The organism is Polaromonas sp. P1_G1 (assembly GCF_056405595.1).
On sequence record NZ_JBFUBU010000032.1, the window covers coordinates 1 to 56,508 of the forward strand.

At 64.0% G+C, this 56,508-nt stretch carries 52 protein-coding genes and 1 tRNA gene (1 of these 53 only partly in view); 26 read left to right on the top strand and 27 right to left on the bottom strand.

All coding sequences use genetic code 11. The features are described from left to right. The 12 genes from AC1D1Y_RS16755 to AC1D1Y_RS16810 form a co-directional block, all read right to left on the bottom strand. On the bottom strand, positions 1-990 hold a 990-nt coding region (locus AC1D1Y_RS16755), incomplete at its 3' end, for an enoyl-CoA hydratase/isomerase family protein (RefSeq protein WP_477683308.1). Next, on the bottom strand, positions 987-1,862 hold the full coding sequence (locus AC1D1Y_RS16760; protein ID WP_436154757.1) for a DMT family transporter: 876 nt from the start codon (positions 1,860-1,862) through the stop codon (positions 987-989). The genes AC1D1Y_RS16755 and AC1D1Y_RS16760, both read right to left, overlap by 4 nt. Before the next feature lie 117 nt (positions 1,863-1,979). Beyond that, complete coding sequence (gene typA / locus AC1D1Y_RS16765; protein WP_477683309.1) at positions 1,980-3,806, bottom strand: translational GTPase TypA; 1,827 nt, start codon at positions 3,804-3,806, stop codon at positions 1,980-1,982. Between the two features lie 48 nt (positions 3,807-3,854). After that, complete coding sequence (gene truB, locus AC1D1Y_RS16770; RefSeq protein ID WP_477683310.1) at positions 3,855-4,889, bottom strand: tRNA pseudouridine(55) synthase TruB; 1,035 nt, start codon at positions 4,887-4,889, stop codon at positions 3,855-3,857. A 90-nt stretch (positions 4,890-4,979) separates the two neighbouring features. Continuing rightward, entirely contained in the window at positions 4,980-5,348 is a 369-nt protein-coding gene (rbfA, locus tag AC1D1Y_RS16775; protein WP_436154760.1) for a 30S ribosome-binding factor RbfA, read from the bottom strand. 69 nt (positions 5,349-5,417) lie between these two features. Further along, entirely contained in the window at positions 5,418-8,321 is a 2,904-nt protein-coding gene (infB, locus tag AC1D1Y_RS16780) for a translation initiation factor IF-2 (RefSeq protein ID WP_477683311.1), read from the bottom strand. Between the two features lie 28 nt (positions 8,322-8,349). Further along, positions 8,350-9,876, bottom strand: coding sequence for a transcription termination factor NusA (nusA, locus tag AC1D1Y_RS16785; RefSeq protein WP_436154762.1), 1,527 nt, complete (start codon positions 9,874-9,876; stop codon positions 8,350-8,352). A gap of 33 nt (positions 9,877-9,909) precedes the next feature. Beyond that, on the bottom strand, positions 9,910-10,497 hold the full coding sequence (rimP, locus tag AC1D1Y_RS16790; protein ID WP_477683312.1) for a ribosome maturation factor RimP: 588 nt from the start codon (positions 10,495-10,497) through the stop codon (positions 9,910-9,912). A gap of 373 nt (positions 10,498-10,870) precedes the next feature. Continuing rightward, positions 10,871-12,511: an ABC transporter ATP-binding protein gene (locus tag AC1D1Y_RS16795; RefSeq protein WP_477683313.1), complete on the bottom strand. Its 1,641-nt coding sequence runs from the start codon at positions 12,509-12,511 to the stop codon at positions 10,871-10,873. Beyond that, positions 12,511-13,605 (bottom strand): ABC transporter permease, encoded by a 1,095-nt coding sequence (locus tag AC1D1Y_RS16800; RefSeq protein WP_477683314.1) that lies wholly within the window; start codon positions 13,603-13,605, stop codon positions 12,511-12,513. The genes AC1D1Y_RS16795 and AC1D1Y_RS16800 overlap by 1 nt, the downstream gene beginning before the upstream one ends. Beyond that, positions 13,589-14,614 (bottom strand): microcin C ABC transporter permease YejB, encoded by a 1,026-nt coding sequence (locus AC1D1Y_RS16805; protein ID WP_477651735.1) that lies wholly within the window; start codon positions 14,612-14,614, stop codon positions 13,589-13,591. Before AC1D1Y_RS16805 ends, AC1D1Y_RS16800 begins: the two co-directional genes overlap by 17 nt. Before the next feature lie 5 nt (positions 14,615-14,619). Next, positions 14,620-16,437, bottom strand: a complete 1,818-nt coding sequence (locus AC1D1Y_RS16810) for an extracellular solute-binding protein (protein ID WP_477683315.1) — start codon at positions 16,435-16,437, stop codon at positions 14,620-14,622. 96 nt (positions 16,438-16,533) lie between these two features. Between AC1D1Y_RS16810 and fabI the strand changes: the two genes are divergently transcribed. Then, positions 16,534-17,343: an enoyl-ACP reductase FabI gene (gene fabI, locus AC1D1Y_RS16815; protein ID WP_477683316.1), complete on the top strand. Its 810-nt coding sequence runs from the start codon at positions 16,534-16,536 to the stop codon at positions 17,341-17,343. Between the two features lie 25 nt (positions 17,344-17,368). Here fabI and AC1D1Y_RS16820 read toward each other — a convergent pair whose 3' ends face one another. Both AC1D1Y_RS16820 and AC1D1Y_RS16825 read right to left on the bottom strand, forming a co-directional pair. Next, complete coding sequence (locus AC1D1Y_RS16820; protein WP_477683317.1) at positions 17,369-18,109, bottom strand: GNAT family N-acetyltransferase; 741 nt, start codon at positions 18,107-18,109, stop codon at positions 17,369-17,371. 70 nt (positions 18,110-18,179) lie between these two features. Next, entirely contained in the window at positions 18,180-18,527 is a 348-nt protein-coding gene (locus AC1D1Y_RS16825) for a GFA family protein (RefSeq protein ID WP_477683318.1), read from the bottom strand. 184 nt (positions 18,528-18,711) lie between these two features. On the opposite strand from AC1D1Y_RS16825, the gene AC1D1Y_RS16830 reads away from it, so the two are divergent. Beyond that, positions 18,712-19,614, top strand: a complete 903-nt coding sequence (locus AC1D1Y_RS16830) for a DNA ligase (RefSeq protein WP_477683319.1) — start codon at positions 18,712-18,714, stop codon at positions 19,612-19,614. 41 nt (positions 19,615-19,655) lie between these two features. Here the strand turns inward: AC1D1Y_RS16830 and AC1D1Y_RS16835 are convergent, their stop codons facing one another. Then, positions 19,656-21,944 carry an Orn/Lys/Arg family decarboxylase gene (locus AC1D1Y_RS16835; RefSeq protein WP_477651729.1) on the bottom strand — a complete coding sequence of 763 codons (2,289 nt, stop codon included), beginning with the start codon at positions 21,942-21,944 and terminating at the stop codon, positions 19,656-19,658. Between the two features lie 199 nt (positions 21,945-22,143). Here AC1D1Y_RS16835 and AC1D1Y_RS16840 point away from each other — a divergent pair, with 199 nt between their 5' ends. The 4 genes from AC1D1Y_RS16840 (at position 22,144) to AC1D1Y_RS16855 (ending at position 24,062) form a co-directional block, all read left to right on the top strand. Then, positions 22,144-22,569 carry an NfeD family protein gene (locus AC1D1Y_RS16840; protein WP_477683320.1) on the top strand — a complete coding sequence of 142 codons (426 nt, stop codon included), beginning with the start codon at positions 22,144-22,146 and terminating at the stop codon, positions 22,567-22,569. A gap of 10 nt (positions 22,570-22,579) precedes the next feature. After that, the gene (locus tag AC1D1Y_RS16845; RefSeq protein ID WP_477651727.1) at positions 22,580-23,497 is read left to right on the top strand and encodes an SPFH domain-containing protein; all 918 of its coding nucleotides are present in this window, start codon (positions 22,580-22,582) and stop codon (positions 23,495-23,497) included. A gap of 35 nt (positions 23,498-23,532) precedes the next feature. Continuing rightward, a complete protein-coding gene (locus AC1D1Y_RS16850) occupies positions 23,533-23,907 on the top strand; it encodes a DUF2237 family protein (RefSeq protein ID WP_477683321.1) in 375 nt (124 codons plus the stop codon). A 65-nt stretch (positions 23,908-23,972) separates the two neighbouring features. After that, positions 23,973-24,062, top strand: a tRNA-Ser gene (locus AC1D1Y_RS16855). A gap of 78 nt (positions 24,063-24,140) precedes the next feature. Here AC1D1Y_RS16855 and AC1D1Y_RS16860 read toward each other — a convergent pair. From AC1D1Y_RS16860 to AC1D1Y_RS16880, 5 genes are all read right to left on the bottom strand, one after another. Next, positions 24,141-24,530, bottom strand: coding sequence for a hypothetical protein (locus AC1D1Y_RS16860; protein WP_477683322.1), 390 nt, complete (start codon positions 24,528-24,530; stop codon positions 24,141-24,143). A gap of 331 nt (positions 24,531-24,861) precedes the next feature. Continuing rightward, entirely contained in the window at positions 24,862-25,992 is a 1,131-nt protein-coding gene (locus AC1D1Y_RS16865) for a branched-chain amino acid ABC transporter substrate-binding protein (protein ID WP_477683323.1), read from the bottom strand. Positions 25,993-26,226: 234 nt separating this feature from the next. Then, entirely contained in the window at positions 26,227-26,595 is a 369-nt protein-coding gene (locus AC1D1Y_RS16870; protein ID WP_477683324.1) for a hypothetical protein, read from the bottom strand. Continuing rightward, positions 26,592-27,029 (bottom strand): DNA polymerase III subunit chi, encoded by a 438-nt coding sequence (locus AC1D1Y_RS16875; RefSeq protein WP_477683325.1) that lies wholly within the window; start codon positions 27,027-27,029, stop codon positions 26,592-26,594. Before AC1D1Y_RS16875 ends, AC1D1Y_RS16870 begins: the two co-directional genes overlap by 4 nt. Then, complete coding sequence (locus AC1D1Y_RS16880) at positions 27,026-28,552, bottom strand: leucyl aminopeptidase (protein ID WP_477683326.1); 1,527 nt, start codon at positions 28,550-28,552, stop codon at positions 27,026-27,028. The genes AC1D1Y_RS16875 and AC1D1Y_RS16880 overlap by 4 nt, the downstream gene beginning before the upstream one ends. Before the next feature lie 69 nt (positions 28,553-28,621). Between AC1D1Y_RS16880 and lptF the strand changes: the two genes are divergently transcribed. The 6 genes from lptF to AC1D1Y_RS16910 all read left to right on the top strand — a co-directional run bounded on the left by lptF (position 28,622) and on the right by AC1D1Y_RS16910 (position 33,871). Further along, complete coding sequence (gene lptF / locus AC1D1Y_RS16885) at positions 28,622-29,749, top strand: LPS export ABC transporter permease LptF (RefSeq protein ID WP_477683327.1); 1,128 nt, start codon at positions 28,622-28,624, stop codon at positions 29,747-29,749. Then, positions 29,746-30,885 (top strand): LPS export ABC transporter permease LptG, encoded by a 1,140-nt coding sequence (gene lptG, locus AC1D1Y_RS16890; RefSeq protein WP_477683328.1) that lies wholly within the window; start codon positions 29,746-29,748, stop codon positions 30,883-30,885. Before lptF ends, lptG begins: the two co-directional genes overlap by 4 nt. A 3-nt stretch (positions 30,886-30,888) precedes the next feature. Continuing rightward, positions 30,889-31,272, top strand: coding sequence for a sirohydrochlorin chelatase (locus AC1D1Y_RS16895; protein ID WP_477651718.1), 384 nt, complete (start codon positions 30,889-30,891; stop codon positions 31,270-31,272). Between the two features lie 69 nt (positions 31,273-31,341). Then, a complete protein-coding gene (locus AC1D1Y_RS16900) occupies positions 31,342-32,286 on the top strand; it encodes a CysB family HTH-type transcriptional regulator (RefSeq protein WP_477683329.1) in 945 nt (314 codons plus the stop codon). Positions 32,287-32,398: 112 nt separating this feature from the next. Next, positions 32,399-33,574 carry a pyridoxal phosphate-dependent aminotransferase gene (locus tag AC1D1Y_RS16905; protein WP_477683330.1) on the top strand — a complete coding sequence of 392 codons (1,176 nt, stop codon included), beginning with the start codon at positions 32,399-32,401 and terminating at the stop codon, positions 33,572-33,574. Positions 33,575-33,712: 138 nt separating this feature from the next. Beyond that, the gene (locus tag AC1D1Y_RS16910; protein WP_411880438.1) at positions 33,713-33,871 is read left to right on the top strand and encodes a DUF3309 family protein; all 159 of its coding nucleotides are present in this window, start codon (positions 33,713-33,715) and stop codon (positions 33,869-33,871) included. A gap of 72 nt (positions 33,872-33,943) precedes the next feature. Here AC1D1Y_RS16910 and hrpA read toward each other — a convergent pair whose 3' ends face one another. Both hrpA and AC1D1Y_RS16920 read right to left on the bottom strand, forming a co-directional pair. After that, positions 33,944-37,750, bottom strand: a complete 3,807-nt coding sequence (gene hrpA / locus AC1D1Y_RS16915) for an ATP-dependent RNA helicase HrpA (RefSeq protein WP_477683354.1) — start codon at positions 37,748-37,750, stop codon at positions 33,944-33,946. A gap of 190 nt (positions 37,751-37,940) precedes the next feature. Continuing rightward, the gene (locus AC1D1Y_RS16920; protein ID WP_477683331.1) at positions 37,941-39,161 is read right to left on the bottom strand and encodes a sensor domain-containing diguanylate cyclase; all 1,221 of its coding nucleotides are present in this window, start codon (positions 39,159-39,161) and stop codon (positions 37,941-37,943) included. 214 nt (positions 39,162-39,375) lie between these two features. On the opposite strand from AC1D1Y_RS16920, the gene argA reads away from it, so the two are divergent. The 6 genes from argA to AC1D1Y_RS16950 all read left to right on the top strand — a co-directional run bounded on the left by argA (position 39,376) and on the right by AC1D1Y_RS16950 (position 44,800). Continuing rightward, the gene (gene argA / locus AC1D1Y_RS16925; RefSeq protein ID WP_477683332.1) at positions 39,376-40,725 is read left to right on the top strand and encodes an amino-acid N-acetyltransferase; all 1,350 of its coding nucleotides are present in this window, start codon (positions 39,376-39,378) and stop codon (positions 40,723-40,725) included. Positions 40,726-40,798: 73 nt separating this feature from the next. Next, complete coding sequence (locus AC1D1Y_RS16930; RefSeq protein ID WP_477651713.1) at positions 40,799-41,047, top strand: DUF1272 domain-containing protein; 249 nt, start codon at positions 40,799-40,801, stop codon at positions 41,045-41,047. Further along, positions 41,044-41,673 carry a LysE family translocator gene (locus AC1D1Y_RS16935; protein WP_477683333.1) on the top strand — a complete coding sequence of 210 codons (630 nt, stop codon included), beginning with the start codon at positions 41,044-41,046 and terminating at the stop codon, positions 41,671-41,673. Before AC1D1Y_RS16930 ends, AC1D1Y_RS16935 begins: the two co-directional genes overlap by 4 nt. Before the next feature lie 155 nt (positions 41,674-41,828). Next, complete coding sequence (locus tag AC1D1Y_RS16940; RefSeq protein WP_477683334.1) at positions 41,829-43,535, top strand: PAS domain-containing hybrid sensor histidine kinase/response regulator; 1,707 nt, start codon at positions 41,829-41,831, stop codon at positions 43,533-43,535. Further along, a complete protein-coding gene (locus AC1D1Y_RS16945) occupies positions 43,532-44,011 on the top strand; it encodes a response regulator (protein ID WP_477683335.1) in 480 nt (159 codons plus the stop codon). The genes AC1D1Y_RS16940 and AC1D1Y_RS16945 overlap by 4 nt, the downstream gene beginning before the upstream one ends. Before the next feature lie 117 nt (positions 44,012-44,128). Continuing rightward, the gene (locus AC1D1Y_RS16950) at positions 44,129-44,800 is read left to right on the top strand and encodes a phosphoribosyltransferase (RefSeq protein WP_477683336.1); all 672 of its coding nucleotides are present in this window, start codon (positions 44,129-44,131) and stop codon (positions 44,798-44,800) included. Positions 44,801-44,934: 134 nt separating this feature from the next. On the opposite strand, the gene AC1D1Y_RS16955 is transcribed toward AC1D1Y_RS16950, so the two are convergent. Continuing rightward, positions 44,935-45,846, bottom strand: coding sequence for a LysR family transcriptional regulator (locus AC1D1Y_RS16955; RefSeq protein ID WP_477683337.1), 912 nt, complete (start codon positions 45,844-45,846; stop codon positions 44,935-44,937). A gap of 125 nt (positions 45,847-45,971) precedes the next feature. Here AC1D1Y_RS16955 and gstA point away from each other — a divergent pair, with 125 nt between their 5' ends. Both gstA and AC1D1Y_RS16965 read left to right on the top strand, forming a co-directional pair. Further along, positions 45,972-46,580 carry a glutathione transferase GstA gene (gene gstA / locus AC1D1Y_RS16960; RefSeq protein ID WP_477683338.1) on the top strand — a complete coding sequence of 203 codons (609 nt, stop codon included), beginning with the start codon at positions 45,972-45,974 and terminating at the stop codon, positions 46,578-46,580. Then, positions 46,577-47,677 (top strand): NAD(P)H-dependent flavin oxidoreductase, encoded by a 1,101-nt coding sequence (locus AC1D1Y_RS16965; RefSeq protein ID WP_477683339.1) that lies wholly within the window; start codon positions 46,577-46,579, stop codon positions 47,675-47,677. The genes gstA and AC1D1Y_RS16965 overlap by 4 nt, the downstream gene beginning before the upstream one ends. Before the next feature lie 58 nt (positions 47,678-47,735). On the opposite strand, the gene AC1D1Y_RS16970 is transcribed toward AC1D1Y_RS16965, so the two are convergent. Genes AC1D1Y_RS16970 through imuA form a run of 3 tightly spaced genes read right to left on the bottom strand, consistent with a single transcriptional unit; the run spans position 47,736 to position 52,984 of the window. Next, positions 47,736-50,909, bottom strand: a complete 3,174-nt coding sequence (locus tag AC1D1Y_RS16970; protein ID WP_477683340.1) for an error-prone DNA polymerase — start codon at positions 50,907-50,909, stop codon at positions 47,736-47,738. Positions 50,910-50,919: 10 nt separating this feature from the next. After that, the gene (locus AC1D1Y_RS16975) at positions 50,920-52,359 is read right to left on the bottom strand and encodes a Y-family DNA polymerase (protein ID WP_477683341.1); all 1,440 of its coding nucleotides are present in this window, start codon (positions 52,357-52,359) and stop codon (positions 50,920-50,922) included. Continuing rightward, the gene (gene imuA / locus AC1D1Y_RS16980) at positions 52,319-52,984 is read right to left on the bottom strand and encodes a translesion DNA synthesis-associated protein ImuA (RefSeq protein WP_477683342.1); all 666 of its coding nucleotides are present in this window, start codon (positions 52,982-52,984) and stop codon (positions 52,319-52,321) included. The genes AC1D1Y_RS16975 and imuA overlap by 41 nt, the downstream gene beginning before the upstream one ends. A 308-nt stretch (positions 52,985-53,292) precedes the next feature. On the opposite strand from imuA, the gene AC1D1Y_RS16985 reads away from it, so the two are divergent. From AC1D1Y_RS16985 to AC1D1Y_RS17000, 4 genes are all read left to right on the top strand, one after another. After that, a complete protein-coding gene (locus AC1D1Y_RS16985) occupies positions 53,293-53,619 on the top strand; it encodes a YkvA family protein (protein ID WP_436154796.1) in 327 nt (108 codons plus the stop codon). A 144-nt stretch (positions 53,620-53,763) separates the two neighbouring features. Next, a complete protein-coding gene (locus AC1D1Y_RS16990; protein ID WP_477683343.1) occupies positions 53,764-54,513 on the top strand; it encodes an SDR family oxidoreductase in 750 nt (249 codons plus the stop codon). 167 nt (positions 54,514-54,680) lie between these two features. Then, positions 54,681-54,950: a hypothetical protein gene (locus AC1D1Y_RS16995; RefSeq protein ID WP_477683344.1), complete on the top strand. Its 270-nt coding sequence runs from the start codon at positions 54,681-54,683 to the stop codon at positions 54,948-54,950. Between the two features lie 97 nt (positions 54,951-55,047). Next, positions 55,048-55,314 (top strand): hypothetical protein, encoded by a 267-nt coding sequence (locus tag AC1D1Y_RS17000; RefSeq protein ID WP_477683345.1) that lies wholly within the window; start codon positions 55,048-55,050, stop codon positions 55,312-55,314. A 68-nt stretch (positions 55,315-55,382) separates the two neighbouring features. Here AC1D1Y_RS17000 and AC1D1Y_RS17005 read toward each other — a convergent pair whose 3' ends face one another. Continuing rightward, the gene (locus tag AC1D1Y_RS17005; protein WP_477683346.1) at positions 55,383-55,889 is read right to left on the bottom strand and encodes a disulfide bond formation protein B; all 507 of its coding nucleotides are present in this window, start codon (positions 55,887-55,889) and stop codon (positions 55,383-55,385) included. A 201-nt stretch (positions 55,890-56,090) separates the two neighbouring features. Here AC1D1Y_RS17005 and AC1D1Y_RS17010 point away from each other — a divergent pair, with 201 nt between their 5' ends. Both AC1D1Y_RS17010 and AC1D1Y_RS17015 read left to right on the top strand, forming a co-directional pair. Beyond that, a complete protein-coding gene (locus tag AC1D1Y_RS17010) occupies positions 56,091-56,444 on the top strand; it encodes a VOC family protein (protein WP_477651702.1) in 354 nt (117 codons plus the stop codon). Between the two features lie 39 nt (positions 56,445-56,483). Next, positions 56,484-56,508 carry the 5' portion of a VOC family protein gene (locus tag AC1D1Y_RS17015; protein WP_477683347.1) on the top strand. Its footprint extends 392 nt past the window's final position, so only the first 25 of its 417 coding nucleotides appear in the window; the start codon lies at positions 56,484-56,486; its stop codon lies off the right edge, out of view.

Consider the following 56,508-nt stretch of genomic DNA (forward strand, 5'->3'; position numbering starts at 1 on the left):
CTCGACGGTCTCGCTGGCTGCGCCCGGGCGCAGGTGAAAGCAGTGATGCACCATGTCGCGCTCCATGCGCAGGTCGTCGGCCAGGCTCATGCCACGGGCACGGCGGATCTGCTCCAGCGTGACGTGCAACATCAGCGGCGAACGTTTGCGCAAGGTAGCGGCAGTTTTGGCCGCCCATGGATCCGGCGAGGCTTCCAGCGCATCGACGATGTGTTTGACGCGCAACAGCGAAAAATAGCTGTCTATCCTGCTGTCGGCCTTCACCGGCTGGGTGTGGCCCGTGGTCCACTGCGCCGCGATCCATGCCTCGGCGGCGGCGACTGAACCGAAGGCCTGGGCGCCCAGGGCCTCCCACAGCGCCGGCAAGCGGGCCGCGTCGACCTTGATGTCGGCCAGGCCGTAGGCCAGCGCTTCGTCCGCACCGATCACCTCCCCCGTCAGCGCCAGGTATTCGCCGGCATGGCCGGGGCAGCGGCCCAGGAAATAACCGCCGCCGACATCGGGAAACAGGCCGATGTTGGTTTCGGGCATGGCCATCTTGGTGTGCTCGGTGACGATGCGTACCCGGGCTCCCTGGCTGATTCCCATGCCGCCGCCCATGACCACGCCGTCCATGAAGGCGATGTAGGGCTTGGGGTAGGTGTGGATCAGGTGATTGAGGGCGTATTCCTCGGTGAAGAAGTCCTCCAGCGCGGAATCGTCCGTGAGCGCAGCCTGGTGGAAAAAGCGGATATCGCCGCCGGCGCAAAAACCGCCGAACAGGCTCTCCGGCGTGCCGGGCTGGCCTTTTTTGTTGGTGCCGCGTATCGCCACCACGTGGACCGCCGGGTCGTCGCGCCAGGCCAGCAAGGCGGCGGACAGCTCGCGGATCATGGGCAGCGACAGCGCATTGAGGGCTTTGGGCCGGTTCAGCGTGATCAGCCCGGCATTGCCGCGCCGCTCCAGCAGCACCTCAGCCCTGGTTTCCGTATTCGTATTCATATCGCTCATGCCCGTTGCCTCCATCCGACCAGTTCATTGACCACCAGCGCGCCTATCACCAGCGCCCCGCCCGTCAGCACGCTCGCGCCGGGCACCTCGCCCGCGCCGAACCACGCCAGCAGGATCCCGAAAATCACTTCCAGCAGCGCCAGCAAGGCGACTTCCGGCGCCTTGAGCACGCCGGCGCACATCACCGACAGCACACAAGGAATGGCCAGCTGCACCAGGCCCAGCAATGCCAGCAAGCCGATGTCGTGCGCCGTGGCGGAGAACGGCAGCGACAGCGGCAAGGTGGCCAGCGTCGAGATCACCGCACCCAGCAGCACCGCGGGCACCAGGTCGACATTCTTGCCATGGGCGCGGCTGTGTTGCACCACCGTCCAGTTGCTGGCGCTGGCCAGCGGCACCATCAGGGCCACCAGGGTGCCGCCGATGTGGCTGGAAAGGTCCATCTGCCCGCCGTACATCCATGCGATGCCGGCGCCGGCCATGGCAATGGCCAGCCAGGTCCGCGCGGGAATGCGGTGGCCGATGAAGGCGCGCGCCAGCAAGGCCGTGAGGAAGGGGCTGAGCGCCATGGTCACCAGCACGTTGGCCACGGTGGTCATCGTGAGCGCGACCATGAAGGCCGTGAACATCACGCTCCAGCAGACGCCCGACAGCCAGAAGGCCGAGCCGCCGTTGCGTATCTTGGTGAACACCGCCCGGCCCTGGAAAAACGGCAGGATGACCAGCAGCGACACTACCGTGAAAAAGCTGCGCCAGAAGGTGACCTCAAAGCTGCGGGCCGACTCCAGGTGGCGCGTCACGACGCCCGCAATCGACCACATCATGGTCACAAGAATCATCAGGAAAACGGCGCGGGAATGCGTGAGTTTCATGGGATGGGCAATCGGCTCGGGGCTGTTGTACGAACATAAATGCAAAGGCCGCTGGAGCTTGCGCGCAGCGGCCTTTGACAATTTCCGGCCGCAGCATGCGGCCGGAGTGGCCTTATCTCAAGAACGGCCGGCGCGTTTACGATCGCTTTCCTTGAGGTGGCGCTTGCGCAGGCGGATGGATTTTGGCGTGATTTCGACCAGTTCGTCGTCCTCGATGAATTCCACACCGTATTCCAGCGTGCATTCAATCGGCGGCGTGATCTTGATCGCGTCTTCCTTGCCGSWSACGCGGAAGTTGGTCAGCTGCTTGGTRCGCGTGGCGTTSACCACCAGRTCGTTGTCGCGGCTGTGGATGCCGACGATCATGCCTTCGTACACCGGGTCGTTGGCGCGCACGAACATGCGGCCGCGGTCGTCCAGCTTGCCCAGGGCGTAGGTGAAGATTTCACCGTCGTCCATGGAAATCAGCACGCCATTCTTGCGGCCGCCGATCTCGCCCTTGTGCGSYTCRTAGCTGTCRAAGATGTTGGAGATCAGGCCGGAACCSCGSGTCARGTTCAGGAAYTCGTTGGWGAARCCRATCAGGCCRCGCGCSGGRATGCGGTAYTCSARGCGCACACGRCCGCGGCCGTCCGGCTCCATGTTCACCAGCTCGCCCTTGCGCTCGCCCAGTGCCTGCATCACGCCGCCCTGGTGCTGGTCTTCGATGTCGGCGGTGACCAGCTCGATAGGCTCGTGCTTCTCGCCGTTGACGTCCTTGAACACCACACGCGGCTTGGAGACGGCCAGTTCATAGCCTTCRCGGCGCATGTTTTCCAGCAGGATGGTCAGGTGCAGTTCGCCRCGGCCCAKYACTTCRAARATRCCTTCTTCGTCGGTTTCCTTGACGCGCAGGGCCACGTTGTGCTGCAGCTCTTTCTGCAGGCGGTCCCAGATCTGGCGGCTGGTGACGAACTTGCCTTCACGGCCGGCCAGCGGGCTGGTGTTGACGCAGAAGTTCATGGTCAGCGTCGGCTCATCCACCTTGAGCATGGGCAGCGGTGCGGGGTTGGTCGGGTCGGTGATGGTCACGCCGATGCCGATGTCGGTGATGCCGTTGATCAGCACGATCTCGCCGGGGCCGGCTTCGGTGGCCTGCACGCGCTCCAGGCCCTGGAAGGTCAGGACCTGGTTGACGCGGCCTTTGACGGCCTTGCCGTCCGGGCCTTCCATGACCACGACGTCCATCATGGGCTTGATGGTGCCCTGGCTGATGCGGCCCACGCCGATACGGCCCACGAAGGTCGAGAAGTCGAGCGCGGAGATCTGCAGCTGCAACGGCGCTGCCGGGTCGCCGTTCTGGGACGGGACGTGCTTGAGGATGGTGTTGAACAGGGCCGACATGTCGGGACCCCACTGTTCGTTGGGAGGGCCTTCCTCAAGCGAGGACCAGCCGTTGATGCCGGAGGCATAGACCACCGGGAAGTCGAGCTGCTCGTCGGTTGCGCCCAGCTTGTCGAACAGGTCGAAGGCGGCGTTGACCACCTTGTCGGGGTTCGCGCCCGGCTTGTCGACCTTGTTGACCACCACGATGGGCTTGAGGCCCAGGGCCAGCGCCTTCTTGGTCACGAAGCGCGTCTGGGGCATGGGGCCTTCCTGCGCGTCGATCAGCAGCACCACGCCGTCAACCATGGACAGCGCGCGCTCCACTTCACCGCCGAAGTCGGCGTGGCCCGGGGTGTCGACGATGTTGATGTGCGTGCCTTCCCAGGTCACGGCGCAGTTCTTGGCCAGGATGGTGATGCCGCGTTCTTTTTCGATGGCGTTGTTGTCCATCACGGTGTCGACCACTTTTTCGTGCTCGGCGAAGGTGCCGGACTGGCGCAGCAGCTGGTCGACCATGGTGGTTTTGCCATGGTCAACGTGGGCGATGATGGCGATATTGCGGATCTGTTTGTGGCTCATGGTTGGCTTTCTGGGAACTTTAAAACGTCAAAACTGGCAAAAAAACTGTTAATGATGAACAAGGGCCACCGCACCCGCGGGCGCGGCATGGCCGGAACTCTGTGCGGCCGCCAGGATGTCCTGGATTTCGACCGGGCTCAGCAGGCGCTGGGGAATCAACTCGTCGGCCGTGATGTGGGCCGAACCCAGGAAGGCCGGCGCCTCGCCGCCCTGCCCCGGACCATAGACCTGTACCAGCGGCGCATCGGCGCCCCACTGGCCGGGCGCGCCCCGGCGGCGCRGGCCGCTTAAAAACCGCCCTGCATTGTCGGCGTCCAATGTGACAGACGGGTACGCCGCCACCAGGGTCTGCGGCGGCAGCAGGCAGGCTTCGCGCTCGGGCTCGGTCATGGCTTCCAGGGCCGGCAGGCTGACGCACTGCTGGGTGGTGTAGCCGCCGGTCTCCAGCCGCCTGAGCGAACCCAGGTGCGCGCCGCAGCCGATGGCCTCGCCGATGTCTTCGCCCAGCGTGCGGATGTAGGTGCCCTTGCTGCAGCTCACCGTGATCTTGATGGCAACCGGCGCGCGCTCGTCGTGGACCACGGCCATTTCCAGCGCGAAGATGGTGATGTGGCGGGCCTCCCGCTCGACTTCCTGGCCCTTGCGGGCGTATTCGTACAGCGCCTTGCCGTCTTTCTTGAGCGCCGAGTACATGGGCGGCACCTGCGCCAGCGGGCCGGTGAAGCGCGCCGTCAGCTCCCGCAACAGGGCCGGCGTGATCTCGGGCACGGGCCGGGTTTCGATCACGTCGCCTTCGGCGTCAGCGGTGCTGGTTTTGGTGCCCAGCAGCAGCACGGCCTCATAGGTCTTGTTGGCGTCGAGCTGGATCTGGCTGAACTTGGTGGCCGCGCCAAAGCACAGCGGCAGCACGCCGGTGGCCAGCGGGTCCAGCGTGCCGGTGTGGCCGGCCTTGTCGGCGCGCAGCAGCCATTTGGCCTTCTGCAAGGCCTGGTTGCTCGACAGGCCCAGCGGCTTGTCGAGCAGCAGCACGCCGTGCACGGGACGTCGCTGGATTTTCTGGCGATGAGAAGAGGTTTGCGTCATAAATTCCGACAGGCTCAGCGCACGGGACAAACCGGGCGCTTCGTTGGCGCCGTTGTCCCTGAACCTGTCATCAAGGGGAACGGCGCGAACTCAGTCGTCTTGGGCGCGGGAGGAGACCGCCTTGGCAATCAAGGCGTTCATGTCGGCCGCACGTTCGGTCGTGCGATCGAAATGGAAATGCAGGGTCGGCACGGTGTGCGTCATCAGACGCTTGAACAGGCCGTTGCGCAGGAAGCCCGCGGCCTGGTTGAGCGCTTCCTCGCACTCCTTCGGGTCGCCGACGAGCACGCTGAAAAACACTTTGGCATGCGCGTAATCGGCCGTCACCTCGACGGCCTGGACGGTCACCATCCCGACCCGCGGGTCTTTGAGTTCGCGCGCGATCAGCTCCGTCAGATCGCGCTGGATCTGGTCGGCAACGCGAAAACCGCGGTTGGGGGTGGTGGATTTTTTGCGCATGTCAAAAAGTGTTGAGGCCTTTGGCGTGAGGCCCGGCAGCCGGGTGGGCTGCGGGCGGGTTCACGTGGTTCAGGCTTCCAGCGTTCTGGCCACTTCCCTGATTTCAAAGAACTCCAGGATGTCGCCAACCTGGATATCGTTGTAGTTCTTGATGTTCAAGCCGCACTCGAAGCCTTCCTTGACTTCCTTGGCATCGTCCTTGAAACGCTTGAGCGAGTCGAGTTCACCCGTGAAGATGACCACGTTTTCGCGCAAGAGGCGCAGGCGCGCCGTGCGGCGAACCACACCGGCGGTGACCATACAGCCGGCGATCGAGCCGATCTTGCTGACCTTGAACACCTGGCGAATCTCGGCATTGCCGATGACTTCTTCTTTTTTGTCCGGCGTCAGCATGCCCGACATCGCGGCGCGCAGTTCGTCCACAGCGTCATAAATGATGTTGTAGTARCGAATGTCCACGCCGTTGTTTTCGGCCTGCTTGCGGGCCTGGGCATCGGCGCGGGTGTTGAACCCGATCACCACGGCCTTGGAGGCGATGGCCAGATTGACGTCCGACTCGGAAATGCCGCCGACACCGGAGTACACCAGCTGGACCTTGACCTCGTCGGTCGAGAGCTTGAGTAGCGACTGGGCCAGCGCTTCCTGCGAACCCTGCACGTCGGCCTTGATGATGATGGGCAGCATCTTGACTTCGCCGGCGCCGATGTCGGAGAACATGTTCTCCAGTTTGGCGGCCTGTTGCTTGGCCAGCTTGGTGTTGCGGAACTTGCCGGCACGGTAGGTGGAGATTTCACGGGCACGGCGCTCGTCGAGCATGACCATGAATTCGTCACCGGCCTGCGGCACTTCCGTCAGGCCCTGGATTTCCACCGGGATCGACGGACCCGCCGTTTTGATCGGCTTGCCGTTTTCGTCCAGCATGGCGCGCACGCGGCCGTAGGTCGAACCGGCCAGCACCACGTCGCCGGCCTTCAGCGTGCCGGCCTGGATCAGCACGGTCGCGACCGGGCCGCGACCCTTGTCGAGGCGGGCTTCGATCACCAAGCCTTTGGCCAGCGCATCGACAGGCGCCTTCAGTTCAAGCACTTCGGCCTGCAGCAGCACCTGCTCGAGCAAGGCGTCGACACCGGCGCCGGTATGGGCCGAGACGCCGACAAAAGGAACGTCGCCGCCGAACTCTTCGGGAATCACTTCTTCGGTGACCAGTTCGCCCTTGACGCGTTCCAGGTTGATGCCTGGCTTGTCGATCTTGTTGATCGCCACAACGATGGGAACGCCGGCCGCTTTGGCGTGCTTGATGGCTTCCTTGGTCTGCGGCATCACGCCGTCGTCGGCCGCCACCACCAGGATCACGATGTCGGTGGCCTGGGCGCCGCGGGCACGCATGGCGGTGAACGCCTCGTGGCCCGGGGTATCCAGGAAGGACACCATGCCACGCGGGGTTTCCACGTGGTAGGCGCCGATGTGCTGGGTAATGCCACCGGCTTCACCGGAGGCCACCTTGGCGCGGCGGATGTAATCGAGCAGCGAGGTCTTGCCGTGGTCGACGTGGCCCATGACGGTCACGACCGGCGCGCGCGGCAGCAACTCTGCCTGCTGGCCTTGCACATCTTCATCGGCAAAGGCTTCCGGATCGTCCAGCGACGCCGTGACCGCCTTGTGGCCCATTTCTTCCACCACGATCATGGCGGTGTCCTGGTCCAGCGGCTGGTTAATGGTGACCATCTGGCCGAGCTTCATCAGGTGCTTGATCACCTCGGACGACTTGACGCTCATCTTGTGGGCGAGTTCGGCCACGGTGATGGTTTCAGGCACATGCACTTCGATGACCTTGAACTCGGTCGGCGCCACAAAGGTGGACTCGGGACGTGCCTCGCGGTCGTTGCCGCGGCGGCCGCGCGGGCCACTGCGGAAATTGCCGCGTCCGGGCACGACAGGTGCGCCACGGCTCGGGATGCCCTTTTTCTTGGCGGCGTCGTCCTTCCAGGTCGAAGACAGGTTCTCCGACTTGACTTCCTTCTTGCCGGCGGCGCCCGGCGCGCCCGCGGCTGCGGGAGCGCCCGGCTTGGCGGGAGCGCCCGGCACGGCGGCCGGTTTGTGCAACGTGCCCTTGATGGCGGCCTTGGGGTCGACGTGCGGCACCAGTACGCGCTTGGGCGCGGACATCATGGCGCGGATGCCCGCGGCTTCGGCTTCAGCCTTGCGGCGGCGTTCCTGCAGTTCCTGCGCCTTGGCGGCGTCAGCCTGGAATTCAGCGGTGGCCTTGGCTTTGGCCGTGGCCGCAGCTGCAGCGGCGTCGGCCGCCTTGGTGGCCTGTTCGGCGGCGGCGGTTTCGGCGGCCTTGGTGGCAGCTGCCGTCGGTGCGGCGGCTTCCTTGGCGGCCTTGCCGGTGGCCGGCTTGGCCTTCTTCACGGCTTCGGCGGCAACGGCTTCCGCCTGGGCGGTCTGCTCGGCGGCCAGGCGTTCTTGTTCGCGCGCGGCGTCCTTCGCATCCTGCTCTTCGCGCAGGCGGCGTTTTTCAGCGAGCTCCTGCTCCTGGCGGCGCAGCAGCTCGGCGTGGCGGCTGGCTTCTTCCTCGCGGCGGATCAGCTCGGCGTCATCGATGACGGGAGCCGGCGGCGGCGCGGCCACTTCGGGCTGGACTTCTTCGGCGGGCTGGTCCGAACCGTCGTCACGTTTGACGAAGGTGCGTTTTTTGCGGACTTCCACCTGGATGGTGCGCGCCTTGCCGGTGGCATCGGCTTGCTTGATTTCGCTGGTGGATTTCTTCACCAGCGTGATTTTTTTGCGCTCGGCCGTGACAGTGCCGTGGCTGGCCTGCAAATAGCCCAGGAGCTTTTGCTTGTCCGCCTCGGACAGGGGGTCGCTGGCTTGCGCCTTGGCGACGCCCGCGCTGGTCAATTGCTCGATCAGCGTGGCGGGAGATTTATTGAGTTCAGCTGCGAATTCAGCGACGGTAGTGGTACTGGACATATGTTTTTTTCCTGCAGGCCTTTCATGATCATTGCTCTTGGGCCGCTGCGGGTGCAGGGGTGTCAGCGGCAGCGGGCTCATCGGTAAACCAATGCGCGCGAGCGGTCATGATCAGGGCTTTGGCCTCGTCCGAAGACTGGCCGGTGATATCGGTGAGTTCGTCCACAGCCAGGTCGGCCAGGTCGTCGCGGGTGGTGATGCCCGCTTCGGTCAATTTGGCGATCAGCTCTGGCGTGAGGCCTTCGACGTCGCGCAGGTTCTGCGAAACGCCCTCGGCATTTTCTTCCTTGGCGATTTCCATCGTCAGGAGCGCGTCTTTGGCGCGCGTGCGCAGCTCATTGACGGTGTCTTCGTCGAAGGATTCGATCTCCAGCATTTCCTGCAGCGGCACATAGGCCACTTCTTCGAGGCTGGTGAAGCCTTCGGAGATCAGGATGTCGGCGATTTCCTCGTCCACGTCGAGCTTCTCCATGAAAAGCTTGCGGCTGGTGTCGGTCTCGCTGGCCTGCTTCTGGGCCGACTCGTCGGCCGTCATGATGTTGATCTTCCAGCCGGTCAGCTCGGCGGCAAGGCGCACGTTCTGGCCGCCGCGGCCGATCGAAATCGCCAGGTTTTCCTCATCAACGACAACGTCCATGGCATGGCGCTCTTCATCCACCACGATGGACGACACGTTGGCCGGGGCCAGCGCGCCGATGACGAACTGGGCCGGGTCTTCGCTCCACAGCACGATGTCGACGCGTTCGCCGGCGAGTTCGTTGGTCACGCCGTTGACGCGGGTGCCGCGCACGCCGACGCAGGTGCCGATGGGGTCGACACGCTTGTCGTGCGACAGCACGGCGATCTTGGCGCGCGAACCGGGGTCACGGGCGCAGGATTTGATCTCCAGCAGGCCTTGCTCGATTTCAGGCACTTCCTGGCGGAACAGCTCGATCATGTACTCGGGCGCGGTGCGCGAGAGGATGATGGGCGCGCCGCGCAGGGTGGTGTCGACCTCCATGATCATGGCGCGGACGCGGTCGCCGGAGCGCAGGTTTTCCTTGGGGATCATGTCGCCACGGCGCAGGCGCCCTTCGACGCGGCCGGATTCGACGATGATGTCGCCCTTGTCCATGCGCTTGACGGTGCCGACGAAAATCTTGTCGCCGCGCGACATGAAGTCGTTGAGCAGCATTTCGCGCTCGGCGTCGCGGATTTTCTGCAGGATGACCTGTTTGGCCGCTTGCGCGCCGATGCGGCCTATGGGCAGGCTTTCAACCGGCTTTTCGATGTAGTCGCCTTCTTCGATGTCGGCGATTTCGTCGCGCGCGTCGCTCACCAGCTCTTCGGCTTCGGGGTTCTGCAGGCCGGCTTCGTCGGGCACCACCAGCCAGCGGCGGAAGGTCTCGTAATTGCCGCTGTCACGGTCGACGGCCACGCGGATGTCGACCTCGCCCTCGTACACCTTTTTGGTGGCCGAGGCGAGCGCGAGCTCAACGGCGCCGAAAACGACGTCGCGTTCCACATTTTTTTCACGCGAGATGGCATCAACCAACATCAACAGTTCGCGATTCATTTCACAAGCCTGCCTTTCTTCATTTCTTGAAATTTAATTCTCTGTCGAGGAGCCGGTACCGGGGGCTGATTTGGGTTTGCGGCCCTTGAAGTCCACCACGGGCGCAAGGCGCGCCTGGTGAAGTTCGTCGAGCGTGAAACCCAGCGCCTGCAACGGTGCGGGAATCCTCTTCTTGCTGATCTTCTGGCCGGGTTTGGCGGCGGGCTCGTCACTCCAGACGATCTGCCAGCCAGCCTCGGCGCGCTCCAGCGTGCCGCGGAATTTCTTGCGGCTGGCCGCCACCGTCGAACCGGCGCTGGCCGCCACGCCAATCGGCGCCTTCAGCGTGATGTCGACGAGTTCGCCGGCAAAACGCTCAAAATCCTTTTCGCTGCGCAGGGGCCTGTCGATGCCGGGGGAACTGACCTCCAGCCGGGCGTATTCGGCGCCCTCGACTTCCAGCACGAACTGCAGCTGGCGGGTGACTTTCTCGCAGTCTTCGGCGTTGATGAACTGTTCGGCGCCCTGGACGTAAGGCATGTCGATCGTGACACGCAGCAAACCGCCGCCGGTGCGCTCGATCTCGACCAGCTCGTAGCCCAGTCCCGTCACAGTCTGCTCAATCGTCTCTTGCAATGCCATTCAGTCTCTAAAACCCGTTTTTAAGTCAATAGTTCAAAAACAAACGCCCAAAAAAAATGGGCGGTGAAAACCCGCCCATTTGGTCGTGAAGCTCCTATTGTAACGTGCTGCGCCCTTCGATGCAAACAATTTCCGTGCCTGAAACGAGCACCGCTGCCGGAAACCTGCTCACGGCCTCCGGGTCATCTTTTTTCATTGGGTTCTGCATCGCGCCCCCATGCCTTGGGCCGCATGGGGAAAACAGCAGATGTTTAAAGAGATGGGCACGGCATCCCGATTTTCAATGCACACCCAAGAGTTTTGAAATTCTCTTTTTAAATCAAATAGATTTTTTATTTATCTAAAGTAATTTATCAAGTACTCAAATGCCTCCTTATGCGGCCGTCACAAGGACCCGTGTGTAAGGATGGCGCGGCGAATCCAGCACCTCGCCGAGCGAGCCGGATTCCAGCACGTCGCCGTCCTTCATCACCATGACCTCATGCGCCATGGCGCGGATGACGTCAACGTCGTGGGTGATCAGCAAATAACTGAGGCCGCGCTCGCGCTGCAGCCTTTGCAGCAGGCCCAGCACCTGCTTCTGGATGGTCACGTCCAGCGCGCTGGTCGGCTCGTCCAGCACCAGCAGGCTGGGGTTGACGATGAGCGCCCGGGCAATCGCCAGGCGCTGGCGCTGCCCGCCTGAAAACTCGTGTGGGTAGCGCTGTAGCAGGCCCGGAAACTGGGCCTCCGTCATGCCGACATCCGCCAGGGCCTGCAAGGCGCGCTCGCGCCGGCCGGCGTCGGGCAGGCCGGGTTCATGCACACGCAGGCCCTCCTCCACGATGGCTTCGACGGTCATGCGCGGCGACAGCGAGGAAAACGGGTCCTGGAACACCACCTGGACCGCGCGGCGCATGGCCTTGTTGCGCGCGGCCTCCTTGCCCCAGGCCTGGCCGGCCGCCTGCAGCTGCCCCGAGAAAGGCAGCAGGCCCAGGCTGGCCAGCGCTAGGGTGGACTTGCCCGAGCCCGATTCGCCGATCACGCCCAGCGTCCTGCCGGCCGGAATCTGGAAACTCGCTTCTTTCACCGCCACAAATTCGCCGCGCCGGAACCAGCCGCGGATACCGGGGATGGGCACCGGATAGGCCACACGCAGCCGCTGCGCCGTCATCGTGACGGCGGCATCCGCCGCGGCGCCGGCCGCCGACAGCCCGTCGCGCTGCGGCTTGCTGTCGATCAGCTTGCGGGTGTAGGGGTGCTGCGGCCGGGCGAACACCTCGGCGACAGCGCCCTGCTCCACGATACGGCCGTTTTCCATCACCGCCACCCGGTCGGCGAACTTGCGCACCAGGTTGAGGTCGTGGGTGATCAGCAGCACGGCCATGCCGTTGCGCTGCTGCAGCTCGCCCAGCAGGTCCAGGATCTGGCCGCGCAGGGTGACGTCCAGCGCAGTGGTGGGTTCATCGGCCAGCAGCAGCCGGGGCTGGCAGGCCAGCGCCATGGCAATCATGGCCCGCTGCCGCTGCCCGCCCGAGAGCTGGTGCGGCAAAGCATTGGCGCGGCGCTCAGGCTCCGGAATGCCGGTATCGGCCAGCAAGGCGATCGCACCCCGCATCGCTTCGGCCCGGGTCTGGCTTTTGTGGACCTGGAGCACTTCGGCAATCTGGTCACCTACGCTGTAGAGCGGGTTGAGCGCAGTCATGGGCTCCTGGAAGATCATCGCGATGTCGCGGCCTCGAATCCCGCGCAAGGATGCCTCGGACAGGGACAGCAAATCGACGGGCGCCTTGGGCGGCGCCCCGCTGGCCGTGCGGTCGGCCGCATCCACGCCGGTAAAAACGGCCTTCCCCGCCACTGCGGCGTTTTGCGCCAGCCGCAGCAGGCTCAGCGCGGTCACCGTCTTTCCCGAGCCGGACTCGCCCACCAGCGCTAGCTTTTCGCCGGGCGCGATGGAAAAATCAATGCCGTGGACCACGGACTTGCCCGCAAACGAGATCCGCAGGTTCTGGACGTCGAGCAGCGGTGTTGCCATCAGTCGGCCTTCCTGGGGTCCATGGCGTCGCGCAGGGCGTCACCCATGAAGGWGAGCAACAGCAGTGTTATGACCAGCACCGCAAAAGTCGAAAGAGAAATCCACCAGGCGTCAATATTGTTCTTGCCCTGGGACAGCAGTTCGCCGAGTGAAGGCGTGCCTGGCGGCACACCCAGGCCGAGGAAATCGAGAGAGGTCAGCGCCAGGATTGCGCCGCTCATGCGAAACGGCAGAAAAGTCACCACCGGGGTCATGCTGTTGGGCAGGATGTGGCGCCACATGATCTGCCAAGTACCCACGCCAAGAGCCTTGGCCGCCCGCACGTAGTCCATCTGCCGGTTTCGCAGGAACTCCGCGCGCACGTAGTCGGCCAGGTCCATCCAGCCGAACACCGACAACAGGATCAGCAGCAGCGCGATGCTGGGCGCGAAGATGGCACTGAAGATGATGAGCAAATAGAGTGCAGGCATCGCGCTCCAGATCTCGATCAGGCGCTGCATCACCAGGTCGGTCTTACCCGCGAAATACCCCTGCACCGCACCCGCCAGGATGCCCAGCGCCGTGCCGGTCACGGTCAGCGCCAGTCCGAAGAGAACACTGACGCGAAATCCGTAGATCAGTTGTGCCAGCAGGTCACGCCCCCGGTCATCGGTGCCGAACCAGTTATCGCGCGTGGGCGCGGCCGGGCTGGGGGACTTGGCGAAGTAGTTCAGGGTCTTGGGGCCGTAAGGGTTGGGCGCATAGATCGCCCAGTTGCCACCGCTCGTGATACGGTCGCGGATGAAGGGGTCCAGGTAGTCGGCGGGCGCGGGGAAATCACCGCCGAAGGTCTGCTCCGAGTAGTCCTTGACGATGGGGAAATAGATGGCCCCCTCGTAGCGCACGATCAGCGGCTGGTCGTTGGAGATGACTTCGGCGAACAGGCTGAGCACCACCATCGCACTGAAGATCACCAGACTCCAGAAACCCAGCGGGTTGCGGCGAAATCGCCGCCAGGCGCGACGGGCGGGGCTGACGTGGAGCGCCGCCGGACCGCCCCCAGAGGCAACACCCCCCGCAAGCGTGGAGGCGCCAGTGCTAGTCGAATTTGACACGAGGGTCCACCAGTACGTAAGAGAGGTCGCTGATCAGCTTGGTTAAAAGCCCTATCAACGTGAACAGATAAAGGGTTCCAAGCACCACGGGATAGTCGCGCCGGATCACACTCTCGTAGCTGAGCAAGCCCAGGCCATCCAGCGAAAACAGCGTTTCGATCAACAGTGACCCCGTGAAGAACGCCCCGATGAACGCACCGGGAAATCCCGTGATGATGGGAATCAGCGCATTACGAAACACATGCTTCCAAAGCACGCGGTTTTCGGCCAGGCCCTTGGCGCGCGCGGTCAACACATATTGCTTGCGAATCTCCTCCAGGAACGAGTTCTTGGTCAGCATGGCGGTCACCGCGAAACTGCCGAAAACCATGGCCGTCACCGGCAACGTGATGTGCCAGAGGTAGTCCACGATCTTCGCGCCCCAGTTGAGCTCGTCCCAGTTGGGCGACGTAAGCCCGCGCAACGGAAACCACTGCAACTGGCCGCCAAAGATCACCAGCAACACAACGCCCAGCACAAAGCCCGGAATGGCATAACCTACCAGGATCAGCAAGGTGGTGATCAGATCGAACTTGCTCCCCGCCCTCACCGCCTTGGCCACACCCAAGGGCACGGCCACGCCGTAACTGATGAAAAAAGTCCACAGTCCCAGGCTGATAGACACCGGCAGCTTCTCGAGGATCAGCGTCCACACATCCTTGTTCTGGAAAAAGCTCTTGCCTAGATCGAAGCGCGCGAACTGGCCCAGCATCTGCACCAGCCGCTCGTGGGCCGGTTTGTCGAAACCATACAGGGCCTTGATTGCCTCCAGCCGCTTGGGATCCACACCCTGGTTACCACGGTAGCTGGAGCCACCCGACTCCACGCCGCCGAAGCCGCCTTTGGCATCCGACAGATACTGCTCCACCGGTCCGCCAGGCACGAACTGGACGACGGCAAAGGTAATCAGCAGAACGCCCAGCAAAGTGGGGATCATCAGCAGCAGGCGTTTGACGACGTAGGCGAGCATGTTGCTTATTTTCCTTGGGGTGCAGGTTTGGCCCACCAGGCCATCATCACCCAGTCTTCCGCCCCGGCATAGGGCGGCATCGGCGGCTTGAAGCCCAGCCGCCAGCCGTTGTAGGCGACGCGGTGAGACGTCAGCGTCCACTGGGGGATCAGGTAGTGGCTATGCATGATCACACGGTCCAGCGCTCGGCAGGCCGGGATCAGTTCGGCCTTGGTCCTGGCGCTGACCACCGCGGTGACCAGTGCATCCACGGCCGGGCTCTTGACGCCGAAGTAATTGCCCGAACTCTCAGTGTCGGCCGCCTTGCTGCCGAAGATGTCGCTCAGTTGCTGGCCCGGGTCGTGCGTGCCCGGGAAGTTAATGGTCGTGATGTCGAACTCGAATTTGTCCAGCCGCTGCTGGTAGAGCGCGAAGTCAACCGGCGAGAAGCGCAGCGTGATGCCCAGCTTTTCCAGGTTGCGCATCCAGGGCCCAACGGTGCGCATGCCCGTGTCACGGCTGTCCAGGTAGTCGAGCACCATGGCCTCGTCCTTGACATTGCRCAGCGCGCCGTCGCGGTAGGTCCAACCGGCATCCTTGAGCAAGGCCTGTGCCTTGCGCAGGTTGTTGCGCAACGACTGGCCTTCACCGGTCGTTTCGGGCGGCTGGTACATGGGCCCGAACACCGCGGCAGGCACTTTGGCGCGCAAGGGTTCCAGCAGAGCCAGCTCGTCCGGTGATGGCTGGCCGGTGGCGGCGCAGTCCGTGTTGCCGAACAGGTCTTTCACGCGCGGATAGCCGTTGTAGAACAACTGCCGGTTCATCCATTCGTAGTCCAGAGCCAGGTCCAGGGCCTCGCGCACACGCGGGTCGGAGAGCATGGGCTTGCGGCTGTTGAGCACATAGCTCTGGAACCCGGACGGCTGGCGGTGCTGGAATTCCTGCTTGACCAATTCGCCCGAATCGAAGCGCTTGCCCGTTACACGGCGTGCCCAGTCGCCGGCCGAGTAAAAGCTCATCATGTCGAACTCGGCCGCCTTCAGGGCCTCCAGCCGCGCGGTGCTGTCCTTGTAGATCTTCACGGTGATGCGATCGAAGTTGTAGCCGCCGCGCCGCACGTTCAAATCGCGGGCCCAGTAGTTGGGATCGCGAACATAGGTGATGTCCTTGCCGAAACGCACCGGGCCTATTTTGTAAGGCCCGCTGCCGATGGGCACGTCCATCACGACGTCGTCGAAGCGCTTGGGCTTGCCGTTCACCACGCCCCATGCGCGGCTGAACACCGGCAGGCCGCCAACCGTCAGGGGCAGTTCGCGGTAGGGCTTCTTGAACCGGTAACGCACCGTGCGCGCGTCGATCACGTCGCAACCCGCCACGTCCTCCAGCGCGGTCTTGTAACCGGGCGAAGTGTAAGGGCCTATCAGCGTATCGTAGCTGTGCTTGACGTCCGCGGCCTCCACCGGCGTCCCGTTATGGAACTTTGCTTGCGGCCGCAGGCGGAACACCACGCTTAGCCTATCGGGCGCGACCTCCACGTCCTCGGCCAGCAGGCCATAGCCCGCGGCGGTCTCGTCCATGGAGCCGGCCAGGAGCGAATCGAACATCAACGTCGACAGGTAGGCCGGCGCCGAGCCCTTGATGGTGAAGGGGTTGTATTTGTCGAAGGTCGAATAGCGAAGGTTGCTGACCAGGCGCAGGTCCCCGCCTTTGGGCGCGGCGGGATTGACGTAATCGAAATGGGCAAAGCCGACGGGGTATTTGAGGTCGCCCCAGAGCGCGTAGCCGTGCGCGGCCCACGATGGCAATGAAACTCCCAGCAGGACCCAGAGCAGCAAACTTCGCATGCGACAATTCTGCACTACTTGGGTCGGCAAATTTCCGGCGCGCATATCTCGCGCCCCCTGCCAGCCCACCCTCAGCACATTTACTGGAGCACTTGCATGGCGACACACACCGGATTCCTCACTGGCAAAAAACTGTTGATCACGGGCGTGCTGTCCAACCGTTCCATCGCCTACGGCATCGCCAAGGCCTGCCATGCGCAAGGCGCCGAACTGGCCTTCAGCTACGTGGGCGAGCGCTTCAAGGACCGCATCACGGAATTCGCCGCCGATTTCGACTCGAAGCTGATTTTTGACTGCGACGTGGGCGACGACGCCCAGATCGCCAAGCTATTCGCCGACCTGTCCCAGACCTGGCCGACCTTTGACGGCTTTGTGCACAGCATCGGTTATGCGCCGCGTGAGGCAATCGCCGGTGATTTCCTGGACGGCCTGTCGCGCGAGGGCTTCAAGATCGCCCACGACATCAGCGCCTACAGCTTTCCGGCCATGGCCAAGGCCGCCCTGCCCTACCTGAACAAAAAATCCGCCCTGCTCACGCTGACCTACCTGGGCGCGGTGCGCACCGTGCCCAACTACAACACCATGGGCCTGGCCAAGGCCAGCCTGGAAGCCTCGGTGCGCTACCTGGCCGAGTCGCTGGGTCCCAAAGGCATGCGCGTCAACGGCATCAGCGCCGGCCCTATCAAAACCCTGGCGGCCAGCGGCATCAAGGGCTTCGGCAAGATTTTGAGCGTAGTCGCCGAGGCTTCGCCGATACGCCGCAACGTGACGATTGAAGACGTGGGCAACGTGGCGGCCTTCCTGCTGAGCGACCTGGCCGGCGGCGTGAGCGCCGAGATCACCTATGTCGATGGCGGCTTCAGCCACGTCGTGGGCGGCATCGCCGAGCCCGCCGAAGCGGCTTGAAACTGGCCTGGCGGGGTGCGCCTGTTCAGGGCTGCCGCCAGTAGTCGTAACTCCAGACGGAGGCAAAACCCGCGCGCCGGTACAGCGCCAGCGCCGCGGCATTGACGTCTTCGACCTGCAAAAACGCCCGCGTGATGCCGCGCTGTTCGGCCACCCCGGCGATCCCCGCCAGCACACGCCCGGCCAGTCCCCTGCCCCTGCAAGCCTGGTCGGTGCGCATGCCGTGCACGCTGGACCAGCCATGGCTGAACGCGCCGGCGCCCGCCGCCACGGTTTTGCCGTTCTCGCGGACGCTGGCATAGACGGACCCGCGGGCGCGGCTCAAGGCCTTGACGCGGCTGGCGCCGTCCACCGGATCAAAACCCTCGGCCAAAAATAGCGCTGCCCATGCAGCATCGGGCGCATCGTCGGTTTCCGCTGGTGCGGCCGCACTGGCCGCGCGCATGGCCTGGACAGTCGCAACCTGGACCAGCACGGGTTTCCCGGCCTGGTATCCGCGCCGCGCCAGTTCCTGCCGCAGGCCGTCGAAGCAGGCCTCATTTGCCAGGCGGAACACCGTGTGCAGGCCGCGCGCCCGATAACGCGCTTCGACCTGGTCGACCAAGCCCTCCTCAGCCGGTACGTGGCGTAGCGGCACGGCGCTGTGGGCCCGGCTGACGGTGCCGCCGTCAAAAGGCAAAAGCCAGCCCTGGAATTCCTCCACGGCTTCGGGAGACACCGCGGCCAGGGTGGCCCGCTCTATGGATTCGATATCGCTGGAGGTCATGGTTCCTCGGGGTGAAAAGTCCACGGGACAAAGCCCGCGCGCAGGCGGCTTCGGGTCTGATGATTATTGGCTAGGAATCCCGCCCGTTGAAATGCTGGACGGGAATGGCGGCGAGGTCCAGATCCTGCACGCAGCGCAGGTTGATGGCCGCCATGCGCTTGCCATCCGGGCCTGTGCCCTCGCCATAAGGGTGGATGCCGCAGGTGGGGCAAAACCGGTGGCGAATGAGGTGCTTGTTGAACAAATAGGTGCTGGCGTTCTCGTCGGGGGTCAGCAGGCGCAACTGCTCGTGCGGAACAAACCAGAGCAACGATCCCTTGCGCGAGCACATGGAGCAATTGCAGGCCAGCGCGCTGGTGGGTTGGCCTTCAACCTCGAAGGCAATCCTTCCGCAATGGCAACTTCCTTGGTGAGTCATGTTTTGCATCCTTTTTTCTCAATAATCTGGAAGGGAAGCACGCGCGTGTGGCGCGCCCTCAACAGTTTGCTGAAGGGACGCTTGCAGCGTCCGGCACGGGACTATAGACTGTACATTCATACAGCTTAAAGTCAACAACACCATGGCGACCCAGCATCCATTCCAACCCCCTTCCTCCCGCGCTTTGGCGCCAGCGACTTTTTTTCACCTCAAGGCGCTACACCTGCTGCTGGTCCTCGCAGGCCTGTTGACGCCCGCCCTGCCCACCTCGGCCCTGGCTTTGGCGGCTGCCCCGCAGGCGCCGGAGCTGATGCTCGCCAAGGTCTATCGCCCAGGCACCTCCGTGCCCGACTACTGGGTCAGCGAAAAATACGACGGCGTGCGCGGCTACTGGGATGGTGAAAAGCTGCTGACCCGTGGCGGGGAACGCATCGCCGCGCCGGCCTGGTTCACGGCCGGCTGGCCCAAGGTGCCGCTGGACGGCGAGCTTTGGGCGGGCCACGGCCAGTTTTCCCGGGCGATGTCCACCGTGCGCCAGCAAAGCCCGGACGCGGCGGCCTGGCGGGCCATGCGTTTCATGGTGTTCGACCTGCCGGCGCAAGGCGGCCCGTTCAGCGAACGCATTCCCGCGCTGAATGGGGTGGTGAGCCGTATCGACCAGCCCTGGGTGCACGCCGTGGCGCAGTCCAAGGTGGCCAACCATGCGGCCCTGCAGGCGCTGTTGGCCACCACCGTCAAGCATGGCGGCGAAGGCCTGATGCTGCACCGGGGGGCGTCGTTTTACAAAGGCCAGCGCAGCGACGACCTGCTCAAGGCCAAGCCGCATGAAGACAACGAGGCCCGCGTGGTGGCGCACCTCCCCGGCCAGGGAAAATACGCGGGCATGGTTGGGGCGCTGCTGGTGGAAATTCCGGGCGCGGACGGCAAGGCCGGCCAGCGTTTCAAGCTGGGCAGCGGCCTCAGCGACGAGTTGCGCCAGAACCCGCCGCCCGTGGGCAGTACCGTCACCTACCGTTTTCGCGGCCTCAACGACAGCGGCATTCCGCGCTTCGCGAGCTTCATGCGGATGCGGGACGACGCCCTTTAAGCCGGGCGGGTGCGCACCCGGCTCCGGGCCTACCACCGGGTCTATTTCTTGACGCAGTCGGCGTAGTAGCGGGTCTTGCCTTTGGCATCGACCTCTTCGACGAGTCCATGGATGTCGGTCTCGAAACCCGGGCACTGGGCGTTGAATTCGCGCGAGAACTTCAGGTAGTCGACGATGCGCTTGTTGAAGACCTCGCCCGGAATCAGCAGCGGGATGCCCGGCGGGTACGGCGTGACCAGGCCCACGGTGATGCGGCCCTCCAGGTGGTCGATCTCGACCCGCTCCGTCGTGCGGTGGGCGATGTGGGAATAGGCGTCGCTGGGCTTCATGGCGGGCGCCAGGTCGCTCAGGTAGACCTCGGTCGTCAGCCGCGCGATGTCGTACTTCGCGTACAGCGTATGGATGTGCTGGCACAGGTCGGCCAGGCCCATGCGCTCGTACTTTGGGTACTTCTGGCAGAACTCAGGCAGGATGCGCCACATCGGCTGGTTCTTGTCGTAGTCGTCCTTGAACTGCTGCAGCGCCGTCAGCAGCGTGTTCCAGCGGCCCTTGGTGATGCCGATGGTGAACATGATGAAGAAGCTGTAGAGGCCGGTTTTCTCAACGATCACGCCGTGCTCGGCCAGGAACTTGGTCACGATGCTGGCCGGGATGCCGGTTTTGGCGAACTTGCCGTTCAAATCCAGCCCGGGCGTGACGATGGTGCACTTGATCGGGTCCAGCATATTGAAGCCAGTCGCCATCTGGCCGAAGCCGTGCCAGTTGTTGGCGCCATTGCGGGCCGTTTTGGCGCTGCGGGATTCGCCTTTGATGATCCAGTCCTGGGCTTCGCCGATGCCCTCTTCGACCAGCTTGTCCGGCCCCCAGACCTTGAACCACCAGTCGTCGCCGTATTCCTCGTCGATCTTGCGCATCGCACGGCGGAAATCCAGCGACTCGGCGATGCTTTCCTCGACCAGCGCGGTGCCGCCGGGCGGCTCCATCATGGCCGCGGCCACATCGCAGCTGGCGATGATGCTGTATTGCGGTGAGGTCGAGGTGTGCATCAGGTAGGCCTCGTTGAAGAGGTGCCTGTCCAGCTTCACATTCTGCGAGTCCTGCACCAGCACGTGGCTGGCCTGGCTGATGCCGGCCAGCAGCTTGTGGATGGACTGGGTGGCATAGACCACGGCGGTTTTTGGCCGGATGCGGTTTTTGCCCATGGCATGGTAGGCGCCATAGAAGGGATGGAAGGCCGCATGCGGCAACCAGGCCTCGTCGAAGTGCAGGTTGTCGATGTAGCCGTCCAGCATGCCCTTGATGGTCTCGGTGTTGTAGAGCACGCCGTCATAGGTCGACTGCGTCAGCGTCAGTACACGCGGCTTGACCTTGCTGCTGTCCACGCCCTTGAGCAGCGGGTTGGCATCGATCTTGGCGCGGATCGCTTCCGGCTCGAACTCGCTCTGCGGAATCGGCCCGATGATGCCGAAGTGGTTGCGCGTGGGCTTCAAAAACACCGGAATCGCACCCGTCATGATGATGGAGTGGAGGATGGATTTGTGGCAGTTGCGGTCGACCACCACGACATCGCCCGGCGCCACCGTGTGGTGCCAGACCATCTTGTTGCTGGTGGACGTGCCGTTGGTCACGAAGAAGCAATGGTCGGCGTTGAAGATGCGCGCGGCGTTGCGCTCGCTGGCGCCGATGGCGCCGTCGTGGTCCAGCAGCTGGCCGAGCTCTTCCACCGCGTTGCAGACGTCGGCGCGCAGCATGTTCTCGCCGAAGAACTGGTGGAACATCTGCCCGACGGGGCTTTTGAGGAAAGCGACGCCGCCCGAATGGCCGGGGCAGTGCCAGGAATAGGAGCCGTCCTCGGCGTAGTCGAGCAAGGCCTTGAAAAACGGCGGCTGCACGCCTTCCAGGTAGCTCTTGGCCTCCCGCAGGATGTGGCGCGCCACGAACTCGGGCGTGTCCTCGAACATGTGGATGAAGCCGTGCAGCTCACGCAGGATGTCGTTGGGGATGTGGCGCGAGGTCTTGGTCTCGCCATAGACATAGATCGGCACGTCCAGGTTCTTGCGGCGCACCTCTTCGATAAAGGTACGCAGGTTCAGCACGGCGGGGTCGAGATCGGGCCCGGGCGAGAACTCTTCGTCGTCGATCGACAAAATAAAGGCGCTGGCCCGGCTTTGCTGCTGGGCGAACTGCGAGAGGTCGCCGTAGCTGGTGACGCCCAGTACCTCGAAGCCCTCGCTTTCAATGGCCTGCGCCAGCGCGCGGATACCCAGGCCGGAGGTATTTTCGGAACGAAAATCTTCGTCAATGATGACGATGGGAAAGCGGAATTTCATGACGGGGAGAGCAGTTCAAGGGCGCCCTGAACCTGTCGGAGGGCATGGGGAACGCTCAAAAGGCATAGACAGGTTGAGCCCGAGCGGTGATAGGAAGCTTTTTCCAAGCAGCGAAGTGTAAGGACATATTGTTGCGCTACGCTTGTCTTGGGGTCTAATTGCCCCAAAATGTAGCGGATGACCTACAAAAGGAGGATGCATGAGTGAATCGACGATCTGGTGGCTGCTGGCCGGCGTGGCCGTCGCGGTGGAACTGGCGACGGGAACGTTTTACCTGCTGATGGTGGCCGTGGGGCTGGCGGCCGCTGCCGTCGCCGCCCATCTGGGCGCATCGACGTCCGTGCAGCTGATCACCGCGGCCGTGGTGGGCTCGGCCACCGTTGGCATTGCCCATTTTGTCCGGGGCCGGGGCCCCGAAGCCCTGCCGCCCGGGACCAACCCGGACGTCAACATGGATGTCGGCGAGACCGTGCAGGTCGACGACTGGCAGGCCGACGGTACGGCGCTGGTGCGCTACCGCGGCGCGCAATGGGCGGTTGTGCAAGCGGCCGGAGCAACGCCCTCCACGGGTCCGCACCGTATCCGGGAAGTCATTGGCAGCAAACTGGTCGTAGAAAAAATCTGAGGGAATCAACATGTCGTCTTATGTAGCACTTATCGTTTTCATCGTCGGGATGATCTTTGTCATCCGCGCCATCAAGGTCGTGCCCCAGCAGAATGCCTGGGTCAAGGAACGCCTGGGGAAATACGCCGGAACGCTGACGCCCGGCCTGAACTGGCTGATTCCCTTCGTGGACCGCGTTGCCTACAAGCACAGCCTCAAGGAAATCCCGCTCGACGTGCCCAGCCAGGTTTGCATCACGCGCGACAACACGCAGCTACAGGTSGACGGCATCCTGTATTTCCAGGTCACCGATCCGATGCGCGCCAGCTACGGCTCGTCCAACTACATCGTGGCCGTCACCCAGCTGGCCCAGACCTCGCTGCGCTCCGTCATCGGCAAGCTGGAGCTCGACAAGACCTTTGAGGAGCGCGACATCATCAACGCGCAGGTTGTGGCCGCCATTGATGAAGCAGCGCTGAACTGGGGCGTGAAGGTCCTGCGTTATGAAATCAAGGACCTGACGCCACCCAAGGAAATCCTGCACGCCATGCAGTCGCAGATCACCGCCGAGCGCGAAAAACGCGCGCTGATCGCCGCCTCGGAAGGCCGCCGCCAGGAGCAGATCAATATCGCCACCGGTGAACGCGAGGCCTTCATCGCCCGCTCCGAAGGCGAAAAGCTGGCCGCCATCAACAATGCCCAGGGTGAAGCGGCCGCCATCATGGCCGTCGCCGACGCCAATGCCAAAGCCATCGAAATGGTGGCCGCCGCCATCCGCCAGCCCGGCGGCGAGCAGGCAGTCCAGCTCAAGGTCGCCCAGCAGGCGGTGGACGCCTACTCCAAGGTGGCCAAGGACGCCAAGACCACCTTGATCGTGCCCAGCAACATGACGGAAGTCGGTTCCCTCATCAGCTCCGCCATGAAGATGGTGCAAGCCAACAAGGTGTAATACGGGTCTGCCGGGAAAACAGCTATGAGAAAGCCATGACCGCAAAAAACGTCCTGGGCACGGACCTCGTGCCCTGTTCCTACGACCCGCTCACCGGCTACTTTCGCGACGGCTGCTGCAACACGGACGCCTCGGACCTCGGCTCCCATCTGGTTTGCGTGCGGGTCACCGCCGGGTTCCTGGCGTTTTCCGCCCTGCACGGCAACGACCTGAGCACACCACGGCCTGCCCACCGCTTCGCCGGGCTCAAACCGGGCGACCGCTGGTGCCTGTGCGCCAACCGCTGGCGGGAAGCGCTGGAAGCCGGCTTTGCACCACCCGTCATCCTTGAGTCCACCCACGGCAAGACACTGGAATTTGTCACCCTGGCCCAACTGGAGAAACACCGCTTCCAGGGCGCCGTTCATTAGCGTGTGCATTTATGGCGTATTTCCCGGCCAGCAGGCCTGGGCACTGCTATAATCAAAGGCTTCGCGGAAGGGTGGATGAGCGGTTTAAGTCACACGCCTGGAAAGCGTGCGTAGGGTTAAACCTACCGCGGGTTCGAATCCCGCCTCTTCCGCCAGTGAGTCAATGAAAACGGGGCCTTGCGCCCCGTTTTTCATTTTGGTCTTACATCGAGCTCTGACGCTCGCCAGTCCGGCTACTCCGGCTTTGTCTCCACGTCGGCTTCCACCATCTGCTTGATCTTCTCCACTTCGGATTGCATGTGCTGCAGAAATGCGGCAAAACCTTCGCGGCCCAAGCGCTCAATGGCATCGTCGACTTCCTGCTGGCTGGTGGGACGCGGATACGGCACGCCGTCTATTTCGCAGACCGAGGCAGCGGGATAGACAAAGCCCATCATGTAGGGGAGATTGGCCGCCGCTTCAGTGCCGAACATCCGCGTGAGCTGGCTTTCGTAGAGGATGTCGATGGGCTTGATCTTCAATTTACGCCCCAGAACATCGGTAAGAACCACGAGCTGTTCGGCAACGGTTTCCGTGCTGCTGGAACCTGAAGGAATTCCCGGGGTTGCTTGCGTTTTAGCCATTTGACGTCTCCAAGAAAAAGGTTGATCCGCCGGGCGTAATCTCGAAAGGGCCGCGTCTGGCCCTGATCCACGGGTACCTCGCCGGATTGGTTTTGTGCATTCCAGGCAGGTCACTGTCATCCTTTATTCCTATCGGAAGCACAAAAACCCTGCCTGAATCCATTCTGGTTCGGTAAAAAGAGTTCGTTTGCCCGCATTGTCTTTTTGCGGGCAATGTTTCCACGATTCCTTGTTTCAGCCGTAGCCGGCAAGGCTTTCCACTTTCTGGCTTCAGCAAAAGACGGGCAAAAAAAAGCCACCTTGCGGTGGCTTTTTTATCTGCGGTGAACGATCAGTTCAGGGCGGATTTCTTGCCGTCCTTGTAGACGTACAGGGTGATGGCGGGGTTCTTCAGTTCGCCGTTGGGTTCAAAAGCGATGGTGGTGGTTACGCCCTTGAAGTTGGTCTTGATCAGCTCAGGGGTGTAGACCTTTGGATCCCAGGAACCGGCGCGCTTCATGGCGTCAACCAGGACGAAGGTCGCGTCATAGGTGTACGGGCTGTAAACCTGGAACTGCTTCGGATACTTGGCTTCGTAGCGCTTCATCCAGGCTTCGCCGCCTGGCATTTTTGCCAGGGAAGCGCCGCCTTCAGCGCAGACCACATTGCTGATGGTCTTGGSGCCGGCTGCCAGCTTGGCCAGTTCGGCCGTGCAGATGCCGTCACCGCCGAAGTACTTGACGTTGCCCATGCCGAGCTGCTCCATCTGGCGCAGCATCGGGCCGCCTTGTGGGTCCATGCCGCCGAAGAAGATGGCGTCGGGAGCCTTGGCCTTGACCGCGGTCAGGATGGCCATGAAGTCGGTGGCTTTGTCGGTCGTGAACTGTTCGTCAACGACGGTCATGCCTTTTGCCAGGGCCGTCTTCTTGAACACTTCAGCAACGCCTTGGCCGTAAGCGGTACGGTCGTCGATGATGGCGACCTTCTTCAGCTTCAGTGCGTCAGCGGCATAGAAAGCCAGGCCGGCGCCCAGGGCGTTGTCGTTGGCAATGATGCGGTAGGTGGTCTTGTAGCCTGGCTTGGTCAGGTTGGGGTTGGTTGCAGCGCCCGTGACGTGGGGAATGCCGCAATCGTTGTAAACCTTGGAAGCAGGAATCGTCGTGCCGGAATTCAGGTGGCCGACCACGCCGGCGACTTTGGAGTCGCACAGTTTTTGTGCGGCTGCGGTGCCCTGTTTTGGATCAGCAGCGTCATCTTCAGCAACAATTTCAAACTTGACCTTCTTGCCGCCGATGACCACGTTTTGCGCGTTCAGGTCTTCGATGGCCATGCGCACGCCGTTTTCATTGTCTTTGCCGTAATGGGCCTGCGAGCCGGACAGCGGTGCCACATGGCCGATTTTGACGACTGCGTCTTGGGCAGAAGCAAAACCCGCCACCGCAGCAAGGGCAGCCACTACTGTCAGTTTTAATTTCATTTGCATAAAAACACTCCGATTAGGAAATTACCGTTAAAGGTTGAGAACGAATTTTTTTACTCAACGGGGCCGAACATAACGCAATTTCCGGGCCCGCACCATAGCAACGTCCCTAGGTTAATTTCTGATAAGGGGGTTTACCCGGGGAGCAGATCGGCTTATGTGAGCGCGTGTTTCAGCAGCGCCCGCGATGCTGCAGCGAGGGAAAAATTCGCGGATCCAAACAGTCACCTGCGAGACCTATCCGCCGGCCGCCGGCGGCGTGCGTTCATTCGCGAAAGCCTGGCTGACGGACTGGCGGACGACGCCCTCGATTTCTTCGCGAAGGCGCGGCGCCAGGCTTTGCGTGTGTTCAAGAATGAGCTGGCCCACCACCTCGCGCAAACGCCTGTCCAGCATCAGGTCCACCCGCTGCAGCACGCGCTGCACCATCTGCTCCTGCAAGTCCGGCGAAGCCGCCAGTGCGGCCATGGGTGCGGCAGTGGATGCTGTCGGGGGCGCTGCCGTTGCACCGGCCGGGCTCGGGGCCGGCATGGGGGCCGCGACGGGCCGCACGACCTCCGTCAGCGTGGGCACAAAGCGCGGCGGCGCGGGCGGCGGGCGGTTCATGCACCCTCCCCGGCCGTGGCCAGGTCATGCCGTTTCATCGCATAACCCCTGTCGGTGTAATGCTTCCAGCGGCTGCGCGCGGCGAGGCGGTCTTCGTCGCCCTGCGCCACCACTTCTATAAAACGCTCAAAGCGCTCGAACTCGGGCGGGATGCCCTGTCCCAGGTTGACCAGCACGCCATAGTGGGGGCAGGCCTGGAGCGATTCCGCCAGCACCACGGGCGATGCCGCCAAGGTGCTCTCGGCCGCCCCGGCCCGGCAGTGCGGAACGAACTCGGCGGGCGAAAAGCTCCACATCAGCTGGTCCAGCTCGGCCAGCATCGCCGGCTCACCCGTCACCACCACGCTGGCCCCGCTCAGGTAGGCCTTGCGCAACAGCCGGCAGCTGTAGGCCAGCTTGTCAGGCACGTTGAAATGGAAGGCGATTTCGGTCATGCCCGTGTTCTGGCGGCGGCTTTGGGTTTTGCCGAAGCCTTGGGTTTAGCGGCTGCTTTGGGCCGGCTTGATGCGATCTGGCCCAGGAGGTAATCGAGCAGCAGCGGCACGGGGCGGCCGGTGGCGCCCTTGGCGGCGCCGCCTTTCCAGGCGGTGCCGGCGATGTCCAGGTGCGCCCAGGGGAAGCTGGCCGCAAAGCGCTGCAGGAACTTGGCCGCGGTGATCGCACCGCCGGCCCGGCCGGCCACATTGGCGACGTCGGCAAAATTGGTCTTCAGGCCTTCGGCGTAATCGTCGTCCAACGGCATCCTCCAGCACAGGTCCATGGAGGATTCACCTGCCTGGGCCAGCGCCCCGGCCAGGGCATCGTCGGTCGAAAACATCCCGCTGCGCACGCCGCCCAGCGCGATCACGCAGGCGCCCGTGAGCGTGGCGATGTCGACCACGGCCCTGGGCTTGAAGCGCTCGGCGTAAGTCAAAGCGTCGCAAAGCACCAGGCGTCCCTCGGCATCGGTGTTCAGGATCTCGATGGTCTGCCCGCTCATGCTGGTGACCACGTCGCCCGGCTTGATGGCGCGGCCGCCCGGCATGTTTTCGCAGGCGGGGATCAGGCCCACCACATTGAGGGCAGGCTGCAGTTCGGCCAGGGCCCTGAAGGTGCCCAGGACGCTGGCAGCGCCGCACATGTCGAACTTCATCTCGTCCATCTCGGCGGCAGGCTTGATGGAAATGCCGCCCGTGTCGAAGGTAATGCCTTTGCCGACCAGCACCACAGGCGCCACGGTCTTGGCCGCACCGTCGTAGCGCAGCACGATGAAGCGCAGCGGCTCGGCCGTGCCCTGGGCCACGGCCATAAAGGAGCCCATGCCCAGTTTGGCGACCTCTTTAGGGCCCAGCACTTCGACCTTGATATTGCGCAACTTGCCCAGTTCCCTGGCGGCGCCGGCCAGCAAGGTCGGCGTGGCATGGTTGGCCGGCCGGTTGGCCCATTCCTTGGCGAATTCCAGGCCTTTGAGCAGGGCCGTGCCCTTGTCCAGGCCGGCCTTGGCCGCTTTGGCGCTCGCGGCATCGCCCACGGCGATCAGCACGCGCTGCAGCCTGGAGGGACTGGCCTTGGACTTGGTGGTGGTGTAAACGTAGGTCGCATCGCCACAGGCTGTCACGGCGGCGCGCACGGCCTCGGCCTGCAGCGCGTCCAGCAGGTCCAGGCACAGCACCACGCGCTGCGTGTTGCCGTTTTTCACGGCGCCCAGGGCCGCGGCGACGGCGGTGCGGATGTGTTTAGGGCTGGCGTCCCCCACCCCGGCCAGCACCAGGCGCGTGGCGGCGATGCCGGGCGCGCGGTAGGCGGCCAGCAGCTTGCCCGGCTTGGCTTCGAAGTCCCCTGACTTGGTGGCCAGAGCCGTCAGTGCCGACAGCGGATCGCTGCCGGCCCCCGTATCCTGGGGCACGAGCACGATCAGTGCGTCGGTTTTTTCGCTGCAAATGCGGGCGCGGGTCAGAGTTTTGAGTTCAAAGTCCATAATTCAGGGTCTGGTGGATAAACCGAAGTGAAACAAAAATAAAACAAAGCAAAAGCAGATATTCAGTCAATGTTATTCCAATCTTCGATTCGCAAAGAGCTGGCACGCAGTTTCGGCGCCACGCTGGTGGTGCTGGTCACCATCGTGATGACCATCGTGCTGATCCGCACACTGGGCCAGGCCTCGCGCGGTTTCATCAATCCGCAGGACGTCATGCTCTTCATGGCCTACTCCGCGCTGGGCCGCCTGCCGACCATCCTCACACTGTCGCTCTTCATCGCCATGGTCAGCACCCTGTCGCGCATGTACCGCGACAGCGAAATGGTGGTGTGGTTCACCAGCGGCCAGGGGCTGGCCGGCTTTTTGCGGCCGCTGTTCCGCTTTGCCTGGCCGGTGCTGCTGGTGATCACGCTGATGGCGCTGTTCGTCTGGCCCTGGACCAACCAGCAGACCAAGGACATGCAAAGCCGCTACGAGCAGCGCGGCGACATTGACCGCATCGCCCCCGGCCAGTTCCAGGAGTCTTCCAGCGGCAATCGCGTGTTCTTCATCGACCGCGACCTGGCTGGCGCACGGTCCAGCAACAACGTCTTCATCGCCGCCACCGAAAAAGGCAAAAGCTCCATCACCACCGCGCGGTCCGGCCGCATCGAGACCCTGAACGACGCCCAGTTCCTCATGCTGGAAAACGGGCAGCGCCTGGAAAACGTGATCGGCCAGCCGGCGCTCAAGATCAGCGACTTCGAGGAGTACGGCACCAAGACCGGCGACGCCAACCCGCTCAGCGAAAACGCGCCGGAAGCCAAGCTGCTGTCCACCCGCGACCTCGTCAAGACGCCCAGCCGCGGCAACCTCAGTGAGCTGGCCTGGCGCCTCGGGCTGGCGCTGGCCTCCATCAACTTCGTCGTGCTGGCCGTGGCCCTGGCCAGCGTGAACCCGCGCGGCGGGCGCAGTGGCAACATGATTTTTGTGCTACTGACCTTCGTGGTCTACAACAACCTGGTCAACCTCGGGCAAAGCTGGATTTTTGTCGGCCTCATCAGCTTCAGCAACTTCCTGCTGGCCCTGCACGGCGGCGTGCTGCTGCTGGGCCTGGCCTGGCTGTCCAAGCGGCAGTTCAACTGGGTGCTCAGGCCCGCCCGGCCCCTCAGGCGCGCGCCCATGGCCGTGCGCAATACCGACAGCGAGTTGCCATGAAAACCATACGCCGCCTGATTTACGGAGAAGTGCTGGCCGCCATCGCCCTGGTGGCGCTCGGCTTCCTGGCCCTGTTCTTCTTTTTCGACCTGGTTGACGAACTCCAATACCTCGGCAAAAGCAACGGCATCAATGCTGGCGAGATCTACCAGATCCGCCATGCGCTGCTGTATGTGGGCCTGCTGGTGCCCAACCACCTTTACGAGCTGCTGCCCATTTCGGTGCTGATCGGCACGATCTTCGTCATGGCCCGGCTGGCCCAGAGCTCCGAATACACCATTTTGCGCACCAGCGGCCTGGGCCCCTGGCGCGCACTGAAGCTGCTGCTGGCCCTGGGCGCCTTGTTTGTGGTGTTCAGCTTCGTGGTGGGCGACTACGTGGCGCCGGCCAGCGAGCGGGCCGCCCAGTTGCTCAAGGCGCGCTACCAGAGCAAGATCACCATAGGCCAGACCGGCGCCTGGCTCAAGGAAAAACAGGCCTACAACACCTACGTGGTCAACGTGAAGGCTCTCACCCCCGACAACGAAATGCAGGGCGTGCAGGTGTTCGAGTTCAACAACAAGGGACTGATCGTCTCGACCACCCAGGCGCCGCTGGCGAGCTTTGCCGCCGGCGATGCCTGGCAGCTGCAGCAGGCCACGCGTGCGGAATTCGAGGTCGGCACCGTGCCCGGCGCGGTCAGGCCGCAAGAGCGCGCCAAGGTCCACCGCGCGGTGCTTGAAAGCTTCCGCTGGCCCACCGAAATCAGCGCCGAAATGGTGTCCGTGGCGCTGCTCAAACCCGAGCGCATGGGCACCATAGACCTCTTCAACTACGTGCGCCACCTGGACGCCAACGGCCAGACGGCCCAGCGCTATGAAATCGAATTCTGGAAAAAGGTGTTCTACCCGCTGAGCTGCCTGGTGATGGTGATCCTGGCCCTGCCCTTTGCCTACCTGCACTTCCGCTCCGGCGGCATCGCGGGTTATGTGTTTGCCGGGGTCATGATAGGCATCAGCTTCTTCCTGCTCAACAACGTGTTCGGCTACATCGGCAACCTGCGCAACTGGATGCCCTGGCTGGCGGCCGCCACGCCCGGCCTGCTGTACATGGCCGTTTCGCTGGGCGCTTTCGGCTGGCTGGTGCTGCGGCGCTAGCGCATGCCCATGACGACGACAGCCACGCCATTGCGCGGCATCATCCTGCTGGCCCACGGCTCGCGCGACCCGCTGTGGCGCGCGCCCATCGAGGCCGTCGCCGCCCGGATACGCACCAGCGCGCCCGGCACACCGGTGCTCTGCGCCTATCTCGAACTTTGCGCGCCCACGCTGCCCGAAGCCGCGGCCGGACTGGCCGCCGCCGGCGTGCGCGCCATCCGGGTGTTTCCGATGTTTTTCGGCGTGGGCAAGCATGCCCGCGAGGACTTGCCGCTGCTGGTTGGGCAGGTTCAGGCCAGTCATCCGGGCATCGCCGTAGAGCTGCTGCCGAGCGCCGGGGAGCACCCCGAACTCACGGCCCTGATGGCGGCGATCGCCTTGGCCTGAAGCCTGCCGGCCCTGCCGCCTTAGCGCAATACAGGCATAATAAAGTGAATAATTAGCCTGAATTCGCATATGAACCTTCACCAATTCCGATTCGTCCAGGAGGCCATCCGGCGCAACCTGAACCTCACCGAGACCGCCAAAGCGCTGCATACCTCGCAGCCGGGTGTGTCCAAGGCCATCATCGAACTGGAAGAAGAACTGGGCGTGGAAATCTTCGCGCGGCATGGCAAGCGCCTCAAGCGTGTCACCGAGCCCGGTGAGCACGTCCTCAAAAGCATAGAGCTCATCATGCGCGAGGTCGGCAACCTGCGCCGCATCGGCGAGCAGTTCTCGGCCCAGGACAGTGGGACGCTGTCCATCGCCACCACCCACACCCAGGCCCGCTACGTGTTGCCGCAACCGGTCGCCAAGCTGCGCGAAGCCTTCCCCAAGGTCAACGTCAGCCTGCATCAGGGCTCACCCGACCAGGTGGCGCGCATGGTGCTCGACGAAGTCGCCGAAATCGGCATTGCCACCGAGTCGCTGACGCAGTACGACGACCTCGTCACCTTGCCCTGCTACGAATGGCAGCACATGCTGGTGATCCCGGTGGACCATCCACTGGCCAAAAAAGAAAACATCACGCTGGAAGACCTGGCCGAAGAGCCGCTGATCACCTACCACCCGTCCTTCACCGGCCGCACCAAGATAGACCTGGCCTTCGCCGCCAAGCGCCTGCAGCCGCGCATCGCGCTGGAGGCCATAGACTCCGACGTGATCAAGACCTATGTACGCCTGGGCCTGGGCGTGGGCATCGTGGCCGAAATGGCCATCAAGGAAGACGGCACCAACAGCGACCTGGTCGCCATCCCAGCCGGCCCGCTGTTCGGCATCAACGTAGCCCGCGTGGCCTTCAAGCGCAGCGCCTACCTGCGCAATTTCGTCTACAAATTCGCCGAACTGCTCAGCGACAAGCTGGACCGCGCCCTGATCACCAAGGCCATGGCCGGCCGCGTGAATGATTACGAGATCTAGTTCCTCTCCCCCGAAGCGGCCTGCGGCCGCCTCCCCCTCAAGGGGGCGCCGCTGGCGGCCCGGCAAAGCCGGTTCCGCGGCGGCTGCTTGAAAAAACCCTTACTTTGCAATCATGACTAACACCCTCGAACGCACCCCCAAGCTCGAAACCAAGCTGCCCGCCGTCGGCACCACGATTTTCACGGTCATGTCCACGCTGGCCGCCGAAAAAGGCGCCGTCAACCTGGGCCAGGGCTTTCCTGACTTTGAATGCGACCCGCAACTGGTCAACGCTGTCACCGGCGCCATGACCCAGGGCTTGAACCAGTACCCGCCCATGACGGGCGTGCCGGTGCTGCGCGAGGCCATCTCGGCCAAGGTGGCCAAGCTTTACGGCCACCGCTACGACGCCAACAGCGAGATCACCATCACCGCGGGCGCGACGCAGGCCATCATCACCGTCATCCTGGCCGTGGTCCATCCTGGCGATGAAGTCATCGTGCTGGAGCCCTGCTACGACAGCTATGTGCCCAACATCGAGCTAGCCGGCGGCAAGGTGGTTCGCGTGCCGCTGACGCCCGGCACCTTCCGTCCCGACTTCGGCAAGATTGCCGCGGCCATCACGCCGCGCACGCGCGCCATCATCGTCAACTCGCCGCACAACCCCAGCGCCACGGTGTGGAGCGAGGCCGACATGCTSGCSCTGCAGGAMCTGCTGGCKCCCACCGACGTGCTGCTGATCAGCGACGAGGTCTATGAACACATGGTGTTCGACGCGGCCCAGGGCCGCATCCACCAGAGCGCCGCCCGCTTCCCGGGCCTGGCCGCGCGCGCCTTCATCGTGAGCAGCTTCGGCAAGACCTACCACGTCACGGGCTGGAAGGTCGGCTACGTGGCCGCGCCCGCGCCCCTCACCGCCGAGTTCCGCAAGGTGCACCAATTCAACGTCTTCACCGTCAACACGCCGGTGCAATACGGCCTGGCCGCCTACATGGCCGACGAGCAGCCTTACCTGGACCTGCCGGCCTTCTACCAGCGCAAGCGCGACCTGTTCCGGGACGGCCTGGCCAAAACACGCTTCAAGCTGCTGCCCAGCGAAGGCAGCTACTTCCAGTGCGTGGACATCTCCGAAGTCAGCGACCTCGACGAAGCCGAATTCTGCAAATGGCTGACCACCGAGATCGGTGTCGCGGCCATTCCCCTGTCGGCTTTTTACGGCAACGGCTTCGACCAGCGCGTAGTGCGGTTCTGTTTCGCCAAAAAAGACGAGACCCTGAACACCGCGTTGCAGCGCCTGGCAAAGCTATAACCAGCGTATAGATCAGCGGTGGGCCTGTAGGCGCAGGCTGTCAGTGCTTGCCGACGGCTGGACACGCCCTCCTCCTGCTTGTCTGCCCCCGGTACCGGACAAGAATGAATGCACATCAATAACTAGGAGTGCTTCCAAATGTCCATTTCGCTCATCCTGCTGATTGTCTTGATCCTGATCCTGGTCGGCGCCCTGCCCACCTGGGGCCACAGTCGCAGCTGGGGCTACGGGCCCAGCGGCGGTATCGGCCTCGTGGTGCTGATCCTTGTCATCCTGCTGCTGATGGGACGCATCTAGTCAACGATCTCCCCAGGAAAAATGGCCTTGCGTTGCAAGGCCATTTTTTTGTCCGATTGAAGAAGCCCGACCTCAACTATTGAGTTGAGCCCAGGCCTTCTCAAGCCGTTTGATACTGACCGGCTGAGGCGTACGCAGCTCCTGCGCAAAAAAGCTCACACGCAGTTCTTCCAGCAGCCAACGGAACTCCTGCATGCGCKCATCSACCRCGCCCTTGCGYTCSGCCACCAGGCGCCAGTAGCGTTGTTCCTGCGGCCGCAGTTCGGCCAGTCGCGCCGCGTCGCGTGCCGGGTCGGCGCGCCATTTTTCCAGCCGCAAGGTGATGGCTTTCAGATAACGCGCGAAATGCTGCAGCTGCGCGTAAGGCGTGGCCGTCAGGAAACGCTTGGGCACCAGGCGCTGCAGTTGCTGGGCGGCATCCGCCGCGGCTTCAGCGGCGTTTTTGCTGTCCTTGATCTTGCGCTGGGCCACGGCGAATTCGGTGAGGATGCCCGCGGCCAGCCGCGCCACTTCGCTGGCGATCAGCGTCAGGCGGCCGCGGCCGTCGTCTATGCGTTTCTTGAACTCGCCCTCGTTGGTGGGCAGTGGGTCCAGCAGGAAAGCGCGGTCCAGCGCGACCTCGATGATCTGCTCGCGCAGCTCTTCCAGCGTGCCACCGCCGGAGTTGTCGGCAGCGCGGCCCACCAGCATGTAGGCCGTGGCCATCTTCTGCAGCTCGGGCAGGTTTTTCTCGAGGTACTTCAGCGCGTCCTTGATCTGCAGCGCGAAAAGCCGGCGCAAACCGGCGCGGTGCTTGGCGGCCGCCGCATCGGGTTCGTCGAACACCTCTATCGTGACCGCATCGCCCAGGTCGATCAGTGCCGGGAAACCGATCAGTGTCTGGGAACCCTTGCGGATTTCCATGAGCTCGGGCAGCTCGCCAAAACTCCAGCCCGTGTAGCGCTCCGCGACCTTGACTGCTGCTTTCTCAGGTGCGGCTTGTGCGCGCCCTGCCTGGGCCATAGGCCGGTTTGCATCGGGAACGGCAGCCGGCTCAGGCGCTTTCGCGAGGTTCTTGAGCCCGGCCAGCGCCTGGAATGCACCGCGTGCCTGTGATCCGAGCTCGCCCTTGAGCGCGCCCAGGTTGCGGCCCGCGCCCAGTTGCCGGCCATGCTCGTCAACCACGCGGAAGTTCATGAACAAATGCGGCGGCAACATGTCCAGCTTCATGTCGTTGCGCTTGACGTCCAGCGAGGTCGCGTCGCGCACCAGCTTGAGCACCGCATCCGTCAACGAGCCGCTGCCGAACACCTCGGGTTGCAGCAGTTGCTCCGTCATGCGGGCGGCGGTATCGGGCAGCGGCACCAGGCGCGAGCGCGGGCGCTGGTGCAGGGTCTTGATCAGCGCCTGGACCTTGTCCTTGAGCATGCCGGGCACCAGCCACTCGCAGCGCTCTTCGTTGACCTGGTTGAGCGCGAACAGCGGCACGTCGACGGTCAAGCCGTCGCGCGCATCGCCGGGCTCGTGCAGGTAGGTCACCACACAGTCCACACCACCCATGCGCAGGGTTTTGGGGAAAGACTGCGTGGTGATGCCGGCCGCCTCGTGGCGCATCAACTCCTCGCGGGTCAGCAACAAAAGCTTGGGCTGCTTTTTGGACTCCTCCTTGTACCAGTGCTCGCAGCTCGCGCCGCTGTGCACCTCGGCCGGCAGTTGCTGGTCGTAGAAGGCGTAAATCAGTTCTTCATCGACCAGCACGTCCTGCCGCCTGGCCTTGTGCTCGAGGTCCTGCACCTGCTGGATCAGCTTCAGGTTGGCGGCCAGGAAAGGCAGCTTGGTGTCCCAGTTGCCGGCGACCAGCGCCTCGCGGATGAAAATCTCGCGCGCCGTCACCGGGTCGACACGGCCGAAATTCACGCGCCGGCCGTTGTAGACCACCAGGCCGTACAGCGTGGCACGCTCCAGCGCCGTCACCTGGGCGGCCTTTTTCTCCCAGTGCGGATCCAGCAGCTGCTTGCTGAGCAAATGGCCGGCCACCTGCTCTATCCAGGCCGGGTCGATATTGGCGATGCCGCGGCCGAACAGGCGCGTGGTTTCCACCAGTTCGGCCACCACGATCCAGCGGCCCGGCTTCTTGCTCAGGCGCGCGCCGGGATGGCGGTAGAACTTGATGCCGCGCGCACCCAGGAACCAGTCTTCCTCGTCGCTCTTGCAGCCGATGTTGCCCAGCAGGCCGCAGAGCATGGACAAGTGCAACTGCTCATAACTGGCGGGCTTGTCGTTCAACACCCATTTCTGTTCGCCCACCACTGTATGGAGCTGGGAATGGATGTCGCGCCACTCGCGCACGCGGCGGATGTTGACGTAGTTCTCGCGCAGCAGGTTTTCGTACTGGCGGTTCGAGAGCTTGTGATCGGTCCCGTGGCCGCCACGCGCGTCGCCCAGCCATTTCCACAGCTTGAGGTAGCCGCTGAACTCGCTTCTTTCGTCATCGAACTTGGCGTGCTGCTGGTCGGCCTGGGCCTGCTTGTCCATGGGGCGGTCGCGCACGTCCTGCACGCTGAGTGCGCTCGCGATCACCAGCACCTCGTCCAGCGCGTTGCGGTCTTTGGCCTCCAGGATCATGCGGCCCACGCGCGGATCCAGCGGCAGTTTGGCCAGCGTACGGCCGACGCCGGTGAGTTCGTTGTCCTCGTCCACCGCGCCCAGTTCGGCCAGCAGCTGGTAGCCGTCGGCAATCGCGCGGCGCTGCGGCGGCTCGATGAAAGCGAACTCCTCGACATTGCCCAGGTGCAGCGCCTTCATGCGCAAAATCACCGAGGCCAGCGAGCTGCGCAGGATTTCCGGGTCGGTAAACGGCTGGCGGCCCTGGAAGTCCTTCTCGTCGTACAGGCGTATGCAGATGCCGTCGGCCACGCGGCCGCAGCGGCCGGCGCGCTGGTTGGCGGCCGCCTGCGACACCGGCTCCACCATGAGCTGCTCGACCTTGTTGCGAAAGCTGTAACGCTTGACGCGCGCGGTGCCGGCGTCGATCACATAGCGTATGCCGGGCACGGTCAGCGAGGTTTCGGCCACATTGGTCGCCAGCACGATGCGCCGGCCGCTGTGGCCGTCGAAAATGCGGTCCTGCTCGGCCTGGCTCAGGCGTGCGAACAGCGGCAGCACCTCGGCGTTGCGCGTCAGCGGCTGGTGCGCCAAGTGCTTGCGCAAATGGTCGGCCGCCTCGCGGATCTCGCGCTCGCCCGGCAAAAACACCAGGATGTCACCCGCGCTGTGCGGGCTCAGCCAGAGTTCGTCGACCGCGTCGGCAATCGCGTCGTTCAAATCATGTTCACGCGACTCTTCAAACGGCCGATAGCGCTGCTCGACGGGAAACATACGCCCGGACACCATGATGACCGGCGCAGGCCCCTTGGCAGAAGCAAAGTAATCCGCAAATCGCTGCGCATCGATGGTCGCCGAGGTGATGACCACCTTGAGGTCGGGCCGGCGCGGCAGCAGTTGGCGCAGGTAGCCCAGCAGGAAGTCGATGTTCAGGCTGCGCTCGTGGGCCTCGTCGATGATGATGGTGTCGTAGGCCTTGAGCAGCGGGTCGGTCTGCGTTTCGGCCAGCAGGATACCGTCGGTCATAAGCTTGACGGAGGCGTCGCGCGAAAGCCGGTCCTGGAAGCGCACCTTGTAGCCCACCACGTCGCCCAATGGGGTTTTCAGCTCTTCGGCAATGCGCTTGGCCACGCTGGAGGCGGCAATGCGGCGCGGCTGGGTGTGGCCTATGAGCCGGCCCTGGCCCGGCGGGTAGTTGAGCTTGCCGCGCCCCATGGCCAGCGCGATCTTGGGCAGCTGGGTGGTCTTGCCCGAACCGGTCTCGCCGCAGACGATGACGACCTGGTGGGCCGCCATCGCGGCGGTGATCTCATCGCGCTTGCCGGAGACCGGCAGCGATTCGGGAAAGGTAATGGTCAGGGGGGTCAAAGCGGGAGACGACAAGGGGAGAAGCAGGAAATAAGGACGCAGGCCGGGACGGCCAAAGCCGCCAATTATCGGCTGTTCCGGAAGGCGCCGCGCCCGCGGGGTTGACGCGCCGGCCCGTTCAGGCCGCCAGCACCGGCATGTCGACGATTTCGCCGCTGGTTTCGTCAAACCAGGCGATGCGGCTCGGGTAGCCCAGCGCCGCGCGCGACATGCCGCGCCCCAAGCCCACCGCCGTGGAGGCGCGCGCATCGCTTTTGGACACCCGCAGCACGCCGATCCCGGCCTCCGCCTCCCAGCGCGTCTGCTGGCCGGCGGCCGTGCCGGCTTCCGCACCGGTGTTGAGCGTCACGCTGCGCGCCAGGGCGGCCTGGACGCGGCGCGCCAGGTGGATCAGGTCGCCGCTGTGGTGGCAGTTGCGCATCAGCAGCAAAAACCCGTCCTCGCCCAGGCGTCCCATCTCGACATGCGCCGGCACGGTGCGGCGCAGCCGACCCGCGCAGACAAACAGCGCATGGTTGACGGCCGCCAGGCCATAGAGCTTTTCAAGCACGTAAAGGTTGGCGACGGACACCACGATCACGCCCATAGGCACCGGCTGGTCGCGGTAGTGCCTGAACACCGTGTTCAGCATGTTGTTGGTTTCGCTGTTGGAGCGCATGCGGGTGACCGGGTCGTAGCTGGGGCCGTAGGCCAGGGCCTGGTTCAGCTCGATCAGGTAGGAATAGCGAATCCACAGCACGGAGGCCATGGTGGCCAGGTAGGCGGTACCCGCCAGCGCGCTGACGGCATGCGCCTGCCAGGGCACGTGGGCGCGGTCCAGCGCCGCCCAGCTCAGGCCGGCGATGGCAACCAGCATGAACACCACGCCCGCCACCGCCACCCAGGCCAGGCGGTCGCCGCGCAGCGCGCTGCGCAGGCTGAGGACCAGCGCCGCAAAGCCCATCAGCGCGGCCCCGGCCAGGCTGAGCATCAAGGACTGCTGCGGGCTTAGCGCCCAGCCCAGCGCAATCACCCCACCGGCGACGCCCGCCAGCAGCAGCAAGGCGCGCCGTTGGGACGAAGGGCTGCGCAAAATGCCCAGGATCGAAAACAGCAGGTAGGCCAGCAGCACCGACACCAGACTGGCCACATGGGCCAGGAAGCGGTCCAGGGTGGCGGCGTCGGCGATAGGCAGGCCGCCCAGGAAAGCCACCACAAAAAAGGTCGAGGCCAGGGCCGAAGCGGCGGCATTGACGGCGATGCGCCGCAGGGACCGCAGATAGGCAAATACCGAGCCGGCCAGCATCAGGCCGGCCGACCCGAAATAGCAACCCCAGAACCCGATCGCGTATTTATCCATAACTCCCTGACCTTAACCTGCCGGACCCGGTTTCACCAGCCCCAAAAGGGGTACCCCGCTCGCCGGCCGCACCTTCATGCGGCAGGCTGTCTCCCTTACACTCACTGGACTTTTCCGTTTGCCGGGGAAAGCAGCGCCAGGAAGCCGGGTTTCGCCTCCGACCGCCTCGCCCCGGCTGCTCCCGCCCCGCCCTTTAGAACCCGAAAGCGCGCCCATGTCCGCCGTCTTCAATTTCACCTTTGTGCCCTGGTTTCGCTCGGTCGCGCCCTATATCCACACGCACCGCGGCAAAACCTTTGTCGTGGGCCTGGCCGGCGAAGCGATCGCCGCCGGCAAGCTGCAGCACATCGCCCAGGACCTGGCGMTGATCCAGAGCATGGGCGTSAARATCGTGCTGGTGCACGGCTTTCGCCCGCAGGTCAACGAGCAGCTCAAGGCCAAGGGCCATGCGGCCAAATATTCGCACGGCATGCGCATCACCGACGAGGTCGCGCTCGACAGCGCCCAGGAAGCCGCCGGCCAGTTGCGTTATGAAATCGAAGCGGCCTTCAGCCAGGGCCTGCCCAACACCCCCATGGCCGGCTCCACAGTGCGGGTGATTTCGGGCAACTTCATCACCGCGCGGCCGGTCGGCATCCTGGACGGCGTGGACTTCAAGCACTCCGGCCTGGTGCGCAAGGTCGACACCGCCGCCATAGGCCGGGTGCTGGACTTCGGCGCCATGGTGCTGCTCTCGCCTTTCGGTTTCTCGCCCACCGGCGAAGCCTTCAACCTGACCATGGAAGAGGTCGCCACCTCGGTGGCCATCGCCATGCAGGCCGACAAGCTGATCTTCCTGACCGAAATCCCGGGCATACGCATACACCACGACCAGCCCGAGAGCGAAGACAACCCCATAGACACCGAGCTGCCGCTGGCCGCCGCCGAAAAGCTGCTGGCCACCCTGCCCAACGGCGAGCGCCCCACCGACACCGCGTTTTACCTCCAGCACTGCGTCAAGGCCTGCAAGGCCGGCGTGGAGCGCAGCCATATCCTGCCCTTCGCGGTGGACGGCTCGCTGCTGCTGGAAATCTATGTGCACGACGGCATAGGCACCATGGTGATCGACGAGAAGCTCGAGGAGCTGCGCGAAGCCACCGAGGACGACGTGGGCGGCATCCTGCAGTTGATCGAGCCCTTTGAAAACGACGGCACGCTGGTCAAGCGCAGCCGCACCGAGATCGAGCGCGATGCCGCCAACTACAGCATCATCGAACACGACGGCGTCATCTTCGCCTGCGCGGCGCTCTACCCTTACCCGGAAGCCAAGACCGCCGAAATGGCCGCGCTGACGGTCTCGCCGCAAAGCCAGGGCCAGGGCGACGGCGAGAAAATCCTCAAACGCATAGAGCAACGCGCCCGCGCAGCCGGCTTGCAAAGCATCTTTGTGCTCACCACCCGCACCATGCACTGGTTCATCAAGCGCGGTTTTGTGCAGGTGGACCCGGACTGGCTGCCAGAAGGCCGCAAGCGCAAGTACAACTGGGACCGCAAGAGCCAGGTGCTGGTCAAGAAGCTGTCCTAGCCGGAGCGGCGGGTTTTCTTGCTCAGGGGTTTTTCTTTTACCGTTCATCCCACTCTTCACACAGGACATCCGCATGCTCCAACTCCGCCCCAACTGCGAATGCTGCAACCGCGACCTGCCCAACGAGTCGCCCGACGCGCGCATCTGCACTTTCGAATGCACCTTCTGCGCCGATTGCGTCGACACCAAACTCAAGGGCGTCTGCCCCAATTGCGGGGGTGAATTCGCCGTGCGGCCGCGCCGCCCGGCCGGCAAGCTGGCCAAGTACCCACCCTCGACCGAGCGTGTCTACAAGCCCGAAGGCTGTGAGGCCGCAGCATGAACACCACCACCTTGCTGCTGTTTTCCGTCGTCGCGCTGGTGGCCATTGCCACGCCCGGCCCCACGGTCCTGCTGGCGCTGGCCAACGGCTCGCGCTACGGCGTGCGCCGCTCGGTACCCGGCATGCTGGGCGCGGTGCTGTCCGATTTTGTCCTGGTGGGCGCGGTGGCCCTGGGCCTGGGCGCGCTGCTGGCCGCTTCCGAGTTCTGGTTTTCGGTGCTCAAGTGGGCCGGTGCGGCCTACCTGGCCTGGCTGGGGATACGCCTGCTGCGCTCGCGCGGCGGGTTTGAAATCCCCGAAGGCGCTCCCGGCACGCAGCACGGCGGCCGGGCGATTTTCATGAAATCCTTCCTGGTGGCGGTGACCAACCCCAAGGGTTACCTTTTCTGCTCGGCCCTGCTGCCGCAGTTCATCGACCCGGCGGCCGCGCAGGCGCCGCAGTACCTCGCGATTGCACTGGTGTTCGCCGGCATCGATTTTTCCGTGATGTTCGGCTATGCCTTTGTCGGCGCGAAGGCGATTCGCCTGCTCAAGGCCTCGGCCACACGCTGGATAGACCGCGCCTGCGGCGGCGCGCTGCTGGCGCTGGCCGGTTCGCTGGCGTTTTACCGGCGCGCAAACAGCTAGGGCCCGCCTGCGCTGGCGCACGGACTTTTCCGGCCACGCGCTGTACACTGCCGGAGTCTTCCAGAGACTTCACTCTCCCCGGCCAGGATCGTAGATACGCCGCCCAGCGGCGCCACGCAGCACGATCCGTCGTTACTTTTACAGGAACATGGCCCATGTCACCCCTTCCCAGCCTGAGCGCCCTTGATGCGCTCGCCAAAGCCGACGGCATCGAAGTCAAGCGCCAGGAGGCCTTGCTCAAAACCGGCGCGCTACAGACGGCCATCCTGACGAGTGAAAATTTTTCCATCATCGCGACCGATGAAAAAGGCATCATCCAGCTCTTCAACGTCGGCGCCGAGCGCATGCTGGGCTATATGGCGGCCGAGGTCGTCAACAAGATCAATCCCAGCGACATCCACGACCCGCAGGAAGTGATGGCCCGGGCGCAGGCGCTGAGCCTGGAGCTCGCCACCACCATCACGCCGGGCTTTGAAGCGCTGGCTTTCAAGGCCTCGCGCGGCATCGAAGACATCTACGAACTGACCTACATCTGCAAGGACGGCAGCCGCTTCCCGGCCATCGTGTCCATCACCGCCTTGCGCGACGACTTCGGCACCATCATCGGCTACCTGCTGATAGGCACCGACAACTCGGTGCGCAAGCAGGTCGAAGTGGCCTTGAAGGAAGCGATGGCGGTGGCCGAGAAGGCCAACCTGGCCAAGTCGGATTTTCTGTCCAGCATGAGCCACGAGCTGCGCACGCCGCTCAGCGCCATCCTCGGCTTTGCGCAGCTGATCGAATCCGGCACGCCGCAGCCCACACCCTCGCAAAAGCGCAGCGTCGACCAGATCCTGCAGGCCGGCTGGTATTTGCTGGAGCTGATCAACGAAATCCTGGACCTGGCGCTGATCGAGTCCGGCAAGCTGTCGCTGTCGCTGGAACCTGTGTCGCTGGCTGAAGTCATGCTCGAATGCGAAACCCTGGTTGAATCGCAGGCCGGCAAGCGCGGCATCCGCGTGACCTTCCCGACATTTCCCATGCCCTGCTTCGTCAAGGCTGACCGCACGCGGCTCAAGCAGGTGCTGGTCAACCTGCTGTCCAACGCGATCAAGTACAACACCAGCGACGGGGCGGTGACGCTCAAGTGCGTGGACATCTCGCTCCAGCGCATCCGCATCTGCGTGGAAGACACCGGCGAAGGCCTGGATTCGGCCAAGATCGCCCAGCTCTTCCAGCCCTTCAACCGCCTGGGCCAGGAGGCCAATGCCGAACAAGGCACCGGCATCGGCCTGGTCATGACCAAGCGGCTGATCGAATTGATGGGCGGCGCCATCGGCGTGGAGAGCACCGTCGGCCAGGGCAGCGTGTTCTGGATCGAGATGGACATCACCGAAGAGCGCGAGCTGCATCCGGACCAGGCTCCCCTGCCGATTGCCCTGCAAAGCCAGGTGCCGGCAGCGCCCTACGCCCACACCCTGTTGTATGTGGAAGACAACCCGGCCAACCTGATGCTGGTGGAAGACCTCATCGCGCGCCGCTCCGACATACGGCTGCTGTCCGCCCGCGACGGCATCAGCGGCATCGCGATGGCCAAGGTCGAGCAGCCCGACGTCATCCTGATGGACATCAACCTGCCAGGCATCAGCGGCATCAAGGCCGTGCAGGTTCTGCGCGCGGACCCGCTGACGGCGCATATTCCGGTGGTGGCGCTCAGCGCCAACGCCATGCCGCGCGACATTGAAAAAGGCATGGAGGCCGGGTTCTTCCACTACCTGACCAAACCCATCAAGATCCAGGCGTTCATGGAGACATTGGACCTGGCGCTGAAGTTTTCCAAAACGCGGCCCAGGCCGGCCCCCCTTCCGGAGAAAACCGCATGAACGCTGAATTCGACATCCTGAACGGCAGCATCCTGATCGTGGACGACCAGCCCGTCAATGTGCAGTTGCTTGAGCAGTTGCTGGCGGGCGCCGGCTACACCCAGGTCAGCTCCACCATCAACCCGCTCGAAGTGGCCGCGCTGCACGCGGAGCATCGCTACGACCTGATCCTGCTGGACCTGAAAATGCCCGGCATGGACGGCTTCCAGGTGATGGAGGCGCTGAAGGAAGACCGGCAGGACAAATACCTCTCTGTCATCGTACTGACCGCGGAGCCGGCCCACAAGCTACGCGCCTTGCAGGCCGGTGCCAAGGATTTCATCAGCAAGCCGTTTGACCTGGTCGAAGTCAAGACGCGCATCCACAACGCGCTGGAAGTGCGCCTGCTGTATAAAAAACTGGAGAACTACAGCAAGCTGCTGGAGCAAGCCATGCAGCAGAGCGCGGCGGAAGCCGACGAAGCGCGAAAGCGCTGAGCACCTCGCGGCTGGCGGCCTTATGCGCGCCACGACATTCCTACAGAAGAATGGGAAGGTTCTGACAGGCAGGCCAGATCCGCCTTTTTAGCCTGGAAGCCTGCCTGGAGCATCCGTATGACAGACCTCCCACTGCCCTACCGTGACCGCGTCCATGCCGGGCATCTGCTGGCCGCCGCCCTGGCCCCTTATCGCGGACACCCCAACCTGCTGGTACTGGCCCTGCCGCGCGGCGGTGTGGCCGTGGGGCGCGAGGTGGCCCGCGAACTCGGTGCGCCGCTGGACATCTTCGTGGTGCGCAAACTCGGTTATCCGGGGCATGAGGAATACGCCATCGGGGCCATCGCCAGCGGCGGCGTGCGGGTGATGAACCCGCTGCCGGGCGCGGCGCCCCAGCCGCAGGCCATGGCAGCCTTGGTTGCCCGGGAGGAAGCGGAACTGGTGCGGCGTGAGCAGCTGTACCGCCGGCAGCGGCCCGCTATCTCCATCATGGGCCGTACCGTCATCGTGGTGGACGACGGGCTGGCCACCGGCGCCACCATGCAGGCGGCCGTGCTGGCGATCCGGCAGCAGCACCCGCACGCCCTGGTGGCGGCCGTGCCGGTCGGCTCCGTGCAGGGATGCCGCAGCCTGGAGGAGCAGGCCACGGACGTCGTCTGCCCGGCCCGCCCCGAAGATTTCGGCGCCGTGAGCCAGTGGTACCGGCACTTCCCCCAAGCCACGGATGAGGAAGTGCACAAGTTGCTGGACGATGCGCGCCGGGAGCACGCGCTGCACGCCGCCTCCTGAGCAAGCAGTTCCGAACCGTATTTCAATGAAAAGTCACGGCTGGAGGTCCCCAGCCACCCCGCAACGCGTGCGGCTGCTGGACCGGCTCGCCGGCCTTTTACCGGCGCGCCAATTCACGATGCATGAAGATGCATTTACTGCTTGAGTTTTTCAAGCAGGAAGTCGATGAACAAGCGAACCCGCAAGGGCACATGCCGGCCGTGCGGGTACAGCAATGAAAACGGCCTGGATCGCCCCGAAAAAGGCTGCAACACCTCTTGCAGGCGCCCCTGGCGCAGATCTTCTTCCACGATAAATCGGTAAGTCTGCAGCAGGCCCGCGCCATGCCGGGCCAGCGTCACGCCGCCCAGCAAGTCTTCCGAGCAGCAATACCCCCCGCTGGTAGCCACATCCAGTTCCTTGCCTGCATGGCTGAACAGCCACGGAACTTTCTGCCCGCTGCTGGGCAGCAAAAACTGGATGCAATTGTGCTGCTGCAAAGCCTCCAGCGAAACCGGTGTTCCCGCCTGCTGCAGATAGGAGGGTGTGGCCACCACCACCAGAGCGGCATCTTCAAGCTTGCGCGCGACAAGGCCGGAGTCGGGCTGTGCACGCCCGCGTATGGCCAGGTCGTAGCCCTCGTCGGCAAAGTTGACATTGCGGTTGCTCAGGTTGACCTCGACCTGCACCGCTGGATAAAGAGCGCGAAAGACCGGCAGCAGCGGCAGCACGCGGTAATGCCCATACGGCGTCGGCAGGCTGATGCGCAGCACACCGGCGGGCACCTGTTGCTGGCCGGTGGCTTCGCGTTCGGCCTCTACCAGTTGCCCCAGGGCCTGCCGCGCTTGCTCAAAATAAGCGCGGCCGGCCTCGGTCAGCCGTATCTGCCGCGTCGTGCGCGTGAAGAGCCGCACACCCAGCCTTTCCTCCAGACGCGACACCGAGCGGCTCACGGCAGGAGGTGTCAGCCCGGCACTATTTGCCGCCGCTGTGAAGCTGCCGAGCTCTGCGGCAAGACAAAAAAGCTCAATGCTTCCGAGCTGAAGATCATCAAATTGACGGCTCATGGTTTTGATTTTCTGTGGATTCTCTATTACGCCATGTAACTTATGAAGTTAATCAACCTCCATTTATCTCGCCAAACATCATCAATAGCATGAGGCCTTCCCAACTAACTTGCTCAAGAAACCCCATGAAATTGTTTTTTTCTCCTGGCGCCTGCTCACTTGCACCCCACATTGTTCTGAAAGAAACCCGGCAGGCGTTCAAGCTTGAAAAAGTTGACACAGGCACCCACACCACCGCAGGCGGGGCCGATTACTACGCCATCAATCCCAAGGGCGCGGTGCCCGTGCTGGAACTTGAAAACGGCGAGCGCCTGACCGAAGGCCCCGTGATTGCGCAATACCTTGCCGACAAGGCAGGCCGCGCCGACCTGCTCCCGGCCGCCGGCAGCATGGACCGCTACCGTGTGATGGAGTGGCAGAACTACATCACCTCGGAGCTGCACAAAACTTTCACGCCACTGTTCAACCCGGACCTGGACAACAGCGCCAAGAAAACCCTGGCCGGGGTTCTGCGCAAAAAATACGAATGGGTCAACACCCAGCTGCAGTCCAAAGACTATTTGCTCGGCCAGTCCTTCACCGTGGCAGATGCCTATCTGTTTGCGGTGACCGGCTGGGCCAAGTACGTATCACTGGACCTGGCGGACCTGAAGCACCTGCAGGACTTCCTGGCACGCGTAGCCGGCCGGCCCGCGGTGCGCGAGGCCTTGAAGGCCGAAGGGCTGCTGGCATGAGCCGCTGGAAAACCACGGCCCTGACCCAGAGGCTGGGCTTGACGGCGCCGATTGTGCAAGGCCCCTTCGGAGGCGGCCTCTCGTCGGTGGAACTGACCGCGGCAGTCTGCGAAAGCGGTGGGCTGGGCTCGTTTGGGGTGCATCACCTGACAGGCGCGCAAATCAAGCAGACGGCCCAGGCCATACGCTTGAAAACAAAACGGCCTTTCGCATTGAACCTGTGGGTGCCGCATGAGAACAGCGAGGAGCCGCCGCTTACAGCCCCTCAATTCGAGCAGCACCTGGCGCTGCTTGCGCCCTACTTCCAGGAACTCGGTGAACCCCTGCCGACCCGGCCAGGGCGTTTCAGCCCGCGCTATGAGGACCAGGTGGCAGGCCTGCTGGCAGCCCGGCCCGCGGTTTTCAGTTTTGTCTTCGGCATTCCGTCGCCGGAGATCCTGCGCCAATGCAAGGCGCTGGATATCGTGACGCTGGGCGCCGCCACAACGCCTGAAGAGGCGATAGCGCTGGACAGCGCAGGCGTCGACATGGTGGTGGCCACCGGCTTTGAGGCCGGCGGGCACCGTGTGTCTTTTCTGCGCCCGGCCGACAACTCGCTCACGGGCACACTGGCGCTGATCCCCCAGGTGGTCGACGCGATCAAGGCCCCGGTCATCGCCGCAGGTGGCATTGCCGACGGGCGGGGTATTGCAGCAGCCCTGGCGCTGGGCGCACAAGGCGTGCAGATAGGCACGGCTTTCCTGGCGTGCGTCGAGTCATCTGCCAGCGATCTTCATCGCCAAAAGCTGTTCAGCCCTGATGCCCGGTACACCGCTCTCACCCGCGCTTTCAGCGGGCGCCTGGCACGCGGTATTGAAAACCGCTTGATGACCGAGTTGAAGGCGCACGAAGGCGAAATTGCGCCCTACCCGGTTCAAAACTGGCTGACAAGCCAGATGAAACCAGCTGCCATTGCCCAGGGCAGAACAGACCTGATGTCGCTCTGGTCCGGTCAGGCCGCCCCCCTGCTCAGGCACCGGGACGCCAACTCGCTGATGCAGGCACTGGAACAACAAACCGACGAAGCGCTGGTGAGGGCGTTTCATCACACGGACTGAAGCACAGCGAGGTGCAGACATTTGCAGAGGCACATTCAAGAGAAACAAGTTCAGGTTCTTAATGAAAATCGCGGCTGGACGTGCCTAGCCGCCCCAGCAGCGGCGTGAGGTCTTCCAGCCGGTGCGCCACCAGGTTGCGCACCGCGCCATAACCTTTGGCGGTGCCGCTTTCCTCGCTGCGCTGCCACACCCCGTAGACCGCCAGCAGGCGCGAATGCAGCAGCTCGGCGCGCTGGGCTTCGCGCAGGGACTTCCAGACGATCACGTTGACCGGGCCGGTTTCGTCTTCCAGCGTGACGAAGATGGTTCCCTTGGCGGTTTGCGGCTGCTGGCGCACGGTGACGATACCGCAGCCGGCCACCTCTTCGCCGTCGGGCAGGGCATTGAGTTCACTCGCGCTCAGCAGGCCCTTGCGCGCCAGCCTCTCGCGCAGCAGCGCGACCGGGTGGCGCCGCAGCGTGAGGCCGGTGGCCTGGTAGTCGAACAGGATGTTCTCGCCCTCGGGCGTGTCGGGCAGCGCCAGCGGCGTCTCATGCGTGGGCACGGACTTGAGCAGGCGCGGCGCCGGCTTGATGGCCGAAGCATCCCACACCTGCTGGCGCCTGTGGCCCGACAGGCGCAGCAAGGCATCGGCGGCGGCCAGCGCGTTGATTTCGAGCGTGCCCAGCCCGGCGCGCGACACCAGGTCTTCGGTCGAACTGAAAGGCGCTTGCGCCCGCGCCGCCACCAGGCGAGTCACGGCGTCTTCGCGCAGGCCGGACACCAGGCGCAGGCCCAGGCGCACCGCCGGCTGGACACCTTCGGGCAACACACCGCCCGGCTCCAGCGTGCAGTCCCAGTGGCTGTGCATCACGTCGATGGGGCGCACTTCCACTTGATGGCGAATGGCATCCTGCACCAGCTGGGACGGTGTGTAAAACCCCATGGGCTGCGAATTGACCATGGCCGCCAGGAAACAGGCCGGCTCGTGGCACTTGAACCAGCAGCTCACGTAGACCAGCTTGGCGAAGCTGGCGGCATGGCTTTCGGGAAAGCCGTAGTCACCGAAGCCCAGGATCTGGCTGAAGATGCGTTCGGCGAATTCAGCGCTGTAGCCGTTCTTGACCATGGCCTGCACCAGCCGGCCGTGAAAACGCTCCACCCCGCCCTTGCGCTTCCAGGCCGCCATGGAGCGGCGCAGGTCGTCGGCCTCGCCCGGCGTGAAGTCGGCCGCGATCATCGCGATCTGCATGACCTGCTCCTGGAAAATCGGGATGCCCAGCGTGCGCTCCAGGGCCGGGTTGAGCGCCGGGTACTCGGGAACGATTGTTTCGCCCCGCCTGAGGGCTTCGCGGTTCTTCAGGTAGGGATGGACCATGCCGCCCTGGATGGGGCCGGGCCGCACGATGGCGACCTCGACGACCAAGTCGTAGTAGCTACGCGGTTGCAGCCGCGGCAGCATGGACATCTGCGCGCGGCTCTCGATCTGGAATACGCCCACCGTGTCGGCCTCGCAGATCATGTCGTAGGTTTTCTCGTCCGGCTGGACCTCGTGCATCTGCAACTGGCTGCCGCGCGCCTGGTTCACCAGCGCCAGGCAGCGCCGTATGGCCGACAGCATGCCCAGCGCCAGCACGTCGACCTTGAGCAAGCCCATGGCCTCCAGGTCGTCCTTGTCCCACTGGATGATGCGGCGGTCCACCATCGAGGCCGGCTGCACCGGCACCAGCCGCGTGAGCTTGCCCTGCGTGAGCACAAAACCGCCCACATGCTGGCTCAGGTGGCGCGGAAAGCCGATCAACTGCGCCGACAGGTCCAGCCACTGCAGCACCGGCCCTTCCCTGCCCGCCAGGCCGGCCTGGCGGATTTTTTCCTCCAGCACCTCACTGCCGTCAAACCAGAAATGCTCTTTGGCGAACTGGTCTATCAGCTCGGGCTCCATCGCCAGCGCCTTGCCGACGTCGCGGATCGCGCTGCGCGGGCGGTAGCTGATGATGGTGGCGGCGATGGCGGCGCGGTCGTGGCCGTATTTGCCGTAGATGTACTGGATGACCTCTTCGCGCCGCTCGTGCTCGAAGTCCACGTCGATGTCGGGCGGCTCGCGGCGTTCGCGGCTGATGAAACGCTCGAACAGCAGCTTGCTTTCCGCCGGGTTGATGGCCGTGACGCCCAGGCAGAAGCACACCGCCGAATTGGCCGCCGAGCCGCGGCCCTGGCACAGGATTCCCTCTTGCCTTGCAAAGCGCACGATGTCATGCACGGTGATGAAGAACATCTCGTATTCCAGCTCTTCGATCAGCGCCAGTTCGAAGCCCAGCTGCCGGCGGATCTTGTGGGGGATGCCGCGCGGATAGCGTGTGTGGGCCCCTTGCCAGGTCAGCCGCCTGAGCCAGCGCGCCGGCGTCTCGGCCGGCGGCACCATGTCGTCCCGGGGGTAGCGGTACAGGTCGCGGATCTCGTCGAGGTTGAACCGGCAGCGCGCCGCCACCTCCAGCGTGGCGCGCAGCAGCGCGGCCGGATAGATGCCGGCCAGGCGCATGCGCGGGCGCAAATGYGCCTCGGCATTGGCCTGCAGCGCAAAGCCGCATTCATGCACCGGCCGGCCCAGCTTGATGGCCGTCATCACGTCGTGCAGCGGTTTGCGCGAACGCTTGTGCATCAGCACGTTGCCGGCCGCCACCAGGCGGATGCCGGTGTGTGCGGCTACCTCCTGCAGTTGCTGCAGGCGCAGCGCGTCGTCCAGGCCCTGCTGCAGTTCGACGGCCAGCCAGGCGCCCTGGCCGAACAGCCCGAGCGCCCAGGCCGCGTGCGCACCCAGCGCATCCACCTCGATGGCATCGGGTAAGGGCGACAGCAGGATTTCACAATCGGTCAAGCGCGAAAAATCGGTTTCGCCGAGCACGACGCGGTAGCTGCCTTTCTCGATTTCGTCGCCGGCGCGGCGCGCCTCCGTGATGAACTCGCAGAGGTTGCCCCAGCCCGCCGCATCGCGCGGCAGCACCACCAGCCTGAAGGCATAAGCCGCCTGCACCAGGAATTCCGCCCCCGGCAGCAGCTTGAGCCCGTAAGCCCGGGCCGCCTCATGCGCCTTCACGACACCGGCGACCGAACATTCGTCGGTGACGGCCAGCGCCTGGTAGCCCAGTTCGGAGGCCCGCTCGGCCAATTCCTCGGCATGCGAGGCGCCGCGCTGGAAGCTGAAGTTGCTCAGCGCATGCAGCTCGGCGTAATCGGGCAGTGCGTGGACGGACATGCGTGCGGCCTCAGGCAAAAAAACCGTGCAGGTACCAGGCGCGCTGCCGCGCGGCTTCGGACGTGGCGCCCAGGCGCTCGCTGTACACCCAGAGCATGCCGCCCTGCTCGCTGCGGTAGATGAAGTAGTCGCGCAGCGCCCACGGCTTTGCAGATAAACCGGCGCCGCGCGCGGCCTCGCTGTCGGCCAGCAGCCATTCGGCGGCTTCCAGCCGCTGCGGCCCGGCCAAGCGGCGCAGCCGGCCCTGGTAGACCGGGTTATTGCCGGCGGTGGCCAGCTTGATGGGCTCCGGCAGCAGCCAGGCCGGGTACAGGGCTTCGGTTTTGGTCTCGGGGGGCGGGCCCGCCTTGGAGCGCTTGCGGCCAGGGCGGGCAGGATTCAGCTGTGCGCTGATCGATGAAATCACGCCCCGGGCCGGCACCCAGCGCTGCATCAGTTCGGGCCGGTGGTCCGCGCAAGGCTGCCAGGCCTGCACCCGCGCATCGCCCAGGCGGGCGCTCAGGCGCTCGACCAGTTCCACCGCGCTGTCGCCCTGCTTGCGTGCCTCTATCAGCAGGCTGCCGGTGGCGGCGGCCGAGTCGGCCAGCAATTCGGTAGCCAGCGATTGCAGCGTCAGGCTGTGCACCGGCGCCGGCAGTTTTTGCTGCGCCAGGTGTTCGGAGATAAGGCGCGCCACATGGCGCAGGTCTTGCGCGGGCTGGGCCGTGCGGATTTCCAGCTCGCCGGTGGGCGGCACGTCGCGGCGCTTGTCCAGGTGCCAGGTGATTTTGAGGGCGCAAATCCCGCTCTGGCGGCCCAGCAGCCAGGCGTGCAACTGCACCAGCAGCCGCTCCACACCGGCCATCAGCGCGGGGGCGTGGGTGACCAGTGCGTTGAGCTCGAGCTTTTCCTCGAAGTGCCCGGGCAGCAGCAGCCATTCGTAGTCGTCAGGCGCGCTGCCGCGGGCGCGGTCCAGCGCCTGCAACAGCTCGGCACCGAAGCGCCGGGCCACGCCGTCGCGCGGCAGGCGCAGCAGGTCGTCCCAGGTCCGGCAGCCTATGCGCTCAAGCACACCCAGGTGCGGGCGGGCGGCCGTCAAGGTGTGCATGGGCAACTCGGCCACGCGATTTTTCACGGCGGCCCCGCCCTCCTCCTGCAAGCGCAAACGGCCCAGCGCGATCAGCGAGGTCGCGCCCTGCGCGCGTTGCACCTCGGCCTGCAGCCCGTTCTCATCAAAGAAGACGGCCAGGCGCTGCGCCAGCAGCTGCATCAGCCGCGCCAGACCGCCGAAGAGGCGCAGGCTGCCCGTCACGTCCATCAGCACCGCCTCGTCGACCAGCGCCACGCGCGGCGTCAGGCCCAGCGCCAGACTGGCCACCGCCCGCTGCACAGCGGCGGCGTCCAGCGCCGGCCGGCCCTCGGCACCCGCCTCAGTGGTGGTCGAGATGTGCAATGCGATCCAGCAGCGCATGGATGGGGCTCCGGGATGAACTGAGGGGAAGCGACACCAGCGAAGGCAGCAGCAGGGGCGCCGGAATACCGACCTCTTCGCGCTGGCGCCGCACCCTTTCGCGGGCGGCCCCCCCCCCCGCAAAAACAAACAACAGCTTGTTGTGCGCATGCGCGGCAATCTGCAGGCGGCGCAAATGGGCGCTGCGCGCATCCGGCAACCAAGCCAGCACGCAGTGCACGTCGGCGCATTGCAGGGCTTCGCGCGTGGCCCAGAGCAGTGAGGGCGCATCGCCGGGCTTGCCCTGGATGCTGAGCAGGCGCCGCATGTCCAGAGAGCGCGCGCCCAGCGCCGGACCGAAAGGCAGCCAGGGCGCGCCCACCAGCACCGTCAGTTCGCGGGACCGGGCCTGCAGGGCCGCCAGCGCCGGCGCCACCAGGCCCCATTCATGCACGCCCGCCTGGGGCTGCAGCAACTCGATCAAGGCCCCCTGCGGCCAGCCGCCCCCGGGCAGCACCTGGTCAAGCCCTGCATAGCCGGTGTCGACGGTATGCAGGCTCGCACTGCCCAACTCGCCAGCGCGCCAGACCTGGGACAGGCTGCCCAGATCCGGCGAAGCACGGTCTGCGGAAATCGGGGAAAGCATGGGGCAGGCTCAAATCAGGTAAAACCAATAACTGTATTTATATACAGTATAGGAGGTGATTGGCCCCTGTGCCAAGCAAAACCCCACATCCGCCGGGATAAGCCCACGCTGCCCCCTCCTGATTCCCCGGAAGAAGCCGCGTAATCCCCCGTAATGGCTTGTCCAGGGTCGCGGCAGTAAATTTGTTTTCCCCGGTTTGTCGGCTCACTCAGGGGGTTCAGGAGCGCTGCTGAATCAGACGCCACCGGCGGGGTATGTCGACCTCTCGACCGCAAACGCCCGGCCTCACCAAAATACAAGGACGAACCATGGAAGCCCGTGCATATTTCGATGCAAATTTTTGGGAAAAAGTGAAGAACTTCGCCCTGCGCGCCGGGCGCAACGTCATTGAGAAGGCCCTGTGGCTCTATTACGCCGCGCAGCGGCCGGATACGCCGGCATGGGCCAGGACAGTGATCTACAGCGCACTGGTCTACTTCATCTCACCGGTCGATGCCATTCCCGACATCACGCCGGTTGTCGGCTACGTCGATGACCTGGGCGTACTGGCCGCCGCGTTCGGGATGGTGGGCCTGCACATCGATGACACGGTCCGGGAAGAAACCCAAAAGAAGCTGGCCGAGTGGTTCGGGTAAGCGCCAGATATCCCCTCTTTCGTGAACGTCTGGCTAGCGCCGGCGGACCACAAACGTATGTCCGGAACCGGCGAGCGCCGAACACCCGCCAGACCTACTCTTGGAATACCGGTACTTGCTACCTCACATTCCAGGAAATTTTTGATGAACAGATTGCACAACAAACGCGCGCTGGTGACAGGCGGAACCTCGGGCATAGGCCTTGAGACGGCCAGGCAGTTTCTGGCCGAAGGCGCCCGCGTCATGGTGACCGGTTCCAGCGACGAATCATTGGCTGAGGCACGCCGGCAGCTCGGTGGCGACGCCCTCTTCTCCAAAACCGACGCGGGCGATCTTCAGGCACAGGTCAAGCTGGCCCAGGAGGTGCGCGACGCGTTCGGGCAGCTCGACGTGGCCTTCATCAACGCGGGCATCGGCATTTTCATGCCGCTTGAAGCCTGGGACGAGGCGGCGTTTGACCGCTCCATGGCCGTCAACTTCAAAGGGCCCTTCTTTTTGCTGCAGGCCTTGCTGGGCACTTTTGCGAACCCGGCCTCCGTCATCCTCAACGGCTCGGTGAATGCGCACCTGGGCATGCCGGCCTCCAGCGTCTACTCGGCGACCAAGGCCGGCTTGGTCTCGCTGGCCAAAACGCTGTCCGGCGAACTGGTCGCCAGGGGCATACGGCTCAACACCGTCAGCCCGGGCACCGTGACGACACCGATCTACGGCAAGCTGGGCCTGCCGGCCGACGCGCTGCAGCAGATGAAGGACGGCTTGACGGCCGTGATCCCGCTGCACCGCTTCGGCTCACCGGTGGAGATCGCCAAGGCCGTGGTGTTCCTGGCCTCCGATGAATCGACCTATGCCGTCGGCAGCGAGTTCATCCTGGACGGCGGGCTGACCATCGCCTGACTCAGCCATCTCGCGGCCTCTCAAGGCGCGCAACGCACGCCGCAAATCACCTGCAAATGCCACCGTAATGCCCTGTAATGGCTTTCACCATGCCGCAACCGTACATTGGCGCCTCCTTTGACTGCTGGCAGTTGGAGGCTTTTTTGACAACCCTTGAAGGAGGACATATGACCAACGTAACCGTGAACATTACGGGCGGCTCGGACAAGGAAAACGTGACGGCGGCCACATTGGCCGACAAGCGGTGGGGGCAAAACGGCACGGCGCAGTTTGGCCAGGCCCAGCAAGTCAACGCCGGCGGCACCACCCTGACGATCTACAAGACGACGGCCCCCAGGGAGCTATCAATCGCCGTGGAAGTACCCGCCCACGGCGACTTCACTTTGAACGTGCTGGTCAACCAGAACGACATGACCGTTTCCCAGAGCGGGGTGTAATCCCCCGTAATGGTTTTTCCGATACCGCGACCGTAAATTGGCCACACCCTCCTGGGCAACATGAGGGCAACTTTTTACCAACACCTAAGGAAAAAATATGGCCGGCATACGCGTATACATTGTGGGTGGAACAGACCAGGAAAATGCCACGGCGGTGACCGTGGGGCCGCGGCGATGGGGGCAAAACGGCCTGGCCTACGGCACCGTCCAGCAGGTCCCGGCGGGATTCCAGCCCCTGACTGTTTTCAAGACGACCCAACCGCCGAGCATCTCCATCACACTGGAGGTGCGCCCCGACTACCCCGGCGACCACACGCTCAATGTGACGGTGAACCTCAACACCATCAGCGTGGCCGAAGTCTGAACAAGGCGCCCGGGCCCGCAGGGGCCTGGGCGCCCTGCGCATGCGCTGGTTTCAGCAAGCGGCAGGGCTCAGCGCTTGCGCGCCAGGCGGGCCACCAGCAACAGCCCTACAAGAGCAATCACCACAAAGCAGACAAAGGACCAGTTGGCGATCGAGCCGCCCAGAAAGGTCCAGTCGATCTTGGTGCAGTCGCCGCTGCCCTTGAAGATCATGGGAATGGCGCGCTTGAGCGGGAAGGTCTCGATCATTCCGTAAAAATCGCGGCCGCAAGAGGCGATCTCCGGCGGGTACCACTGCAGAAAGCTCTGGCGCGCCGCGACAAATGCGCCGAAACCGGCCAACAGCACCATCAGGCCCGAACCGGCTACCAGGAAGCCGCGGCTTTTGGCGATGGCGGTCACGCCCGCCACCACCGCCACCAGCACCAGCGCGTAACGCTGCACGATGCACATGGGGCAAGGCTCCAGCCCGACGACGTGCTGCAGGTAAAGGCCAAAAGCCAGCATGGCCACACAGGCCGCGGCGACCAGCGCCAGCAGGCGGCGCGGCATGGCGTCGAAATAGGTCAAAAACATCAGGAGATCCCTCTTTTTTTCTGGGTGGATTATGAATGGTCCAGGGGTTCGGGCGTTCGGTGGGCGATAAGTTCCCTTGCAGCATCCATGCGGGGCAAAATCTTCGCCGCCTCTTCAGCATCATTTGCCAGCACTTGTCCTACAGCAGGGGCGCCCCGGCGGGCGTAGATTTTCAGGACCGCAAACTCCCGGAGATCCATCATGATGGTGCAAAACGCCCTTGCCAGCGTCGCCGTCCGCAACCTGGCCACGTCCCTGCCCTGGTACGAAAAACTGCTGGACGCCAAAGCCAGCCGCCCCATGCCCGAAGTCGGCGAATGGCAGTTCCAGCGCGGCGGCGGCCTGCAGGTCTATGAACTGCCCGAGCGCGCCGGCGAAGGCTCGCTGACCCTGGCTGTCAACGACCTGGAACCGGAAATCGAACACCTGGAAAAACTGGGCATAGACACCAGCCAGAAAAGCTCCAGCGACAAGGTCCGCACGGTGATGATCACCGACCCCGACGGCAACCACATCGCGATCGCCGAGGCCCTGATGCCCGGCGTGATCCGCTGAACGCAGCAGCCAAGCCAGACAAAACCCGAAGGACCCATGATGGAAATACACCGCGGACGACTCA

Coding starts and splice junctions, on each gene's coding strand:
- AC1D1Y_RS16795 (WP_477683313.1), bottom strand. CDS start 12,511: ATGGCAACACCGCTGCTCGACGTCCAGAACCTGCGGATCTCGTTTGCG.
- AC1D1Y_RS16760 (WP_436154757.1), bottom strand. CDS start 1,862: ATGAAACTCACGCATTCCCGCGCCGTTTTCCTGATGATTCTTGTGACC.
- AC1D1Y_RS16840 (WP_477683320.1), top strand. CDS start 22,144: ATGAGTGAATCGACGATCTGGTGGCTGCTGGCCGGCGTGGCCGTCGCG.
- AC1D1Y_RS16895 (WP_477651718.1), top strand. CDS start 30,889: ATGCCCATGACGACGACAGCCACGCCATTGCGCGGCATCATCCTGCTG.
- AC1D1Y_RS16990 (WP_477683343.1), top strand. CDS start 53,764: ATGAACAGATTGCACAACAAACGCGCGCTGGTGACAGGCGGAACCTCG.
- lptF (WP_477683327.1), top strand. CDS start 28,622: ATGTTATTCCAATCTTCGATTCGCAAAGAGCTGGCACGCAGTTTCGGC.
- AC1D1Y_RS16940 (WP_477683334.1), top strand. CDS start 41,829: ATGTCACCCCTTCCCAGCCTGAGCGCCCTTGATGCGCTCGCCAAAGCC.
- fabI (WP_477683316.1), top strand. CDS start 16,534: ATGGCGACACACACCGGATTCCTCACTGGCAAAAAACTGTTGATCACG.
- AC1D1Y_RS17000 (WP_477683345.1), top strand. CDS start 55,048: ATGGCCGGCATACGCGTATACATTGTGGGTGGAACAGACCAGGAAAAT.
- AC1D1Y_RS16930 (WP_477651713.1), top strand. CDS start 40,799: ATGCTCCAACTCCGCCCCAACTGCGAATGCTGCAACCGCGACCTGCCC.
- AC1D1Y_RS16945 (WP_477683335.1), top strand. CDS start 43,532: ATGAACGCTGAATTCGACATCCTGAACGGCAGCATCCTGATCGTGGAC.
- AC1D1Y_RS16820 (WP_477683317.1), bottom strand. CDS start 18,109: ATGACCTCCAGCGATATCGAATCCATAGAGCGGGCCACCCTGGCCGCG.
- AC1D1Y_RS16920 (WP_477683331.1), bottom strand. CDS start 39,161: ATGGATAAATACGCGATCGGGTTCTGGGGTTGCTATTTCGGGTCGGCC.
- AC1D1Y_RS16880 (WP_477683326.1), bottom strand. CDS start 28,552: ATGGACTTTGAACTCAAAACTCTGACCCGCGCCCGCATTTGCAGCGAA.
- AC1D1Y_RS16935 (WP_477683333.1), top strand. CDS start 41,044: ATGAACACCACCACCTTGCTGCTGTTTTCCGTCGTCGCGCTGGTGGCC.
- AC1D1Y_RS16825 (WP_477683318.1), bottom strand. CDS start 18,527: ATGACTCACCAAGGAAGTTGCCATTGCGGAAGGATTGCCTTCGAGGTT.
- AC1D1Y_RS17005 (WP_477683346.1), bottom strand. CDS start 55,889: ATGTTTTTGACCTATTTCGACGCCATGCCGCGCCGCCTGCTGGCGCTG.
- AC1D1Y_RS16860 (WP_477683322.1), bottom strand. CDS start 24,530: ATGGCTAAAACGCAAGCAACCCCGGGAATTCCTTCAGGTTCCAGCAGC.
- rimP (WP_477683312.1), bottom strand. CDS start 10,497: ATGGCATTGCAAGAGACGATTGAGCAGACTGTGACGGGACTGGGCTAC.
- AC1D1Y_RS17010 (WP_477651702.1), top strand. CDS start 56,091: ATGATGGTGCAAAACGCCCTTGCCAGCGTCGCCGTCCGCAACCTGGCC.
- AC1D1Y_RS16875 (WP_477683325.1), bottom strand. CDS start 27,029: ATGACCGAAATCGCCTTCCATTTCAACGTGCCTGACAAGCTGGCCTAC.
- AC1D1Y_RS16850 (WP_477683321.1), top strand. CDS start 23,533: ATGACCGCAAAAAACGTCCTGGGCACGGACCTCGTGCCCTGTTCCTAC.
- AC1D1Y_RS16870 (WP_477683324.1), bottom strand. CDS start 26,595: ATGAACCGCCCGCCGCCCGCGCCGCCGCGCTTTGTGCCCACGCTGACG.
- AC1D1Y_RS16900 (WP_477683329.1), top strand. CDS start 31,342: ATGAACCTTCACCAATTCCGATTCGTCCAGGAGGCCATCCGGCGCAAC.
- AC1D1Y_RS16835 (WP_477651729.1), bottom strand. CDS start 21,944: ATGAAATTCCGCTTTCCCATCGTCATCATTGACGAAGATTTTCGTTCC.
- imuA (WP_477683342.1), bottom strand. CDS start 52,984: ATGCTTTCCCCGATTTCCGCAGACCGTGCTTCGCCGGATCTGGGCAGC.
- AC1D1Y_RS16995 (WP_477683344.1), top strand. CDS start 54,681: ATGACCAACGTAACCGTGAACATTACGGGCGGCTCGGACAAGGAAAAC.
- AC1D1Y_RS16985 (WP_436154796.1), top strand. CDS start 53,293: ATGGAAGCCCGTGCATATTTCGATGCAAATTTTTGGGAAAAAGTGAAG.
- AC1D1Y_RS16805 (WP_477651735.1), bottom strand. CDS start 14,614: ATGCTCGCCTACGTCGTCAAACGCCTGCTGCTGATGATCCCCACTTTG.
- AC1D1Y_RS16910 (WP_411880438.1), top strand. CDS start 33,713: ATGTCCATTTCGCTCATCCTGCTGATTGTCTTGATCCTGATCCTGGTC.
- AC1D1Y_RS16965 (WP_477683339.1), top strand. CDS start 46,577: ATGAGCCGCTGGAAAACCACGGCCCTGACCCAGAGGCTGGGCTTGACG.
- lptG (WP_477683328.1), top strand. CDS start 29,746: ATGAAAACCATACGCCGCCTGATTTACGGAGAAGTGCTGGCCGCCATC.
- AC1D1Y_RS16955 (WP_477683337.1), bottom strand. CDS start 45,846: ATGAGCCGTCAATTTGATGATCTTCAGCTCGGAAGCATTGAGCTTTTT.
- rbfA (WP_436154760.1), bottom strand. CDS start 5,348: ATGCGCAAAAAATCCACCACCCCCAACCGCGGTTTTCGCGTTGCCGAC.
- gstA (WP_477683338.1), top strand. CDS start 45,972: ATGAAATTGTTTTTTTCTCCTGGCGCCTGCTCACTTGCACCCCACATT.
- nusA (WP_436154762.1), bottom strand. CDS start 9,876: ATGAATCGCGAACTGTTGATGTTGGTTGATGCCATCTCGCGTGAAAAA.
- AC1D1Y_RS16975 (WP_477683341.1), bottom strand. CDS start 52,359: ATGCGCTGCTGGATCGCATTGCACATCTCGACCACCACTGAGGCGGGT.
- AC1D1Y_RS16950 (WP_477683336.1), top strand. CDS start 44,129: ATGACAGACCTCCCACTGCCCTACCGTGACCGCGTCCATGCCGGGCAT.